The 56,384-nt window shown below is 45.9% G+C and carries 60 protein-coding genes and 4 pseudogenes (1 of these 64 running past the window's edge); 28 read left to right on the top strand and 36 right to left on the bottom strand.

The window, feature by feature from the left end:
* The 4 genes in view from CELL2_RS00305 to trxB are tightly spaced (at most 29 nt apart) and all read left to right on the top strand, a layout consistent with a single transcriptional unit that may run on beyond the window.
* On the top strand, window positions 1-546 hold the 3' portion of the coding sequence (locus tag CELL2_RS00305; protein WP_038034030.1) for an SPFH domain-containing protein. Its footprint begins 372 nt before the window's first position; 546 of the gene's 918 nt are visible here — the last part of the coding sequence; its start codon lies off the left edge, out of view; it ends in the stop codon at window positions 544-546.
* Window positions 543-1,025 carry a hypothetical protein gene (locus tag CELL2_RS00300; protein WP_012895792.1) on the top strand — a complete coding sequence of 161 codons (483 nt, stop codon included), beginning with the start codon at window positions 543-545 and terminating at the stop codon, window positions 1,023-1,025. The genes CELL2_RS00305 and CELL2_RS00300 overlap by 4 nt, the downstream gene beginning before the upstream one ends.
* Window positions 1,026-1,054: 29 nt before the next feature.
* Complete coding sequence (locus tag CELL2_RS00295; RefSeq protein ID WP_011942762.1) at window positions 1,055-1,720, top strand: thioredoxin family protein; 666 nt, start codon at window positions 1,055-1,057, stop codon at window positions 1,718-1,720.
* A gap of 6 nt (window positions 1,721-1,726) precedes the next feature.
* Window positions 1,727-2,680 (top strand): thioredoxin-disulfide reductase, encoded by a 954-nt coding sequence (gene trxB / locus CELL2_RS00290; protein WP_012895791.1) that lies wholly within the window; start codon window positions 1,727-1,729, stop codon window positions 2,678-2,680.
* On the opposite strand, the gene CELL2_RS00285 is transcribed toward trxB, so the two are convergent.
* From CELL2_RS00285 to rsmH, 4 genes are all read right to left on the bottom strand, one after another.
* Window positions 2,671-3,864: a penicillin-binding protein gene (locus CELL2_RS00285; RefSeq protein ID WP_241208666.1), complete on the bottom strand. Its 1,194-nt coding sequence runs from the start codon at window positions 3,862-3,864 to the stop codon at window positions 2,671-2,673. The two genes, trxB and CELL2_RS00285, sit on opposite strands and share 10 nt — an antisense overlap.
* 112 nt (window positions 3,865-3,976) lie before the next feature.
* Entirely contained in the window at window positions 3,977-4,282 is a 306-nt protein-coding gene (locus CELL2_RS09400; RefSeq protein ID WP_241208665.1) for a hypothetical protein, read from the bottom strand.
* Between the two features lie 144 nt (window positions 4,283-4,426).
* Window positions 4,427-4,570, bottom strand: a complete 144-nt coding sequence (locus CELL2_RS00280; protein ID WP_128080871.1) for a hypothetical protein — start codon at window positions 4,568-4,570, stop codon at window positions 4,427-4,429.
* Between the two features lie 112 nt (window positions 4,571-4,682).
* A complete protein-coding gene (gene rsmH / locus CELL2_RS00275; protein WP_011942758.1) occupies window positions 4,683-5,582 on the bottom strand; it encodes a 16S rRNA (cytosine(1402)-N(4))-methyltransferase RsmH in 900 nt (299 codons plus the stop codon).
* A 254-nt stretch (window positions 5,583-5,836) separates the two neighbouring features.
* Here rsmH and CELL2_RS00270 point away from each other — a divergent pair, with 254 nt between their 5' ends.
* The gene (locus CELL2_RS00270; RefSeq protein WP_011942757.1) at window positions 5,837-8,215 is read left to right on the top strand and encodes an ATP-dependent Clp protease ATP-binding subunit; all 2,379 of its coding nucleotides are present in this window, start codon (window positions 5,837-5,839) and stop codon (window positions 8,213-8,215) included.
* A gap of 6 nt (window positions 8,216-8,221) precedes the next feature.
* On the opposite strand, the gene tsaB is transcribed toward CELL2_RS00270, so the two are convergent.
* The 9 genes from tsaB to CELL2_RS00225 all read right to left on the bottom strand — a co-directional run bounded on the left by tsaB (window position 8,222) and on the right by CELL2_RS00225 (window position 16,409).
* The gene (gene tsaB, locus CELL2_RS00265; protein WP_011942756.1) at window positions 8,222-8,842 is read right to left on the bottom strand and encodes a tRNA (adenosine(37)-N6)-threonylcarbamoyltransferase complex dimerization subunit type 1 TsaB; all 621 of its coding nucleotides are present in this window, start codon (window positions 8,840-8,842) and stop codon (window positions 8,222-8,224) included.
* Between the two features lie 9 nt (window positions 8,843-8,851).
* Window positions 8,852-9,328 carry a DUF3855 domain-containing protein gene (locus tag CELL2_RS00260; protein WP_011942755.1) on the bottom strand — a complete coding sequence of 159 codons (477 nt, stop codon included), beginning with the start codon at window positions 9,326-9,328 and terminating at the stop codon, window positions 8,852-8,854.
* The gene (locus tag CELL2_RS00255) at window positions 9,325-10,245 is read right to left on the bottom strand and encodes a cation diffusion facilitator family transporter (RefSeq protein WP_011942754.1); all 921 of its coding nucleotides are present in this window, start codon (window positions 10,243-10,245) and stop codon (window positions 9,325-9,327) included. The genes CELL2_RS00260 and CELL2_RS00255 overlap by 4 nt, the downstream gene beginning before the upstream one ends.
* A 50-nt stretch (window positions 10,246-10,295) precedes the next feature.
* Window positions 10,296-11,585 carry a phosphopyruvate hydratase gene (gene eno, locus CELL2_RS00250; RefSeq protein ID WP_004080719.1) on the bottom strand — a complete coding sequence of 430 codons (1,290 nt, stop codon included), beginning with the start codon at window positions 11,583-11,585 and terminating at the stop codon, window positions 10,296-10,298.
* A gap of 55 nt (window positions 11,586-11,640) precedes the next feature.
* Window positions 11,641-12,795 carry a 2-oxoacid:acceptor oxidoreductase subunit alpha gene (locus CELL2_RS00245; RefSeq protein WP_038034035.1) on the bottom strand — a complete coding sequence of 385 codons (1,155 nt, stop codon included), beginning with the start codon at window positions 12,793-12,795 and terminating at the stop codon, window positions 11,641-11,643.
* Entirely contained in the window at window positions 12,788-12,985 is a 198-nt protein-coding gene (locus CELL2_RS00240; protein WP_012310284.1) for an ATP-binding protein, read from the bottom strand. The genes CELL2_RS00245 and CELL2_RS00240 overlap by 8 nt, the downstream gene beginning before the upstream one ends.
* Before the next feature lie 11 nt (window positions 12,986-12,996).
* Window positions 12,997-14,121 (bottom strand): sodium ion-translocating decarboxylase subunit beta, encoded by a 1,125-nt coding sequence (locus CELL2_RS00235; protein ID WP_081980425.1) that lies wholly within the window; start codon window positions 14,119-14,121, stop codon window positions 12,997-12,999.
* Window positions 14,122-14,197: 76 nt separating this feature from the next.
* Complete coding sequence (metA, locus tag CELL2_RS00230) at window positions 14,198-15,112, bottom strand: homoserine O-succinyltransferase (protein ID WP_004080711.1); 915 nt, start codon at window positions 15,110-15,112, stop codon at window positions 14,198-14,200.
* A gap of 4 nt (window positions 15,113-15,116) precedes the next feature.
* Window positions 15,117-16,409 (bottom strand): O-acetyl-L-homoserine sulfhydrylase, encoded by a 1,293-nt coding sequence (locus CELL2_RS00225; RefSeq protein ID WP_038034037.1) that lies wholly within the window; start codon window positions 16,407-16,409, stop codon window positions 15,117-15,119.
* Between the two features lie 135 nt (window positions 16,410-16,544).
* Here CELL2_RS00225 and CELL2_RS00220 point away from each other — a divergent pair, with 135 nt between their 5' ends.
* Window positions 16,545-17,285: a type III pantothenate kinase gene (locus CELL2_RS00220; RefSeq protein WP_012310281.1), complete on the top strand. Its 741-nt coding sequence runs from the start codon at window positions 16,545-16,547 to the stop codon at window positions 17,283-17,285.
* Window positions 17,282-18,625 carry a radical SAM protein gene (locus CELL2_RS00215; protein WP_012310280.1) on the top strand — a complete coding sequence of 448 codons (1,344 nt, stop codon included), beginning with the start codon at window positions 17,282-17,284 and terminating at the stop codon, window positions 18,623-18,625. The genes CELL2_RS00220 and CELL2_RS00215 overlap by 4 nt, the downstream gene beginning before the upstream one ends.
* Here CELL2_RS00215 and CELL2_RS00210 read toward each other — a convergent pair.
* From CELL2_RS00210 to CELL2_RS00200, 3 genes are read right to left on the bottom strand one after another with little or no spacing between them, the layout of a single operon-like run.
* A complete protein-coding gene (locus CELL2_RS00210) occupies window positions 18,591-19,148 on the bottom strand; it encodes a pyruvate kinase alpha/beta domain-containing protein (RefSeq protein WP_004080707.1) in 558 nt (185 codons plus the stop codon). The genes CELL2_RS00215 and CELL2_RS00210 overlap by 35 nt on opposite strands.
* Before the next feature lie 3 nt (window positions 19,149-19,151).
* Window positions 19,152-21,083 carry a transglycosylase domain-containing protein gene (locus tag CELL2_RS00205; protein ID WP_038034041.1) on the bottom strand — a complete coding sequence of 644 codons (1,932 nt, stop codon included), beginning with the start codon at window positions 21,081-21,083 and terminating at the stop codon, window positions 19,152-19,154.
* Entirely contained in the window at window positions 21,080-21,490 is a 411-nt protein-coding gene (locus CELL2_RS00200; RefSeq protein ID WP_038034043.1) for a methylated-DNA--[protein]-cysteine S-methyltransferase, read from the bottom strand. The genes CELL2_RS00205 and CELL2_RS00200 overlap by 4 nt, the downstream gene beginning before the upstream one ends.
* 64 nt (window positions 21,491-21,554) lie before the next feature.
* Here CELL2_RS00200 and CELL2_RS00195 point away from each other — a divergent pair, with 64 nt between their 5' ends.
* The 12 genes and pseudogenes from CELL2_RS00195 to CELL2_RS00145 all read left to right on the top strand — a co-directional run bounded on the left by CELL2_RS00195 (window position 21,555) and on the right by CELL2_RS00145 (window position 30,779).
* Entirely contained in the window at window positions 21,555-22,163 is a 609-nt protein-coding gene (locus CELL2_RS00195; protein WP_038034044.1) for a thiamine diphosphokinase, read from the top strand.
* A complete protein-coding gene (dxr, locus tag CELL2_RS00190) occupies window positions 22,142-23,272 on the top strand; it encodes a 1-deoxy-D-xylulose-5-phosphate reductoisomerase (RefSeq protein ID WP_011942744.1) in 1,131 nt (376 codons plus the stop codon). Before CELL2_RS00195 ends, dxr begins: the two co-directional genes overlap by 22 nt.
* Entirely contained in the window at window positions 23,248-24,753 is a 1,506-nt protein-coding gene (locus CELL2_RS00185; RefSeq protein WP_011942743.1) for an RIP metalloprotease, read from the top strand. Before dxr ends, CELL2_RS00185 begins: the two co-directional genes overlap by 25 nt.
* Window positions 24,750-25,784, top strand: coding sequence for a flavodoxin-dependent (E)-4-hydroxy-3-methylbut-2-enyl-diphosphate synthase (ispG, locus tag CELL2_RS00180; protein WP_038034047.1), 1,035 nt, complete (start codon window positions 24,750-24,752; stop codon window positions 25,782-25,784). The genes CELL2_RS00185 and ispG overlap by 4 nt, the downstream gene beginning before the upstream one ends.
* Window positions 25,785-25,811: 27 nt before the next feature.
* Window positions 25,812-26,120 (top strand): annotated as a pseudogene (locus CELL2_RS09755) (CBS domain-containing protein); the annotation flags it as partial.
* 24 nt (window positions 26,121-26,144) lie between these two features.
* Window positions 26,145-26,387 carry an ACT domain-containing protein gene (locus CELL2_RS09750; RefSeq protein WP_255327264.1) on the top strand — a complete coding sequence of 81 codons (243 nt, stop codon included), beginning with the start codon at window positions 26,145-26,147 and terminating at the stop codon, window positions 26,385-26,387.
* A 1-nt stretch (window position 26,388) separates the two neighbouring features.
* Complete coding sequence (locus tag CELL2_RS00170; RefSeq protein ID WP_011942740.1) at window positions 26,389-27,102, top strand: undecaprenyl-diphosphate phosphatase; 714 nt, start codon at window positions 26,389-26,391, stop codon at window positions 27,100-27,102.
* A gap of 6 nt (window positions 27,103-27,108) precedes the next feature.
* Window positions 27,109-27,738, top strand: a complete 630-nt coding sequence (locus CELL2_RS00165; RefSeq protein ID WP_011942739.1) for an MBL fold metallo-hydrolase — start codon at window positions 27,109-27,111, stop codon at window positions 27,736-27,738.
* Window positions 27,735-29,195, top strand: coding sequence for a glycogen synthase (locus CELL2_RS00160; protein WP_011942738.1), 1,461 nt, complete (start codon window positions 27,735-27,737; stop codon window positions 29,193-29,195). The genes CELL2_RS00165 and CELL2_RS00160 overlap by 4 nt, the downstream gene beginning before the upstream one ends.
* A gap of 4 nt (window positions 29,196-29,199) precedes the next feature.
* Window positions 29,200-30,210 (top strand): galactose-1-phosphate uridylyltransferase, encoded by a 1,011-nt coding sequence (gene galT / locus CELL2_RS00155; protein ID WP_011942737.1) that lies wholly within the window; start codon window positions 29,200-29,202, stop codon window positions 30,208-30,210.
* A gap of 63 nt (window positions 30,211-30,273) precedes the next feature.
* Window positions 30,274-30,549: a stage V sporulation protein S gene (locus CELL2_RS00150; RefSeq protein WP_004080683.1), complete on the top strand. Its 276-nt coding sequence runs from the start codon at window positions 30,274-30,276 to the stop codon at window positions 30,547-30,549.
* The gene (locus CELL2_RS00145) at window positions 30,549-30,779 is read left to right on the top strand and encodes a hypothetical protein (RefSeq protein ID WP_011942736.1); all 231 of its coding nucleotides are present in this window, start codon (window positions 30,549-30,551) and stop codon (window positions 30,777-30,779) included. Before CELL2_RS00150 ends, CELL2_RS00145 begins: the two co-directional genes overlap by 1 nt.
* Here CELL2_RS00145 and CELL2_RS09395 read toward each other — a convergent pair.
* From CELL2_RS09395 to CELL2_RS00055, 19 genes and pseudogenes are all read right to left on the bottom strand, one after another.
* Window positions 30,763-30,963: a hypothetical protein gene (locus CELL2_RS09395; protein ID WP_235231241.1), complete on the bottom strand. Its 201-nt coding sequence runs from the start codon at window positions 30,961-30,963 to the stop codon at window positions 30,763-30,765. The genes CELL2_RS00145 and CELL2_RS09395 overlap by 17 nt on opposite strands.
* 14 nt (window positions 30,964-30,977) lie before the next feature.
* Entirely contained in the window at window positions 30,978-31,427 is a 450-nt protein-coding gene (locus tag CELL2_RS00140; RefSeq protein WP_235231240.1) for a hypothetical protein, read from the bottom strand.
* Window positions 31,412-31,894 carry a hypothetical protein gene (locus tag CELL2_RS00135; protein WP_011942734.1) on the bottom strand — a complete coding sequence of 161 codons (483 nt, stop codon included), beginning with the start codon at window positions 31,892-31,894 and terminating at the stop codon, window positions 31,412-31,414. Before CELL2_RS00135 ends, CELL2_RS00140 begins: the two co-directional genes overlap by 16 nt.
* Window positions 31,891-32,196: a hypothetical protein gene (locus CELL2_RS00130; RefSeq protein ID WP_011942733.1), complete on the bottom strand. Its 306-nt coding sequence runs from the start codon at window positions 32,194-32,196 to the stop codon at window positions 31,891-31,893. Before CELL2_RS00130 ends, CELL2_RS00135 begins: the two co-directional genes overlap by 4 nt.
* Window positions 32,180-32,842 (bottom strand): FliA/WhiG family RNA polymerase sigma factor, encoded by a 663-nt coding sequence (locus CELL2_RS00125; RefSeq protein ID WP_012310273.1) that lies wholly within the window; start codon window positions 32,840-32,842, stop codon window positions 32,180-32,182. The genes CELL2_RS00130 and CELL2_RS00125 overlap by 17 nt, the downstream gene beginning before the upstream one ends.
* A pseudogene (gene cheD, locus CELL2_RS00120) lies at window positions 32,842-33,316 on the bottom strand (chemoreceptor glutamine deamidase/glutamate methylesterase CheD). Before cheD ends, CELL2_RS00125 begins: the two are co-directional and overlap by 1 nt.
* Window positions 33,313-33,927: a CheY-P phosphatase CheC gene (gene cheC / locus CELL2_RS00115; protein ID WP_011942730.1), complete on the bottom strand. Its 615-nt coding sequence runs from the start codon at window positions 33,925-33,927 to the stop codon at window positions 33,313-33,315. Before cheC ends, cheD begins: the two are co-directional and overlap by 4 nt.
* Window positions 33,924-34,613, bottom strand: a complete 690-nt coding sequence (locus CELL2_RS00110; protein WP_011942729.1) for a flagellar brake protein — start codon at window positions 34,611-34,613, stop codon at window positions 33,924-33,926. Before CELL2_RS00110 ends, cheC begins: the two co-directional genes overlap by 4 nt.
* Before the next feature lie 6 nt (window positions 34,614-34,619).
* Window positions 34,620-35,447 carry a MinD/ParA family protein gene (locus CELL2_RS00105; protein WP_038034051.1) on the bottom strand — a complete coding sequence of 276 codons (828 nt, stop codon included), beginning with the start codon at window positions 35,445-35,447 and terminating at the stop codon, window positions 34,620-34,622.
* Entirely contained in the window at window positions 35,413-36,549 is a 1,137-nt protein-coding gene (gene flhF / locus CELL2_RS00100; protein WP_011942727.1) for a flagellar biosynthesis protein FlhF, read from the bottom strand. The genes CELL2_RS00105 and flhF overlap by 35 nt, the downstream gene beginning before the upstream one ends.
* Entirely contained in the window at window positions 36,546-38,582 is a 2,037-nt protein-coding gene (gene flhA, locus CELL2_RS00095; protein WP_038034052.1) for a flagellar biosynthesis protein FlhA, read from the bottom strand. The genes flhF and flhA overlap by 4 nt, the downstream gene beginning before the upstream one ends.
* The gene (flhB, locus tag CELL2_RS00090) at window positions 38,579-39,703 is read right to left on the bottom strand and encodes a flagellar biosynthesis protein FlhB (RefSeq protein WP_038034054.1); all 1,125 of its coding nucleotides are present in this window, start codon (window positions 39,701-39,703) and stop codon (window positions 38,579-38,581) included. Before flhB ends, flhA begins: the two co-directional genes overlap by 4 nt.
* On the bottom strand, window positions 39,634-40,326 hold the full coding sequence (gene fliR / locus CELL2_RS00085) for a flagellar biosynthetic protein FliR (protein WP_241208664.1): 693 nt from the start codon (window positions 40,324-40,326) through the stop codon (window positions 39,634-39,636). The genes flhB and fliR overlap by 70 nt, the downstream gene beginning before the upstream one ends.
* Window positions 40,327-40,406: 80 nt before the next feature.
* Window positions 40,407-41,438, bottom strand: coding sequence for an S-methyl-5-thioribose-1-phosphate isomerase (mtnA, locus tag CELL2_RS00080; protein WP_038034058.1), 1,032 nt, complete (start codon window positions 41,436-41,438; stop codon window positions 40,407-40,409).
* Window positions 41,435-42,424 (bottom strand): peptidyl-prolyl cis-trans isomerase, encoded by a 990-nt coding sequence (locus CELL2_RS00075; protein ID WP_011942722.1) that lies wholly within the window; start codon window positions 42,422-42,424, stop codon window positions 41,435-41,437. Before CELL2_RS00075 ends, mtnA begins: the two co-directional genes overlap by 4 nt.
* A pseudogene (gene mazG, locus CELL2_RS00070) lies at window positions 42,421-43,187 on the bottom strand (nucleoside triphosphate pyrophosphohydrolase). Before mazG ends, CELL2_RS00075 begins: the two are co-directional and overlap by 4 nt.
* Before the next feature lies 1 nt (window position 43,188).
* The gene (locus tag CELL2_RS00065; protein ID WP_038034062.1) at window positions 43,189-43,830 is read right to left on the bottom strand and encodes a TIGR00153 family protein; all 642 of its coding nucleotides are present in this window, start codon (window positions 43,828-43,830) and stop codon (window positions 43,189-43,191) included.
* The gene (locus CELL2_RS00060; RefSeq protein ID WP_011942719.1) at window positions 43,781-44,497 is read right to left on the bottom strand and encodes a ribonuclease HII; all 717 of its coding nucleotides are present in this window, start codon (window positions 44,495-44,497) and stop codon (window positions 43,781-43,783) included. The genes CELL2_RS00065 and CELL2_RS00060 overlap by 50 nt, the downstream gene beginning before the upstream one ends.
* Window positions 44,484-45,338 (bottom strand): ATP-dependent Clp protease proteolytic subunit, encoded by an 855-nt coding sequence (locus CELL2_RS00055; protein ID WP_038034063.1) that lies wholly within the window; start codon window positions 45,336-45,338, stop codon window positions 44,484-44,486. Before CELL2_RS00055 ends, CELL2_RS00060 begins: the two co-directional genes overlap by 14 nt.
* 340 nt (window positions 45,339-45,678) lie before the next feature.
* Here CELL2_RS00055 and CELL2_RS09865 point away from each other — a divergent pair.
* From CELL2_RS09865 to trmB, 9 genes and pseudogenes are all read left to right on the top strand, one after another.
* Window positions 45,679-46,608, top strand: a pseudogene (locus tag CELL2_RS09865) (inorganic phosphate transporter).
* Window positions 46,609-46,642: 34 nt separating this feature from the next.
* Window positions 46,643-48,628, top strand: coding sequence for a methyl-accepting chemotaxis protein (locus CELL2_RS00045; RefSeq protein WP_039446160.1), 1,986 nt, complete (start codon window positions 46,643-46,645; stop codon window positions 48,626-48,628).
* A 9-nt stretch (window positions 48,629-48,637) separates the two neighbouring features.
* Window positions 48,638-49,054, top strand: coding sequence for an OsmC family protein (locus CELL2_RS00040; RefSeq protein ID WP_012310267.1), 417 nt, complete (start codon window positions 48,638-48,640; stop codon window positions 49,052-49,054).
* A 10-nt stretch (window positions 49,055-49,064) separates the two neighbouring features.
* Window positions 49,065-50,144: an iron-containing alcohol dehydrogenase family protein gene (locus CELL2_RS00035; RefSeq protein WP_038034194.1), complete on the top strand. Its 1,080-nt coding sequence runs from the start codon at window positions 49,065-49,067 to the stop codon at window positions 50,142-50,144.
* Window positions 50,141-50,605 carry a lytic transglycosylase domain-containing protein gene (locus CELL2_RS00030; RefSeq protein ID WP_012310265.1) on the top strand — a complete coding sequence of 155 codons (465 nt, stop codon included), beginning with the start codon at window positions 50,141-50,143 and terminating at the stop codon, window positions 50,603-50,605. Before CELL2_RS00035 ends, CELL2_RS00030 begins: the two co-directional genes overlap by 4 nt.
* Window positions 50,605-52,107: an NAD(P)H-hydrate dehydratase gene (locus CELL2_RS00025; protein WP_200877814.1), complete on the top strand. Its 1,503-nt coding sequence runs from the start codon at window positions 50,605-50,607 to the stop codon at window positions 52,105-52,107. Before CELL2_RS00030 ends, CELL2_RS00025 begins: the two co-directional genes overlap by 1 nt.
* A complete protein-coding gene (locus CELL2_RS00020) occupies window positions 52,104-53,237 on the top strand; it encodes a tol-pal system YbgF family protein (protein WP_038034082.1) in 1,134 nt (377 codons plus the stop codon). Before CELL2_RS00025 ends, CELL2_RS00020 begins: the two co-directional genes overlap by 4 nt.
* Window positions 53,234-54,094: a radical SAM protein gene (locus CELL2_RS00015; protein WP_038034085.1), complete on the top strand. Its 861-nt coding sequence runs from the start codon at window positions 53,234-53,236 to the stop codon at window positions 54,092-54,094. Before CELL2_RS00020 ends, CELL2_RS00015 begins: the two co-directional genes overlap by 4 nt.
* Window positions 54,085-55,026 (top strand): tRNA (guanosine(46)-N7)-methyltransferase TrmB, encoded by a 942-nt coding sequence (gene trmB / locus CELL2_RS00010; protein WP_038034087.1) that lies wholly within the window; start codon window positions 54,085-54,087, stop codon window positions 55,024-55,026. The genes CELL2_RS00015 and trmB overlap by 10 nt, the downstream gene beginning before the upstream one ends.
* On the opposite strand, the gene dnaA is transcribed toward trmB, so the two are convergent.
* On the bottom strand, window positions 55,003-56,325 hold the full coding sequence (gene dnaA / locus CELL2_RS00005) for a chromosomal replication initiator protein DnaA (RefSeq protein WP_038034090.1): 1,323 nt from the start codon (window positions 56,323-56,325) through the stop codon (window positions 55,003-55,005). The genes trmB and dnaA overlap by 24 nt on opposite strands.
* Between the last annotated feature and the right edge of the window lie 59 nt (window positions 56,326-56,384).

The raw sequence follows: 56,384 nt of genomic DNA, 5'->3' as shown, positions 1-56,384 counted from the left end.
GATCAAACGCTCACATCCAGGGAAAGAATAAACATGAAGCTTCGAACTGTTCTCGACGAAGCAACGGACAAGTGGGGTGTGAGAATCACACGGGTTGAGATCAAAAAGATAGATCCACCTCAGGATGTCACCGATGCTATGAGTAAGCAGATGAAGGCGGAGAGAACGAAAAGAGCTGCCATACTGGAGGCGGAGGGTTACAAGCAGGCGGAGATATTGAAAGCAGAGGGTCAGAAAAACGCGGCCATTTTGAGAGCAGAAGGTGAAGCGGAAGCCATAAAGAGAGTTGCGGAAGCGAACATGCAAAAACTCATTCTCGAAGCCCGTGGACAGGCTGAGGCGATAAAACTCGTTTTCAACGCGATACACGAAGGAAATCCGACCAAAGATCTTCTCACCGTCAGGTACCTTGAGACGCTGAAGGAAATAGCCAACGGTCAGGCGACAAAGATATTCCTCCCGTTTGAGGCGAGTTCCATACTCGCAAGCCTGGGAGCCATATCTGAAATTTTCAAAAAGGAAGAAAACAAGAGGGATGAGAAATGATCTGGCTCCTTGAAGGGCTGTCCTTTTCTGTTGTTGGATTCTTTGTATCTGTCTTCTTTTCATATCTCTATCTGAAAAGAAGAGAAAAAATTGATCTGAGTGCCCTCAAAATATTCAACGAGTTCACCACGCTGGGTCTCATTTACCTATTCTCCTGGATGTTGAATTCTCTCTTTTTCTATCTTATGGTTGTCGTTCTTGCAGTGTTTTTCTTTCTTGGAGAATCTGTTCATTTTCTGATGAGTATAAATGAACAGTACCGCGTTATGTTTCTCTCCTTTGGATACAATGACAGAGAATTCAGCCTTTATCAGATCAGAAAAAAGCTCTTCAAATCCTTTGTAAAACCTGCCCTGAAGTTTTTTGGTCTGTACATTGTCTTTTCGAATGCAGATCTAAAGAATCCTTTCGTGATTTCAATCTTGCTTGTTCTTGGTGTAACAATAGGTTTACTAAACGGAGTAGACAAGTTCGACTAATTTGGTAGAATTATATTGGAGGTGAAAAAATGGGTATCTTGTCGGACAAGGACATTGCTTATCTCAAGGATCTCTTTGGGAAAGAACTCAAAAGAAAGGTAAAGATCGTCTTTTTCAAGACGAAAGACAAAACGCGCTGTCAGTACTGCGAAATCACAGAACAGGTCCTGGAGGAACTCGTCTCTGTCGATCCAAAGCTCGAACTTGAAATTCACGATTTCGACAGCGACAAAGAAGCGGTGGAAAAGTACCAGGTGGAAATGGTCCCTGCTACAATTCTTCTGCCCGAGGATGGTAAGGATTACGGTATTAGATTCTACGGAGTCCCTTCAGGACACGAATTTGGAACACTCATTCAAGATATCATCACCGTCTCTGAAGGAAAACCGCAGCTTTCCGAGGAGAGCATTCAGAAACTCCAGAGTCTCGAGGAACCGATAAGGATCAGTGTGTTTGTTACACCAACGTGTCCCTACTGCCCCAGGGCGGTTCTCATGGCTCACAACATGGCCATGGCCAGCGACAAGATAATAGGAGAAATGATAGAAGCGAACGAATACTGGGAGCTGAGTGAGGAATTCGGAGTCTCTTCTGTTCCCCATATCGTTGTGAACAGAGATCCATCGAAATTCTTCGTAGGGGCTTATCCCGAGAAAGAGTTCATAAACGAGGTGTTGAGACTCGCAAAGGGGTGATGAGAAATGGTTTTCTTTGATACTGGATCCATAAAAAAGAAGGAGATAAAGGACAAATACGACATAGTCGTTGTGGGTGGAGGACCTGCGGGTCTCACATCTGCTATTTACGCCAGGAGAGCAGGACTTTCTGTTCTGGTCGTTGAAAAGGCGATCGAAGGAGGATACGTGAACCTTACTCATCTGGTTGAGAATTACCCGGGTTTCCCGGCCATCTCCGGAGAAGAACTCGCTTCGAAATTCAAAGAACACGCTGAAAAATTCGGTGCAGACATATACAACGCCGAAGTCGTTAAGCTGGAAGTCCTGGGAGACAAAAAAGTAGTTGAACTCGATGATGGTAAAAGAATAGAGGCTCCCGTAGTGATCGTTGCAACCGGTGCGAATCCGAAGAGGTTGAACGTACCCGGTGAGAGGGAGTTCTTTGGAAAAGGCGTGTCGTACTGCGCAACCTGCGACGGATATCTCTTCGCGGGAAAGGACATAATCGTAGTGGGCGGAGGAGACAGCGCGTGCGACGAATCGATTTTCCTTGCCAACATAGTGAACAAGATCACCATGATCCAGCTTCTTGAAACGCTCACGGCTGCGAAAGTTCTTCAGGAAAGGGTCTTGAGCAATCCAAAGATAGACGTCATTTATAACTCCACCGTGAAGGAGATCAGAGGAAAAGACAAGGTTGAAGAAGTTGTTATAGAGAACGTGAAAACGGGAGAAACGAAAGTGCTGAAAGCAGATGGAGTGTTCATCTTCATAGGACTCGATCCAAACTCGAAACTGCTTGAAGGTCTGGTGGAACTGGATCCCTACGGTTACATCATAACGGATGAAAACATGGAAACTTCCGTGAAAGGGATCTACGCGGTCGGTGATGTGAGAAAGAAGAATTTGAGACAGATAGTCACAGCTGTTGCAGACGGGGCCATTGCTGTTGAACACGCCGCAAAACATTACTTCTGATCGCTCAAAAACAGAATCACAGGTCCTTCAAGAGGATGATTGGGTGGGGGTGTTTGTTCAGACACCTTCCACCCTTTTCCTTTTATCTCCACGTCCTTCACTCCGAGGGATTCCAGAACGAGCAAAGCGTCTCTAATTGGAAGTCCTGTTAGATCCGGCATCAAACCTTCTACAACCCTTATTCTTCCGTCTTCTTTCTCCGTGAGAACCTCTACGATCTCTCTGAACACTGGAGCGGCGACCTCTCCTCCGTAGAAAGCCTCTGAAGGACTGTCCAGATGAACCAGTATCGTGTACTTCGGATCTTCAGCGGGGAAAAAACCCACAAAAAGTGAGTGATAGAGATTCCTGTATTCTCCACCGACCGCCTTCTGCGCGGTTCCCGTTTTACCAGCAATCGTCATTCCCTTCACCTGAGCGAATTTCCCTGTTCCTTCTTCCACGACCCGGACCATCGCCTGTCTTATCATGTCCGCTGTTTCTTTTGAAAAGACCTTCCTTTTTTCCACTGGAGAGTCTTTCAAAATGGTAGGTTTCACCCAGTATCCATCGTTCGCAAAGATGTTGAGAGACGCAATCAGTTGTACAGGAGTGACACCGATACCCTGGCCAATCGAGATCTCAGCCGGATCTATGAGGGACCATTTTTTCGCTTCTCTCAGAACACCAGCGATTTCCCCTTCCATTTCGATACCGGTTTTTTCCCCAAAACCTACCTTCTGAAGCCACTCATAGAATCCTTCAACACCGATTTTCTCTGTGATAAGCTCTCCTACCTTAACACTCATCACATTGCACGATTTTACGATTCCCATGGAGAAATCCACCAGACCGTGCTTTTCTATATCTCTTATGATCACAGGGAGTTGCTCTACTGGTTTTATTGAACCTTCGCACTCAACGGTGAAATCTGGAGAAGCAGAATGTGTCTCGAGAGCGATCGCGTACACCAGGGGTTTTATCGTCGAACCTGGCTCTATGTATCCGCCGATCAAATCGTTCCAGTTTCTAGTGGTCACCATTGAGAGTATCCTGCCGGTTTTTGATTCCATCACAATCACATGACCCGCTTCCGCAGAGTGTCCTTCCACGGCTTTCGAGATGATGTCGTAGACGCGCCTTTGAAGGTCAAGATCCAGTGACAGCCATACATCTTTTCCGTTTTCAGGTGGGGAGTAATTCACAAGGGTAGGAGAGAGGCGGGCTCCTCTGTAGCGAAGTTCTAAAAAACCATTTCTTTTCCCTCGTAACTGATCGTCAAAAAACCCTCTATTCCTCCCTTTCCCGTTCCATCTATCACCGTTCCAAGCAGAACTCCTGCTGTGTAATCCTGAATTTTTTTCTGGTGTATACCAGTTCTATGTTGACAAAGGGCAGCAACTCTGATTCTATCTTCTTCAACACGTCAACTCTATCTTCTTCCTCTGTGAGTTTGAAAAACTTGTACTTCATCACTTCTTCCAATGACTCTGTGATACCGCAGTTTTGCAGGGTCTTCTCGAGTGCTTTTATATCCCCATTTTGTCTTTTAAAAAAGTCGACATCGAGATAAGCGGCGTATTTCGGCAAATCGTAAACTAATTTCCTTCCCTTGATGTCCAAAATACTTCCTCTCTGGGGAGGGATAGAAATGAACCAGTTTGTTCTTTCTGTTAAAGGAAAGAAGAACAAATTCACTAAGGAGACCATCAAAAATAACGCAAAGATTGCGAGCAACAGCCACAACCTTTTTTCCATCTATCACTCTCACTCCGAGGGATTCAGGAGATCGAAATAGGATGAGATGTGGTAGAACTCTTCTTCGAGTGCCTGATAAGTTCTCTCCAGTTCTTTGATCTCGATTTCGAGTTTTTTATTGTTTTGCGTGAGGTAGAAGGCCAGAACTCCCACTCTTAAGGCGGTTACCCCCACGAACAATAACACAGCAACGAGCACAATGGTGAAAATAAGTTGATGCGAAAGAACGAGTACTCTCGTCCTCTGGTTTACCTTCGCTGGCAGATCAATCTCCTCCTTTCTCTATCCGCTCCGCTGCACGCAAACGTCCGCTCCTGGCTCTTGGATTCTCTCTTATCTCTTCTTCTGAAGGACGAACCGGTTTTTCCGTCAATATTCGTAACTTTTTGGAATTTCTGAACGTTTCTTTGACGATCCTATCCTCCAGAGAATGAAAGGAGATGACCACTATTCTACCACCCGGGTTCAGAAGATCCTCCGCTTTTCTCAGAAATTCCTTCAGATTTTCAAGTTCTCTGTTGACATAGATTCTTATAGCCTGGAACGTCTTTGTTGCAAAATGCCTCTTGCGACGTCTGATTTCGTAAGATGGAAGCGCTTCTCTCACGGCTTTAACGAGGTCAAGAGTAGTGTTGAGCGGACGATTTTCAACGATTTTCCGAGCGATTCTCCTTGCGAATTTCTTCTCTTCACCGTACTCAAAAATTATCCTCGCTAACTCCTCTTCCGGTAACTCATTCAATACTTTTTGAGCCGTTACTTCGCTTTCCAGATCCATACGCATATCCAGTGGTTCTTCTCTCTCGAACGTGAATCCCCGATTCTCTCCTTTGAGCTGATAAGTAGAAACCCCAAGATCCATTAATATCCCATCTACTTTTTCTACTCCTAAAGTTTTAAGAAGAAAATCTGCTTCTCTGTAGGAGATTTTGAACAAACTCGCACGATCTGAAAATTCTTTCAATTTCTCTTCTGCGATCCGCAAAACTTCTGAATCAACGTCTATTCCTATGATTCTGCATCCCGGACAGTGTTCTAAAATCGCCTTGGAGTGTCCTCCTTCACCTACCGTGCAATCGAGGATGATTTTCTCATCCTCCGGTTTCAGAAACTCGATAACTTCTCTAACCATTACAGGAATATGTCGCTGCGAATATTTCCGCATCTTATCACGCCTTCTGATCCTCGTGTGGAAACATTATAACGTATTCTTCCGTAAAAATCAAAAAAACGGTAAACAAACGACAGTCCTCTTAAAATGCAGAATTGAAGGGATTTTTGGTTGATTCATTTTTTATATACAAGTGTGTACTAATTGAGCTGGAAAAGAAGATATTCTGTTGTTTCAATAAATATTTACTTTTTGTTTTATCAAACGTAATATTTGAGTGCTAACATAATGAACTGGAGGTGAGAATTATGAGAAACCTGAACGACAAGATGAAGGATATTTTCGAAAGGAGTGTGGAGGATATCAAAGAAAGAAATCAGAACCTGCTCAGACCAGAACACATTCTCCTTCAGATTCTTTACGATGAAAACGAGGCCACGAAGGTACTGAAAGATCTCAATGTAAACGTGGAAGAAGTGATTACTGAGCTGGAGGACTACATCGATTCCCAGTACGGGATATACTACGGATTCTCCGATCAGGTCTATGTATCGAAAGAGCTTTCTTACATCCTGGAGCTGGCGAGAAAGGAAGCCAGACTCTTCAAGCAGAGGGATGTAGGTCCTCTTCACTTCCTTCTAGGACTGTTGAGAGACGGTTCCACGCACGCTGCCCGTGTCCTGAAAAAGTACGGCGTTGACTACGAAAAAGTGCTTCAGAAGATTAGGGAGCACGAAGAAGAGTACGCGACCGAACAGTCACCGCTCACGGCTTTTGCAACCGATCTCACAAAATTGGCAAAAGAGGGGAAAGTAGGCCCTATCATAGGAAGGGACAAAGAAATCGAGCGCGTGATTGAAATTCTCATGAGAAAAACCAAGAACAACCCAATTCTAATCGGTGATCCAGGTGTTGGAAAAACCGCTATTGTGGAAGGTCTCACACAGAGAATCGTTGAGGGGAAAGTCCCTGATCCTCTAAAAGATGTGCGCATACTGATGGTGGATCTCGGAAGGATGATAGCGGGAACCAAGTACAGGGGAGAGTTTGAAGAAAGGCTGAAATCGTTCCTCGATGAAGTGATGAAACAGAAAGAAAAAACGATTCTCTTCATCGATGAAATACACACCCTGGTTGGTGCTGGCGCAGCCGAGGGAGCGATGGACGCTGCCAACATGTTGAAGCCGGCCCTTGCTCGCGGTGAAATACGCGTCATAGGTGCGACCACGCTGGATGAGTACAGAAAACACATAGAAAAAGACAAAGCGCTCGCGAGAAGATTCCAGCCGGTGATGGTGAGAGAACCGAGTGTGGAGGAGACCATAGAGATCTTGAAAGGGTTGAAGAAAGTCTACGAGGAGCACCACAAAGTGAAGATAGAAGACGAAGCGATAGAGGCAGCTGCCAAGCTCTCAGCGAGGTACATAACAGACAGATTCTTGCCGGACAAGGCGATTGACCTGTTGGATGAAGCGGCAGCAAGAGTGAGACTCAGCGCTACAAAACAGGAAAAGGATGAAACGAAGCTTCGCGAGCTCGAAGAAAAAATAAAAGAGCTTGAAGCAAAAATCGACGAGCTCACTATAAGATCTCAGTACAAAGAAGCGGCCGATCTCAAGAAAGAACTCTTCAAACTCAGGAACGAGTACGAAGCTTTGAAGAGTGGGAAACCGGTTGTCACAGCGGAGAAAATAGCAGAAGTGGTTGAATCCTGGTCTGGTGTACCAGTTTCCAGAATCGTTGAGTCTGAAAAGGAAAAGCTTCTGAAGCTCGAAGAGATAATCCACCAGAGACTCGTGGACCAGGAGGAAGCGGTCAAGGTAGTGGCCGATGCCATCAGGAAGGCAAGGGCTGGAATAAAAGATCCTAACAGGCCAGTTGGTACCTTCCTCTTCCTTGGACCAACGGGTGTTGGTAAGACTGAGCTCGCAAAGACACTCGCTGAAGTGCTCTTTGGAAGCGAAAACGCACTGATACGAATCGACATGACCGAATACATGGAAAAGCACGCTGTCTCCAAGCTGATAGGAGCACCTCCGGGATACGTCGGTTACGAGGAAGGAGGTCAGCTGACCGAAGCCGTAAGAAGAAGACCGTACAGTGTCGTACTGCTTGATGAGATTGAAAAGGCGCATCCGGATGTGTTCAACGTACTGCTTCAGATAATGGACGACGGAAGACTCACAGACAGCAAAGGAAACGTTGTGGATTTCAAGAACACGATCATCATCATGACGAGTAACATAGCAAGCGATCTGATACTGAACTACGTTAAAGAAGGAAAGAGCTTCGATGAGATTGAAGAAAGAGTCAGAGAAGAGCTGAAACACTACTTCAGACCCGAGTTCATAAACAGGATAGACCACGTTGTTGTCTTCAAACCGCTTACAAAAGAACACATGAAACAGATCGTGGAAATAATGATTAGAAGACTCGAAGCGCGGTTGAAGGACAAGAACATAAAACTCACGATCACCGAATCGGCGAAAGAATACCTCGCAGAAGAAGGATACGATCCAACGTTCGGTGCAAGACCGCTGAGGCGGCTGATAGAAAGGGAAATAGAAACACCACTCGCAAGGATGATCATAGCAGGTGAAGTGCAGGAAGGTCAGACGGTGAGAGTGGATTACAACGGTGAAAAATTGATCCTCGAAGTTGCCAGAGAACTCGAGAAGGTTCAGTAAGGGGCGTTAGCCCCTTTTCTTTTTTTCCCAGTTCAATTCCGCTATGGATTTCTGAAGATACAAAGGTTCGATTTCGTAGTAGTGGATGGTCTTTTTCTCTTTGAAAAGCCTCTCGCTCTCTTCAACCAGCACAGCAGGTGAGATGAGAATGTCGTCCTTCAGGACTATTTTTGGAGAAAACTCTTTTGTGATCTCTTTCAGTTCTTCGTCAGAGACCACACTCGGCTCTTTCAGCAGATTGAGATTTTCGTCTTTCAGATAAACCGCACAGTAGTGGTAACCTTTCCTCGCTCTTCTGACCACGAGTACAACACCGCTGACTGGACAACTTTTTGCAGCCATTTCGAAGGAGTTCAGAGGAGCCACAGGTATATCGTATGGAGACACAAGTCCTATCACAGTGGCGATTCCCACCCTGAGACCTGTCAATCCTCCAGGACCAATACCAACTCCCACGACATCAAGATCCATCACTTTGAAATCTAGTTCGTCCAGCAGCTTCTTCACAACAACAGGAAGAATCTCTGCGTGTTTTTTCTCACCTGTGTAGGAAATTTCAAAAAGATCTTCTCCTTTTCTCAACCCAATTCTTATTCTCTGGGAAGTGTCGAGTGCCAGAACGTTCATCCTCTCACCTCAGAACAGATTGTCTATTTCTTGGACAGAAAACGTGTACTCTCCAGGATTCCATCCTTTCGATTCAAAAAAGTACTTCATGAACTCTTCCACTAACTCGTTCCTGTTTTTCTTCTTCACTGAAGAATATGGAACGTAAATTTTGTACCAGTTCTTCTCTGATAGTATTCTCATGCCACCATAAGAATCGAGGTAGTCGATTTCCTCAACAAAGACGTTTTTCAAGTCTGTCCAGTCTCCGAGCGGGAGATCGACAGCGTTTTCTTTCGGTGTGAGAGCTTTTATGGCGAAACTTGGTACTTCTTCTCCTTCTTCCAGGACGCTGATCTTGAGAAAAATTCTTCCAATCAGTTCAGAATTCACCGGCTCGAGGCTCACACCCGTTTCGTTGAAAATCTCTTTCATTTTCTTCTCGAGAATACCAAATTCTTTTCCTTTTTTGTAGTAGAGTATTTCAAGGATGTCCATCAATCTCATTTTTTCTCTCCTTTCTTCAGGCCAAATCCTTCTTCTTCCACGTTCCCAAGTGGCTCAACGTGTATGGTTACGTCTTCTATATCGTCTCTTCTTTTCAACATTTCTTTCCTTATTTTCACGGTCAATTCGTGCGCATCTTTCACAGACATCTTTCCATCTACTTCGATATCCATTTCTATGAAGTGCCTTGTTCCCACCTTCCTTATTCTCACCCTGTGGGGATTATGCACGTTTGGAAAACGTTCGAGGACGGCAAATATATCATCGTACATGTCTAACTCGGTTCTTTTCATGCCATCCATGAGTTCGTAAGCCGCTTCGTAGAATACGGAAAATGAGGTTCTCAGGATCATAATGGAAACGAAAATCGCGAGCAGACTGTCCAGCCACCACCATCCGAAGGTTTTCATCGCAACCATGCCGGCCAGAACAGTTCCTGAGATCATTATGTCGTTTCTCATGTTCAGTGCATCACTGATTGTAGCCGAACTTTTCAAACGTTTCCCAAGAGACAGTTTGTATAAAAAAAGAAAAGTTTTGCCTGCAACGGAAATCCCAACAACAATAAAGGCTGTCAGAGTGAGTTCCAGGGAAAACTCCTGTTTCACGAGCCTTTTGACTGATTCAACAAGAAGAGAGGCTCCTGCGTAAAACATAACGAAGGAGATTATCTTTGAGGCGATCGTTTCTGCCCTTTCATGGCCGTATGGATGCGTCTCGTCGGGTGGTTTTCCTGAAATTCTGGATGAGAGGAGTATGACAAAAGATGTGAATATGTCGGTGGACGTGTCTATTCCGTCTGCGAGTATCGCATAGCTTCCCGTGAGAAGTCCCACCAAAATCTTCAAGACAGCAAGCACGGTGTTTCCAAGTATTCCAATCCATGCTCCTTTTTTTATCTCTTCATGCCTTTCCAATCTGAAATCACCTCAACAAAATGAAGGCCCACCAAGGTGGGCCTTCGGTGTTATCTCTTTATAGAGTAGAAAGATTTCAAACCTCTGAATTCTGCCACTTTTCCGAGTTCTTCCTCGATTCTCAAAAGCTGGTTGTACTTGGCTATCCTTTCGCTCCTGGAGAGGGAACCTGTCTTGATGAAACCAGCGTTCGTTGCCACGGCAAGGTCTGCGATGAACGTGTCTTCACTCTCTCCGGATCTGTGGGAAATGATGGCTGTCATGTTGTTCTTCTGTGCCATCTCCACCGCGTCGAGAGTTTCCGTGACGGTGCCTATCTGATTGAGTTTGATGAGTATGGAGTTGGTCGCTTTGAGTTCTATTCCTTTGGAAAGTCTTTTCACGTTGGTCACGTAAAGGTCATCTCCAACGATCTGAACCTTGTTTCCTACTCTCTTTGTGAATTCCACAAATGCATCCCAGTCTTCCTCCGCGAACGGATCTTCGATGGATATGATGGGGTACTTCGCCACCAGTTCTTCGTAGTATCCCATGAGAACTTCGCTGGATTTTTCTTCACCATCGACGTAGTAAACTCCCTTTTCCTCATCGTAGAAGGAAGATGCTGCGCAATCAAGAGCTATGAAGACTTCTTCTCCGGGCTTGTAGCCAGCTTTCTCTATGGCTTCAATCAGAACCTTTATGGCTTCTTCGTTGGAAGACAGATTGGGTGCGAATCCACCCTCGTCTCCTACTGCTGTCACGTGACCGGCTTCGTGGAGTATCTTTTTCAACGTGTGGAATATTTCCGCTCCTGCCCTCAAAGCTTCTCTGAAGCTGTCAAATCCGGCGGGAACGATCATGAATTCCTGAAGGTCAAGATTGTTGTCTGCGTGCTGTCCACCGTTGATCACGTTCATCAAAGGTACTGGCAGAACCTTTGCGTTGACTCCTCCAAGGTATTTGTAGAGGGGCAATCCGAGGTAATTCGCCGCCGCTCTGGCAACTGCCATAGAAACGGCGAGTATAGCGTTGGCACCCAGTTTAGATTTGTTCTCTGTGCCATCCAGTTCTATCAGTGTCTTGTCAACGAGTGGCTGGTCGAATGCGTTCATTCCAATCAGCGCGGGAGCTATGGTTTCGTTCACGTTCTCTACGGCCTTCAGAACACCCTTCCCGAGGTATCTCTTCTTGTCTTTGTCTCTGATTTCCAGGGCTTCGAATTTTCCAGTGGAGGCACCAGAGGGCACGATGGCTCTTCCCATTGTTCCGTCTTCAAGCACGACTTCCGCTTCAACGGTGGGATTTCCTCTCGAATCCAGGACCTCTCTTGCTCTTACATCCACGATTTCCACGTACACAGTTTCCACCTCCTTGGTTTTTTGATCCACCAAGATTCAATTCTACTCCTTTATGTTAAATCTCTATTTGAGTTTCGGTTATAACATCCAGAATCTCTTCAGGTTTTATGAGTTCTCCGTTCACTTTGTTTATAGTTCTTATGACTTTCGATCTTCTGTCTATGGAACTTATGAGTTCTTTCGCGTACTGCCCCAGATTCATCTCGGCTATCACTATGGTGTTCACTTTTTCTGCCAATTTTCTGAAACGTGATACGGGAGCCGGCCAGATTGTGATGGGCTTGAACAATCCCACCTTGATTCTGTCGCGTCTTGCGATCTTCACTGCTTTCATAGCGCTTCTTGCGACTATTCCATAGGCCACCACCAGAATTTCTGCGTCTTCCGTCTCGTACTCCTCGTAGAAAGCTATTTCATCCGCATGGAGTCTGATTTTGTTCGTAAGCCTTCTTATCAATTTTTCTGCCACATCAGGAGAAGTTAGAGGGAAACCCGATTCGTCATGGACGAGACCGGAGACATGAAACCTCGTTTTTCCCATCTCAGCCATGGGGAATGGTGTGGGTTCTGCGTACTCACTTTCAGAAAAGGGTACGAAAAGATCTTCTTCTCCAAAAGAAGTGTCTTTCAGTCTCTCTATGATGAACAGTTCCTCATCTTTCAGTGGATAGAAACTTTCCCTCATGTGACCAAGTGTCGCGTCCATGAGAAACACAACGGGGGTCCTGTATTCTTCAGCTAAGTTGAACGCAGTGATTATATAACGATAAACTTCCGCGACAGATGATGGATAGAGAGCGATTATGGCGTGGTCTCCGTGTGTTCCCCATCTTGTCTGCATGATGTCTCCCTGCGCGGGTTTCGTTGGAAGTCCAGTGGAAGGGCCGAGTCTCATGACGTTGACAAAGACACACGGTGTTTCCGTCATGATCGCGTAGCCTATAACCTCCTGCATGAGGCTGAATCCGGGTCCACTTGTGGCGGTCATCGATTTCACTCCGGCGAGGGACGCTCCAACAACAGCCGCAGCACTGGCTATTTCGTCTTCCATTTGAACGAAAACTCCCCCCACTTTTGGCAGTTCTCTTGCCATCACCTCCGCTATCTCTGTGGAGGGAGTGATCGGATAGCCTGCGAAAAACCTGCATCCTGCTTTTATCGCGCCCAGAGCACACGCTTCGTTCCCCTGAAGAAACATCATCTCAGGCATTCTCATCACTCACAATTTCTATGGCCATATCCGGACATATTTTCTCACATTTTAAGCATCCGATACATTTGCCCTCGTTCGTCACGGGCTTTCCTGTTTCATCACTCGTTATAGCTCCAGTCGGACAGATCCACGCGCACAGTTTACACGCTTTACACCAGTCGTAATTCACCACGATTTTGTAACCCATATTCTTCCCTCTCAGCTGAGAAACATCAAAAATACTCCTGCCACAGTGGCTGAGCCTATGACCCCCGCCACGTTGGGTCCCATTGCGTGCATGAGTATGTGATTCCTTGGATCTTCTTCCTGAGCGAGTTTCTGTGCAACTCTGGCAGAATCCGGTACAGCAGAAACGCCAGCCGCTCCTATGAGCGGGTTTATTTTGTCCTTCAAAAACAGGTTCATGAATTTCGCAAACAGAATCCCAGAACTCATTGACACAATGAAAGCGACTGCTCCGAGAAAGAATATCATCAGACTCTGGGGGGTCAAGAAAGCATCGGCTCTTGCAGAAGCACCAACTGACAGCATGAGAAGGATCGTCACCGTGTCGAGTATGTACCTGCTGGCGGCTTCAACGAGTCTTTTCACAATCCCCGCTTCTCTGAGGAGGTTTCCAAACATGAGAGATCCAACCAGAGGGAGTGATTTTGGAATCAGAAGAGCGGTTGCTATTGTTATCACTATCGGGAATGAAAGTCTCTCGAATCTGCTGACTTTTCTGGGTGGTTTCATCCTGATTTTTCGTTCTTCTTTGCTGACCAAAATTCTGGAAACGACGGGTTGGAGGATGGGAATGAGAGCGATGTAGGAATAAGCAGATATGGCTATTGGGGCGATCAATTCTGGAGATAGTGTGTTCGTTATGTAAATGGCGGTTGGTCCATCTGCTCCGCCTATGATGGAGATGGAAGCCGCCTGTTTCAGAGAAAATCCAAGGATCTTTGCCACAAAGAAGGTGAAAAATATTCCCATCTGTGCAGCCGCACCGAGAAAGATGGTGATCGGGTACGAGAGCATGAAGGAAAAATCTGTGAGGGCGCCTATTCCGAGGAAGATGAGAGGAGGATAGATTCCCAGGTCAAGGCCCTTCTTTATATAGAAGAGAAAACCACCTTCGTTCAGTATTCCTGTAGTTTCAACGGGTATGTTCGCAAGAATGATTCCGAAGGCTATGGGAATCAAAAGAAGCGGTTCCGAGTGTTTCACTATGGCTACGTAGAGCAGGGCAATGGCCACTGCGAACATGGCTATGTTTCCAAATGTGAGATGTGGGAACGCTGTTTGGGCGAAGAAATTTGCCAGGGCTGATAAAATCGACAATTTTCCCACTCCTTCTGTGTTCAGAATCACAACTATTATTCTAACATGGAAAAAGAAGAACCCCGAAAGGGGTTCTTCAGTGGATGTCTTCCAGTCTGTAAGGTGTTTTCTGGTAGATACAGTAATTCAACCAGTTGCTAAAGAAGAGGTGAGCGTGACTCCACCAGGTGAGAATGGGAGTTTTTGTGGGATCGTCGTTTGGAAAGTAATTAGCAGGAATCGGCACCTTCAGATTTCGACCTATATCTCGATAATATTCGTCTCGCAGTGTGTATCTGTCGTACTCGGGATGTCCTGTGACGAATATCTGTCTTTCGCTTTTGTTTGCAACCACGTAAACACCAGCTTCGTCCGACTCTGCGAGGATCTCGAGCTCTGGTACTTTGTCTATGTCTTCCTTCTTCACTTCGGTGTACCGCGAGTGCGGCGCCCAGAAGAAGTCGTCGTGTCCCCTGAAGAGGACCGAATCTTTTGCGACTCTGTGCTTGTAAACGCCTGAGAGCTTCTGTGGAAGTTCGTACTTCGGTATTCCGTAGAAATAGTACAGTCCCGCCTGAGCCGCCCAGCAGATGAACATGGTTGAGTACACGTTGTGGCGGCTCCATTCCATGATTTCTGTGAGTTCTTCCCAGTAATCCACTTCTTCGAACGGAAGGAGTTCCACGGGAGCGCCCGTGATGATGAATCCATCGAATTTTCTATCTTTAACAGCGGAAAAAGTTGTGTAGAACTTTAGAATGTGTTCAATGGGAGTGTGTTTCGGTTTGTGAGTTTCGGTGTAGAGTAAGGTCACATTCACCTGAAGAGGAGTGTTTCCAAGGAGTCTGAGAAGTTGAATCTCCGTTTTTATTTTGTCTGGCATCAGGTTCAGAATGAGAATTTCAAGAGGGCGGATGTCCTGGTGGATCGCCCTCTTTTCCGTCATAACGAAAATGCCCTCTTTTGCCAAGACTTTCACAGCAGGAAGACCGCTTGGAACGTTTATTGGCAACTTTTCATCCCTCCTGAGATTTTCTGAGAGCCTGATCCAGATCGGCTATGATATCTTCCACATCTTCTATTCCAACAGACAATCTTATCATATCCGGAGTAACACCCGTTTTCAACTGCTCTTCTTCCGTGAGCTGCTGATGGGTTGTCGAAGCGGGATGAATAGCCAGAGTTCTTGCATCACCAATGTTGGCGAGGTGGGAAATGAGTGTGAGACTGTCTATGAACTTCTTTCCCGCCTCTTTTCTGCCTTTCACACCGAACGTTACAATCGCACCGTATCCTTCTTTGAGGTATTTCAGTGCGTTTTCTCTGGTTTTATTGCCTTCGGCTATCGGATAGTTGACCCAGCTCACGGCGGGATGCGATTTCAGAAATTCAACGATCTTCAGTGCGTTTTCACAGTGTTTCTTCATCCTCAAGCTGAGGGTTTCAAGTCCGAGGATGAACAGAAACGCGTTGAACGGGCTCATACAGCTTCCCAGGTCCCTCAAAAGCTGGGTTCTACATTTTGCTATGTAGGCTGCTTCTTTGAACGTCTCCACATAACTCACACCGTGGTAGCTGGGATCTGGTTCCACGAGTTCTGGAAACTTTCCGTTCGTCCAGTCGAATTTTCCGCTGTCTACGATGAGACCGCCTATCGATGTTCCGTGTCCTCCGATGAATTTCGTGGCCGAATAAACAACGATGTCGGCACCGTGTTCGAAGGGCCTGAATATGTACGGAGCTACCGTATTGTCCACTATCAAAGGAACACCGTGTCTGTGAGCGATCTCCGCTATCGCTTCAAAGTCCGGCACTGTGAGACCGGGATTCCCGATAGTTTCAAGGTACACCGCCTTTGTTTTCTCGGTGATGGCCTCTTCTATGTTCTTTGGATCCGTCTCATCCACAAACTTCACGATGATACCAGATTTTTTATAGAGAGTGTGCTTGAACAGATTGTACGTTCCCCCGTACAGCGCGCTCCCGCTGACGATCTCATCTCCTGGACCTGCAATGTTCAAAATGGCATAAGTTATAGCGGCTTGTCCACTGGCAACTGCTAAGGCTCCCACCCCTTCTTCCAGAGCGGCTATTCTTTCTTCAAGGACCGAAACGGTAGGATTTCCAATCCTTGTGTAGATGAACCCAGGCTCTTCAAGGGCAAAGAGTCTCGCTGCGTGATCAGAATTTCTGAAAACGTAAGAGGTCGTTTGATATATAGGGACCGCTCTCGATCCTGTGGTCTGCTCGGGTGGTTCATAACCTGCGTGAAGAGCCCTTGTGTTGTAACCGTATTTTTTCCAGTCCATCCTCTCCACCTCCCGTGATAAAATTTTCTGATGTCATCTTTTGGATTTAGTATTACCTTACTACATCTTCGTGTCAAATGTTTCAGAGGTGTGTAAGAAATATTTTACACCATCTCAAATGCGGAGGTGATACTTTTGTACCTCCTAGTGGATGTGGGCAACACGCATTCTGTCTTCTCTATCACCGAAGATGGTAAAACTTTCAGAAGGTGGAGGCTGTCCACCGGTGTGTTTCAGACGGAAGACGAACTCTTTTCACATCTTCATCCGCTTCTGGGTGATACCATGCGTGAGATAAAGGGTATAGGAGTGGCCTCCGTCGTTCCCACTCAGAACACAGTCATAGAGCGTTTTTCTCAAAAGTATTTCCACATATCACCGATATGGGTGAAGGCGAAAGACGGATGTGTGAAATGGAACGTGAAGAATCCCTCGGAAGTGGGGGCTGATAGGGTGGCCAATGTTGTCGCTTTTGTCAAGGAATACGGTAAAAACGGAATCATCATCGACATGGGAACGGCAACCACCGTGGATCTTGTTGTGAACGGATCTTACGAAGGAGGAGCCATTTTACCTGGACTCTTCATGATGGTTCATTCGCTCTTTCGGGGGACGGCAAAACTTCCGCTCGTTGAGGTAAAACCAGCGGATTTTGTTGTAGGAAAGGATACGGAAGAAAACATCAGGTTGGGTGTAGTGAACGGAAGTGTCTACGCTCTTGAGGGGATAATAGGACGAATGAAGGAAGTTTACGGTGATTTACCGGTGGTTCTCACGGGAGGTCAGTCGAAGATCGTGAAAGATATGATAAAACACGAGATCTTCGATGAGGACCTCACGATCAAGGGGGTGTACCATTTCTGCTTCGGAGATTGAAGGTACTTCTCGTTAATCCGTGGATTCACGATTTTGCGGCGTACGATTTCTGGTTGAAGCCCATCGGCCTTCTTTACGTTGCTCGCGCAATGGAGTGGATGGGTTACGAGGTCCATCTCGTGGATCTTCTCAACAGACACGATCCCGATCTTCCGAGATTTGCGAGAGTGCCAAAAGACAAAAGATACGGCACAGGAAAGTTTCCAAGTCAGGTTATAGAGAAACCAGAGATGTTGAAATCTGTTCCAAGAAGATATAAGAGGTACGGAGCACCTCCAGAGTTTCTGGAGTGGAAATTGAGAGAAATCGGAAACGTTGATCTCATAATGGTCACGTCCACGTTGAGTTACTGGTATCCCGGAGTGTGTGAAACGATTCGCTTTCTGAAGAGTCGCTACGACGTACCGATCTTTCTGGGAGGTGTCTACCCGCGGCTCTTTCCGGAACACGCGAAGAAGAGCGGAGCGATAGTCTATGAAAAGGGCGATCTCGTGTTTCTTCCCAGCTTCTTAGAGTCTCTGGGATTTCCATCGAAGGAAATCCCCGCTGACTGGTTCGAAGTCTTCGATCCCATGTACGAACTCTACAACAGAGTTGGTTATCTCGTGTTCATCACCACACTTGGATGTCCTTTCAGGTGTTCTTACTGCGCTGTTCACCGACTCTGGAACGGTTTGAGAGTAAGAACACCGGAGAGAGTGGTTGAAACCATAGAGAAGTACCTGAACATTTTCAAAGTTGAAGATGTGGTCTTTTTCGATGATGCTATTCTGGCCTCGGGAAGGTTCAAAGATCTTCTCAAACTGATCGTAGAGAAGAGGTGGCCTGTACGGTTTCATCTCCCGAACGGGATACATGCACGTCTTCTCGATGAAGAAACGGCCTTCCTTTTGAAAGAAGCGAACTTCAGGACGATAAAACTGGGCTATGAAACTTCTGGAAGGCTCCAGAGGGAAACAGGCGGTAAGGTTTACGATGAGGACCTCGTTCGCGCAGCCAGGATCTTGAGGAAAGCTGGTTTCACCGAAAAAGAAGTTTCAGCGTACATCATGGTGAACATGCCGGGGCAGACGAAAGAGGATGTGCTGAACGCCGTCAAGGTGTGTTTAAGTGAAGGAATAGGTATTTCCATAAACGAATACACTCCCATTCCGGGAACAAAAGACTGGCAGAAACTCATCGAAGAAGGGAAGTTGGACCCGGATATCGATCCCGTTCTTTTGAACAACACGGTTCTTCCCTTCTGGTGGAAGCACGGTATGAGTTACGAAGAGATCCAGGAGATAAAAAACTTCGCTCAGAAACTCAAGAAATCAGAGGTTTACAGAGAATTTCCGTGATCTTTAGATCGAAAAGATTTGGAGAGTTCGCTGGCTTGACAACGATTGCCGAGTCGAGACCGCTCTCTGTTCCACCGCAGGCAACAACCAGTTCAGACGTTTTAACAAGTCCTGCGTCAGCAGCCATGAGCGTTATCTCCACACCCACCTTCACACCTTCACTGAACATTCTCAGCGTGTTCGCTATTATCTCAAGAGGATAGATTCCACCAAATTTTCTTCTCAGAGACCTTTCACCCGCGGAGAGGGCATGCGTTGCTGTGAGAACATCGTGACCCTTTTCTTTCAGCAGTTTTCTCAATTCTTCGTCGAATTCCTGGGTGTCAGGTTCTTCAAAGCCCGCGTGGTGCGTCACCACAACGAGTTTCATGTCTTCCGGAATCATCTCGAGGGCCATTCTGGCACTGTAACCCGTAGCGGAAGCGATCAACAGCTTTTTTGAAGAAAGCTCAGAAGCTTTTTGAATTGCTATTTCGAGGGTTTTTCTTGTGTTCTCCTTTCCTGGTTTTTCGAACAGGACCATCGCTCAACCTCCTTCCATCAAAAACTTTTTCCAGATTTCAAGGGACAGTATCGGATCCACGCTGTTCAATTTTGAGAGGAATTCAATCTGATGATTGTAGTCCATGAGCTGTAGAATTTTGACCAGAACGCTTACAGGAAGTTTTGACCCATTGACCAGTTCAACCAGTCTCGCGTAGTCCAGATATTCTATTGTTCTATCGTCAATAAGAGAAATTCCCGGTTTGTCTAGTCTTTTGTATCGAAGATCTCCCTCGAACTTCTCCCAGCTGCTCGCTATTTCTTTCCACACTGGAGCGCAATCTCTTCCACCAAGAAGGTTTTCCCCGTCCTTCACCACCGCGAAGATGTAATCATCATCTCCTCCAATGAACCAGGCGTTCTTTTCTGCCGTTCCTGTTTTTCCCGCGATTTCTTTTCCCGGAATCTTTGCCCGAACACCGGTGCCTCTCTCAACCACTTCCTTTAAAATACCCTTCAATATTTCACTCGCTTCCTGAGGGGATCTCACGAAAGACGGAACGACGGACAGGACTTTTGGGTATCCTCTGTAGACGATCTTTCCGTTTCTGTCTTCTATTCTGTCGATGATGTACGGTTCCAGAACCACTCCTCCGTTGAAGATGGCTGAATAAACCTTCACAACTTCTTCCGGGGCGGTTTCCACGGTACCGAGGGAAGCGGTGAGGTCGTCTGGATATCTGGCTCTCAGCTTCAATACTTCCGTTATAAAATTTCTCACACTCTCTGGTTGCAAATACGAGTAAAGTAACACAGAAGGAATGTTCCTCGAGTCGACGAGCGCTTCCTTCAAACTGACTGATCCTTTGAAAGTTTTATCGAAGTTTTCTGGTTCCCACTCTCCGATCTTCAGGGGAAGATCTAAAAGAAGATCGGAAGGGTTTCTTCCCTTGAGAACGGCATAGTAATAATACAGGGGCTTTATGGCTGATCCTATCTGTCTCCATCCGGTTCCGTATTGAAGGCCGACTCCTCGATAAGCCACTATCTCTCCTGTTTTCACCTTCACACCAACAAAAGCTGTCTTATCATCTTCGACCGTGTTGTACACCTTTTTCTGAAGTTCTTTATCCAATGTGAGATAAACCCTGTAGCCGTACCTGAGTTCGTTCAGCGAAAATCCAAGGTCCTGGGCTTCTCTCACGACCCTCCAGAAGAGTTCCTCGTCCACGTTCATCTGCTGCGTGTGAAACTCGAGTTTTGAAAGTTCCGCAGAGTAATTCTCGTATTCCTGAGTGCTGATTTTTTTCTCCGTCAGTAATCTGTCCAGGACGATCTTCGCCCTCTTTCGGGAGGTCTCGGGATCTTTTAAAGGATTGAAATTCTCGGGGGATTTGATCAGAGCCACGAGAACACACATCTCCGGTACCGAAAGATCAGAGAGGTCCTTTCCAAAGTAGAGTTGAGAGGCCGTTTGGAATCCGTATATTCCGTTCCCCATATAGACGGAGTTTATGTACATCTCGAGGATTTCATCTTTGGTTCTTATGCGTTCAAGCCAGAAGGATATGAAGATTTCCTTCAATTTCCTGACGATGGATTTGTCCATCGAAAGATAAAGCGTCCTGGCGAGTTGCTGTGTGATGGTGCTTCCGCCCTGTGAGAAACTCAGTGTCTTTATATCAATGATCAACGCCCTCAGAAATCCCATGAGGTCGAATCCTGGATGTTTGTAGAATTCCTCGTCCTCGGAGGTGAGGAGTATCTCAACGAATTTCTCTGGAACGTCGGAGAGATCTATCCAGATGTTCCTGGAGACAAGCAGTGGAGTTCCGTCACTGTAAAACAGTCTGATGGTCGGCACAAGTTTCTCCTCGGGAGGAGGAAGGTCTTTTGTGAAGAAGAAATAAAGACCCCACAGTAAGAAAAAAGTCAAAAGTGAAGCTATGAGGAGGGATAAAAGGAATTTCTTCATTTCCTGGCTCTCTCCAGATCGATCAGGTATTTCTTCCATTCCAAGCCTGCGCTGAAACCACCGAGTCCTTTCTTAGAAACCACCCTGTGGCACGGTATATAGAGAGGAAGAGGGTTTTTCGAAAGAGCCTGTCCCACTGCTCTGGGGGACGTTCCGAGTTTTTTTGCTATCTCGCTGTAAGTTTTCGTCTCACCGTACGGGATTTTTCGAACTTCTTCCCAGACTCTTTTCTGAAAGGGTGTGCCTCTGATCTCTACCTGGAATGAAAAGCTTTTTCTTTGACCTGAAAGGTATTCTTCTATTTCGCGGAGAATCTCCTCCGGACCTTCTGTTTCGTTCGATCCCAAGATAATTTTCACTACCTTTCCATTCTCCGTCTGAACAGAAATGTTTCCCGGCACTCTCATCGAAAACACCGCCTCCTGATAGAATTATATCAGGGCCTTGAACGAGAAGGAGGAGTAGAAATCCATGGTGTGTATTTTTGCAAACGGTTCCTACGAAGAGTTCGTGGATGTTTCCCGTTGTGAAAAAATTGTGGCGGTGGACGGAGGAGCGAACTACCTGAGAACAAGAAACATTGTACCAGATCTTTTCATAGGTGATGCCGATTCGGCGAAAGAGGAAACCATGGAGTGGTTGAAACAACACGGGGTAACGCTGAAGATATTTCCAAGAGAGAAGGACGAAATAGACCTTGAACTTGCACTTCGAGAGTTTGAAGAGGAAGAAAAGGTTGTCTTCGGATGGAAGGGAGAACGCCTCGACATGGTGCTCGCTCTTTTCTACCTGTTAAAACGCTTCAAAAACACAACCCTTGAATCATCTTCTCTTACGGTTGGTTACGTGGAAGGAGCAAAAACTCTTTCCGCTGTTCCTGGGGAAAAGTGGTCCATACTACCGCTCGGTGGCGACGCAGAAGGTGTGACTCTCAAAGGCTTCAAATACACCCTTGAGGATGCCGTTATGCCCATCACAAAACCCTACGGTGTGAGCAACGAAGCTGTGAGGGATAGAGTCACAATAGAAGTGAAGAAGGGAGGTTTGATCTACTTCAGATGGAAGAAAGAACCCTCGTGATACTGGGTGCCACTGGATCCATAGGGACTCAGACGCTCGATGTGTTGAAAAAAGTGAAGGGAATTCGATTGATAGGCATCTCGTTTCACAGCAATCTGGAGCTGGCCTTCAAGATCGTGAAGGAATTCAACGTGAAAAACGTGGCGGTCACGGGTGATGTGGAGTTCGAAGACAGTTCGATCAACGTCTGGAAAGGTCCTCATTCCATAGAAGAGATGCTGGAAGCGCTGAAGCCTGACATCACAATGGTAGCAGTTTCGGGATTCAGTGGATTGAGGGCGGTGCTTTCGTCTCTGGAGCACTCGAAAAGGGTGTGCCTTGCAAACAAAGAATCTCTCGTGTGCGGCGGATTTCTGGTGAAGAAAAAACTCAAAGAGAAAAGAACTGAACTCATTCCGGTCGATAGTGAACACAGTGCCATCTTTCAGGTGATAGAACCAGAAGTGGAAAAGGTGGTTTTGACAGCTTCTGGAGGTGCTTTGAGAGACTGGGAGATTTCCAAGATCGATAGAGCAAGACCTGAAGACGTGCTCAGGCATCCCGTGTGGAATATGGGAGCCCGTATAACGGTAGATTCTGCAACAATGGTGAACAAGGCGTTCGAAGTTCTGGAAGCCATGGAGCTCTTCGAGCTGCCCTTCGAGAAGATAGAAGTGAAGATACACAGAGAGGGGCTGGTTCACGGAGCGGTGGTTTTGCCCGATGGAAACGTCAAAATGGTGGTATCACCACCGGATATGAGAATACCGATAAGTTATGCTCTTTTCTATCCGAGACGCGTCGCTCTTGAACCGTTTTTTCTGAGGACCATCAGCCTTTCTTTTGAAGATCCCGATCCCGAAAAATACCCTGCGTTCTTTCTTCTGAAAGAGATAAAGGATTCTTACGCTCTGAGAACAGCTTTCAACGCGGCAGATGAAGTGGCAGTCGAAGCCTTTTTGAAGGGGAGAATAAGGTTCGGTGGTATCCACAGAGTGATAGAGAAAACTCTCGAAGAGTTTCAAGGATATCCACAGCCACGAACGCTGGATGATGTGGAGCGAATTCATTTCGAAGCGATAAAAAAAGCGGAGAGGGTGACAGAATGGTTATCGTCTACTTCATATTGATATTGACGGGTGTCATAATGGTCCACGAACTCGGCCACTATCTTTTTGCGAGGCTCTTTAAAGTGAAGGTTCTGGAGTTCGCGATTGGATTTGGACCAAAGATTTTTTCTGTGAAGGGAAGGGAAACTACCTTCAGACTAAACGTCTTTCCCATAGGTGGATACGTGAGAATGCTCGGCGAAGAAGGAGAAGAGATAGCAGACGAGGAAGAGAAAGAAAAGAGTTTCTACGCGAAACCCGCTTGGCAGAGATTTCTGATCACCCTTGCGGGTCCTCTCTTTTCAATACTCGCGGGTTATCTCCTCTTTCTCCCTATCACTCTTAACTGGGGAATCGCGCTTCCCGGGATAGATGAAGTTGTGCCGGGAAGTCCCGCAGAAGAAGCTGAACTGAGGCGAGGAGATGTCGTCTATTCCATAAACGGAAAGATCGCTTTCGACACGTCGATCATCTCGAACGAGATTCAGAAAGGACTGCCTGTTGAACTGGTTATCATCAGGAATGGTGAGAAGAAATCTCTCAGGTTAATCCCCAGAATGTATCCCGAAACGTACGAGTTCGTTCTCGAAAGTGCAGAAGGAACTCCTTCGGGAAAACTCGTCTCAGTTAACGGAAACAGAGACACATCTGTTCTCAAAGAATTTGTGAACGAATACGTGGTTCTTGAGTTCGAAGGAGGAACGGTAAAGGGAATTCTGAAGCAGTTCAACGAAATTCCGGCCCGATATATGATCGGAATATCCTTCTCCGGGCTCGCTCCTGTGTTCAAAAAGGACATTTATTTTAAAGAAGGGCTTTTCGTCTTTAAAAAGGGAGATCGTATAGTCCGGGTGGAAGATCAGGAGATAGAAGGATGGCAGGATCTGGTGGTGCTTTATCAGAGGCTGACACTGGGAAAAGACGCCATGATGGTGAGTTTGCAGGGAAATGATCTCGAATGGTGGAGAGGACTTTCAGGCAGCGTCAGAGTAGTGATAAAAAGGGGTGACAGCACGATAGAGAAAAACGTGGAGGCCTCATTTTTGAAGAACATCCTCGAAACGCCCGATCTCTTGGAGATGGGTGTTCCCCGTTATAAACCGAAGAATCCTCTGGAAGCGGTGAATCTTTCTGTGAAGGCGTGCAACTATGTGTTACTGACGACTGCCTCTTCTCTGAAGAACTTCTTCAGGAATGTTCAGACAGGACAGATAGTGGGAGTGGTGGGACTGGCGGGCGTGATCAGCGCGGCATCCAAAACGGGTCTGGAGGCAGTCCTCACAGTTGTGGCCGTGATAACAATCAGTCTGGGTGTTTTGAATCTTCTGCCACTTCCGGCGCTCGATGGTGGTCGCATTATCTTCTCGCTTGTGGAAATGATCACTCGAAAAAGACTCAATCCCCAGGTCGAAAACATCATTCATTTTCTTGGGTTCATCTTTCTCATGATACTCTTCCTTTACATCACGTTCCTCGACATAGGAAGGATGATGGGAATATGAGAAAGAGTGTGAAAGTCGGGAACGTGGTGATCGGAGGAGGCGCCCCCGTGAGTGTTCAGTCTATGACCACGACGAAGACGGCCGACGTGGAAAAAACCATCTCCCAAATAAAACGCCTTGAAAGGGCTGGTTGTGAGATCATTCGGGTGGCCGTTCAAGATGAAGAAGATGCGAAAGCAATCAGACGAATAAAGGAACAGATAGAGATTCCCCTTGTTGCGGATATTCAGTTCGATTACAGGCTTGCTATTCTTTCGATTGATAATGGAGCAGACAAAATAAGGATCAATCCAGGTAATATGAGTAGGGATCGGCTGAAGGATGTCGTCGCGGCTGCGAAAGGAAAAGGCATTCCCATTCGTGTTGGAGCGAACGTGGGATCCATAAAGAGAAGAACCTCAGAAAGGTGGAAAGATCTGGCAGAATCCGCTCTCGAGGAAGTCAGACTACTCGAGAAGGAAGGGTTCTATGATATCGTCGTCTCGGTGAAGAGCTCAGATATACTCGAAACGATAAAGGCGAACGAGTACATTGCTGAAAAGATCGAATATCCCATCCATCTTGGGGTGACCGAGGCGGGAGTTTCGGAAACGGCCGTTGTTAAATCCTCCATTGCTATAGGTCATCTCCTTCTGAAAAACATAGGTGACACCATAAGGGTATCCATATCTGGAGATCCAGTGAGGGAGGTTATCGTCGGAAAGAAAATCCTCATAGCCCTCGGTCTCAGGGAAGGTGTGGAGGTGATAGCCTGCCCCACTTGTGGCAGAGCAGAAATAGATGTCGAAAACATGGCGAAGATGATCGAAGAGAATTTCTTTCACGTTCAAAAGAGATTGAAAATAGCTGTTATGGGATGTGTTGTGAACGGTATTGGAGAAGGAAAAGATGCCGATCTGGGAGTGGCCGGTCTCAGGGATGGAGCTGTTATATTCGTGAAGGGAGAGATAAAAGAACGTGTTTCAAAAGAGTTCGTTCTGGAACGTCTCAAACACTATCTGAATGAACTACTCGAGGAGGTGGAACGATGAAAGTCAAAAAAATGGGTCACCCAGGACTTCCCGATGGTTGAAGAATCGTCTACAGTGAGAGAATGTCTGCACAGGATGAGGCAGTACCAGACGAACGAATGTATTGTCACAGATCGGGAGGGTTATTTCAGAGGAGTGGTGAACAAAGAGGATTTGCTGGATCTGGATCTCGATTCTTCTGTATTCAATAAAGTTTCTCTTCCAGACTTTTTCGTCCACGAAGAAGACAACATCACCCACGCTCTTCTCCTGTTTCTGGAGCACCAGGAGCCTTACCTTCCGGTGGTTGATGAAGAGATGCGCCTCAAGGGTGCTGTGAGTCTTCACGATTTTCTCGAAGCGCTCATAGAGGCCCTGGCGATGGACGTTCCTGGTATCCGTTTTTCTGTCCTTCTCGAGGACAAACCTGGAGAGTTGAGGAAGGTTGTAGATGCCTTAGCGCTCAGTAACATAAACATCTTATCCGTTATCACAACAAGGTCACAAGATGGCAAGAGAGAGGTTCTCATCAAAGTGGACGCGGTAGATGAAGGAACACTCATCAAGCTTTTTGAAAGTCTTGGGATAAAAATAGAATCCATCGAAAAGGAAGAGGGGTTCTGACGTGGATCTGCTGCTCGGAATAATACAGGGGTTGACTGAGTTTCTTCCCGTTTCCAGTTCCGGACACCTGACTCTTCTGTCGCATCTGTTAAAGACGGATCTGAACGCTTACCAGACGGCTGTTCTGCATCTTGGGACGCTGGTATCCGTTGTTCTTTTTGCGTTCGATGGTATAAGAAGGAGCCTGAGAAGCTGGAGAATCATCCTGAATCTGATTGTTTCAACCATTCCGGCTGGCGTTTTTGGAGTTCTCTTCGAAAAACAAATCGATCAACTGTTTTCTTCGCCACGCTTCCTCCCTCTGTTTTTCTCTGTAACCGCTTTGATCCTGATGTTTACCAGGTATTCTTCGTCTGGTGAAAAGAGAATGGAAAACATGAGTTTCCTCGATGCCCTTCTTGTTGGGATTGCCCAGCTTTTTGCTCTCTTTCCGGGTATCTCGAGAAGTGGAATCACAGTGTCTTCTCTTTTGTTCATGAAGTACAGAGGTGAAGATGCTCTTCAATACTCTTTTCTGATGTCCATACCCGTCGTTCTGGGTGCAGGAATCCTCGGCTTAGAAAAGGGAAATATAACCATTCTGGCACCGATTTTTGCTTTTCTTTCTGGCCTTTTCGCTCTTTACGTGCTTTCAAGATCTGTGAGATCTGGAAAGATATGGCAGTTTTCTTACTACTGTTTGTTCGTGGCGATTTTGAGTTACCTTGTGGGGTGATACCGAGTGGAATTGAAAATCCTCGTAACGGGAGGAAGCGTTTTCGTTCCAGGAAGGTTGAACGCTCACTTTTCCACAGTCGTTTATCTGGAACACAAGGACAGAAGAATCATCATCGACCCCGGTAACCTCTCTTCTATGGACGAACTGGAAGAAAAGTTCTCTGAGCTGGGAATCTCCCCGGATGATATAACGGACGTTCTCTTCACGCATGTGCATCTCGATCATATCTTCAACTCTGTCCTCTTCGAGAATGCTACTTTCTATGTTCATGAAGCTTACAAAACGAAGAACTATCTTTCTTTTGGTACGATCGTGGGAAGAATCTATTCAAAAGTGATCTCTTCGTGGAAGAATGTGGTGCTTCTGAAGGGAGAAGAGTCGCTGTTCGATGAAAAAGTAAAGGTGTTTCACACCCCATGGCACGCCAGAGAGCACCTTTCTTTTCTTCTCGATACGGAGAATGCGGGAAGAGTGCTGATCACGGGGGATATAACACCTAACAGGCTTAGCTACTATGATATAATCAAAGGGTACGGAAGTGTTCAGGTTAAGAACTTCCTTGACAGAGTTGGAAGGATCGATCTTTTAGTTTTTCCACACGACGCACCGCTGAAACTGGAGGTGAAAAAATGAAGGTAGTATTCGTTTCTTACGAGGTTTTTCCGTTCGCAAAAGTAGGAGGACTGGCGGACGTTGCTGGAACTCTTCCAAAGTATTTGAAGAAACACGGGGTGGATGTCACGATAGTTATGCCGAAACACAGAATCGTTGAAAAAAATGCAGAGAAATTTGGGTATGAGATCAAGAAAGTAGCCGAAGGTCTCTCTGTTTCTCATGTCAAAACCGATCAAAAGTTCGATATATACGAATCCGTTCTTCCCGGTAGCGATGTGAAAACGTATTTCGTTGCCAACGATTACTATTTCTCCGCGGAAGATGTCTATGCGGGGCCAGATCTTGGTGAACAGGCGATTTTCTTCTGCGCAGCTACTCTGGATCTGGTAAAACATCTTGATTTGAAGCCCGATATCGTCCATGTGAACGACTGGCAAACCGCTCTGATTCCTGTCTATTTGAAAACCGTTTACAGGGACGATCCTTACTTTTCCAGAACGGCCACGGTTTTGACGATACACAACCTTGGATATCAGGGCGTGTTCGATCCGAAGTACCTCTCTTTTGCAGGCCTTCCCGATTATGTTTTCACTATCGACGGCCTTGAGTTCTACAGACAGCTGAATTTCCTCAAGGGTGGAATAGTGTTCAGCGATGTGATAAACACGGTTAGCCCCACTTACGCCGAGGAAATTCAGACGGAAGAGTACGGCGAGAAACTCGAGGGTGTACTGAGAATGCGTTCGAAAGATCTCTACGGTATATTGAACGGAATAGATTACGAGCTTTATAACCCAGCTACGGACAGATACATTTACGTCAACTACGATGTGAATCGTCTTGAACTCAAGTGGGAAAACAAGGTGAAACTCCAGGAAGAACTGGGACTTCCCGTTAACAAGGAAACGGCTGTAGCCGGGTTGATAAGCAGACTCGTCCCTCAAAAAGGTCTGGACCTTCTGGTTGATGTGATGGATTATCTGATGCTCTTCGATCTTCAGATCGTTGTTCTTGGAACGGGAGACGAACAGTACGAAAACGCCTTCAGAAAGTTCCAGGAGAGGTATCCAGACAAAGTATCAGCGAACATAAAATTCGATGTCGAGCTGGCGCAGAAGATATACGCTGGTGCGGACATATTCCTCATGCCGAGCAGATACGAACCGTGCGGTTTGGGACAGATGTTCAGCATGAGATATGGAACAATCCCCGTTGTGAGATACACGGGAGGCCTGGCAGATACTGTGAAAGAATACGATCCACAATCGATGGAAGGAACGGGTTTTGGATTCAAGAAGTACGATTCTGCTCATCTGTTGAAGGCTGTTTCGAAGGCTTTGCACTTTTACTACAGGGAAAAAGATCACTGGAGAAGAATCATGACAAACGCCATGAACACGGATCTGTCCTGGGACAGGTCTGCCAAAGAGTACGTTGATCTTTACAAAAAAGCCCTTGCAAAGGTTGGAAGGTGAAAGCATGCCCGAATTCAGGAAGGATCCCATTATAAAAAGGTGGGTTATCATAGCCACCGAGAGAGCGAAAAGGCCCCACGATTTTGCAAGAACGAAAGTAGAAGAAGTACGGGAGGGCTTCTGTCCCTTCGATTACGGTAATGAACACACCACACCACCGGAGATTTTCGCCTTCAGGCCTGCCGACACAGAACCCAACACACCCGGCTGGTGGGTGCGTGTTGTTCCAAACAAGTTCCCAGCGGTTGATCCCGACGTGCCTTTGAGAAAATACGGAAGAGGTATGTACGATGCAGCGATGGGGTTTGGTTACCACGATGTGGTCGTTGAAACTCCCGATCACAATTCTCACCTTGCCGTTATGGATTACAAAAACGTGGAAGAAGTCATCTGGGCTTACAAGATCAGATACGAGCAGCTCATGAAGGATGAGAGAATAAAATACATACTGATTTTCAAGAACCACGGAAAGGACGCAGGAGCTTCTCTCAGCCACCCTCACAGCCAGATAATCGCACTCCCCATCATGCCAAAGAGGGTTCAGGAAGAACTCGACGGTTCCAAGGAATATTACGAGTACAAGGAAAGATGTCCTTTCTGCGATATCATAGACGAGGAGAAGAAAGAGAGGGAGAGAATCGTTGAGGAAAACGATCACTTCATAGCTCTGGAACCCTTCGCTGCCAGATTTCCGTTCGAAACGTGGATTCTTCCAAAAAGACACATGAACAGCTTTCACCTGATATCTGAGGATGAAGTTGGGTCTCTTGCAAAGATCCTGAAGAACGTTCTCTACAGGATATACGCCGCTTTAGATAATCCGCCCTACAACCTTTTGATCCACACCGCTCCTACGAGTCTTGAAGGCAAGGATTATTACCACTGGCACATAGAGATATTCCCGAGATTGACAAAAGTAGCGGGCTTCGAATGGGGAACGGGATTTTACATAAACATAGTGCCACCAGAAGATGCTGCTAGATACCTGAGAGAAGTCAGTTTGGAACAAGTTTGAAATCTCCAATTCTTTTATGATAAAATGCAGATTAGAAACCCGTGAGTAAGGAGGAATGGTAGGATGGAAATCCTGAAGGTCAGTTCGAACTCGAACCCCAACAAGGTAGCCGGTGCGATAGCGGGTTCCCTTACCAAGAGTGAAAAGGTGGAGATTCAGGCTATCGGTGCTGGTGCAGTGAACCAGGCAGTAAAGGCTCTGGCAGTTGCAAGAAGATTTCTGGAAGAATCCGGAAAGGATCTCTTCGTTGTACCGGGTTTCATTGAAATCAAAATAGGGGATGATGTGAGAACAGGTATTTCTTTCAAAGTCTTTCTGGAAAATAACAAAAATGAGTGATGAAGCCGGAAATACGAGAAATAGTTAAAGTAATGGAGGAAGATTCGAGAATCAAAGTAATAGTCACTCAAATTCTCAAGATGTCTGCCGAGGAAAGGGAGCAATTTAAAAAGAAGGTGATGTACTACTTTATGGACCGAAATTCCGAAGTGGATACGGAAGCCTTCAAGTTTTTCAAAATAGTGCTTGAAAACGTCGAAGAACTTTCAAAGCTCATTGAACAGAGATGAAAACGTGCTTCTTTTCTCCGTTGATTTCTAATTCAAAAACGACGAGATTCTTAGAAGGACCTTTATCGATCTCAACGAGAAGATCAGAAGAAAACAAGCTGATTTTTCCAGCAGGAACATTTTTGTAATAACCGACAAATTTGATCCTGTCAATCTTTCTATCTTTCAGACTATTCAGGAGCACTTTCAGTGCTCCTTCTATTTTTTTCTGTCGACGAGCACCTCTCTTTTTACTCTCATTCTCCACAAGATTGGAATGTCGGTATTTGAGAAAACATCCATCTCTTCAGACGGGATCGTTTTCGCATCTACTATGAAATGAACGTTTTCGCTGTGGAACGATACGTCCGAGAGTTCAGGGTTAAAAAGGTGAATTCCGGAGATTAGAATTTCTGGAGTTCCTGTTTTACATCGTATTTCATTCTCAAGGGAACATTCTTTTATAGAGATCTGTTGCTGGTTTGTTGTACCCTCGTGAACCGTTGTTTCTTCTTTTAGAGAGAAAACGTTCACCTTGTTCTGGAAAGGCTGTTCTCTTACGTCTGGAAGTTGAAAAGAAGTATCTGCTTCTTCAACAGAAGGCCCTTTCAATTCAAGAAGAAAACCCTCTATCCATTTCTTTATCAGCACAACTATTTTTCCGAACATAGATACTCCAGCGCCCTTTCCAGCCTCTGAAACGGTTCCATAACATCGAAGGTCTCCAGAAGATCAGCGAGTTTTTTCATGTCTTCATCGGATACTTTTCCCACAATTTTCACTGAGGATCCTTTGAACGGCAGAAGAACTTCCTCTTCAGACACACGGGTGGGGGTTTCTAATTTTTCAGTTCTTTCTGCGATCAGAAGAAGCCTGTCGTCCACTTCCAGCAACTCCGGATCGTGTACAAAAACGAAATCCGGTTTTTTCTCCATTTTCTTCAGCAGCGTTTTGGCAATCAGTTCTCCCTTCAAATAAGTGTCGATTGAACTGCCGTAGAGAATTTTCTGGAGTTCGTTTGGAACCACTGGATCTGTGTACTTGAACTCCACAGGGATTCCTCTTTCATCGACTGAAAGGAGCCCACCTATGAACTTTCCCTCTATCTTTCTTGAATCGAGATATGCTATTGTCATGTTCTCACGTCCATGAACAACCCCTTGTTTTCTTCTTTTATTGACGTTTTTTTCTTTTTCAGCGAAGAGTGTGTTTTAGCCTGCGAGAAACCCCTTTGCCTTCCTTCTGTGGAAGTTCTCACTTCCGCTCTTTCAGTTGTGTTGCTCTCTTTAACTGAACTCTGTTCTCTTTGAATCTGATGTAATAGATGTTGGGAAAGAGCCTGCTGAACCAGTGTTTGCTGGTTCAACGATTGAGAGACATTTTGAACAGACTCCACACCCTTCACGACAAATCCCTGGAAGTCAACCGGCCTGATCATCGCCCATCACTTCTTTCTTTATTTTCAGAAGGGACTTACTTATAATCTGAGAAACACGGGATTCAGAAACATCCAGTACTTTCGCTATCTCTTTCAAAGATAGATCCTTTTCGAATCTGAGAGACAGAACCAGCTTTTCTTTGTCCGAGAGTTTTTCTATTGCCTTCTTCATCTCCTCCACCAGAAGTTCACGGTACGCGTTTTCGTCTGGCCCCTCTGTTTTCAGAACGATTTCGTCTTCCATCGCATCTATCATGAGAAGTTGCTTCCTCATCATCTCGTTTCTTGCACGAACGACTTCCTTCAATTCAAGACCGGTTTTTCTGGCTATCTCTTCATCGGATGGAAACTCCTCGCTTTCGTATATCGCTCTTTCGATCATCTTCACGTTTTTTCTCAGATTCCTCGGCATCCAGTCTATTTTTCTCAAATAGTCGTACATGGCACCTTTCACTCTTTTCATTATGAACGTTGTGAAACTCGCTTTTGATGGATCGTATCTTTCCAGAGAAGACAGGGCTGCGACGATTCCTTCCTGAATCAGATCATCTACCTCCACGTTTGGAGGTAGGGTCTGTGCCAAATCCTCAGCTGTTCTCTTTATAAACGGAAGCAAGCTTCTTATCATACTTTCCTTGTCCCACACTAAATTTCTTTTATTTCTAATTGTTCACCACCACCTACTTTTCTCACGAGAAGCTTTCCAGTTTCAATATTGTATTCAACGCTCCTTGCTCTGTTGCCCCCCCGTGTCCTCCGCCAGTAGTTTGATTCCAAAATCCTTCAGATGTTTTTTCACAGCCTCTACGTTCCTCGCTCCTATGTTCATCCCCGTAGATTCAAACATGCTGGCTCCGCCCGCTATTTTTGCTTCCAGTCTTTCCACCTTTGCTCCCATTTTCTTCAACTCTTCCACCAGCGTTTTTACAGCCGTGTCCGCGTATTTGCCGGGTTTGTCCGTTTTTCCGCCGCTGTCTGGAAGCATAACGTGTGCCATGGCTCCGACTTTTGCCACAGGATCTCTCATACATACAGCAACGCAGGATCCCAACCCAATGGTCACAATCACTCCAGGATTCTTCATAACCGCGTATTCTCCTATTCCGATGACTTTTTTCATTCCTGAATCCCCATCCTTTCGAAGATCTTGGCCAGATATCCCGGCTTTGGTATCATCATCATGTAGGATGTCAAAGGCTCTTCCTCTTCCACCTTCAGAAGCGTTTCTACAAACACTATCTGATCTTCCGAGTTATCTTCCAGCTCTTCTATGGAAGCTTCTGCGAATATGGCAGATATCATGTCGATGACAAGCTGTGGGGGAAGTGTGTCGATCTTGAAACCAAGAAAATCCGCGAGAGCTGAAACGTAAGTACCGCACATTATGTTCCCTATCTCCTGAAGCGCCGAAGCGGAAAACTCATCGAGATCCAACAGATTGTCGGGAGCCAGGCCTGTCAGAATTTCGAGTATTTTCTTCACAACAGTAGTTCCCATTATGAGAAGTACACTTCCTTCTATTTCTCCAGTTACAGGCATTTTCACACCGACGACTATTTCTTCAGGATTTTTCGCTACGAATATGACATCACTGATAGGTACAATTTCTACATTTGGAACGGAGATTTCGACCTTCTTATTTATCATGTAAGAAATCGCCGTGGCAGCGTTTCCGGCTCCTATGTTTCCTATTTCTTTCAAAAGATCTTTCTGTCTTTCTGAGATCTTCATTCGCTTTCACTCCTTTCCTTGTTTCTCATCTCTATTTCTTTCTTGAAGACAAAGCTAACCAGTTTTCTCTCCAAAGCCGGGGAAACGTTCAAAAATTCTACGCCGTACATTCTCTCTCCCGTTTCGAGGATGCCCGCTTCTCTCACGATTCTCGCTGGGTGATCCTTGAGTTTTAGATCTTCGTCCAGTTCGAGTGTAACGTATATGATCTGTTCAGGCGTCAGGATATCTTCAGCTACCATAAGCATACCACCGGCACTGAAATCCTTCGTCACAAATCTTTTCGGTGGTTCATCTCTCGAAGCGACCCTGTACGTTCCTTCGAGAAATATCTTTATTCTCTTGAATCTCCTTCTTTGAATTTTCCTCAATCTTTCGGGAAACGGTACTTTTGTCACCGGAAAGCCGTCTTCGTCTCTACCACTTTCAAGCACACTCGTCCTGAAAACATAGATCGCAGAGCTGTCCAGTATCATCACAGTACACCTGGTTCCGCGAGGAAGTGGGACCAATCTTCCTTTAAAACTCGGCATCGAAAGAGTGAGGATTCCCCTTTCAAAGTCCACGTCGTGCACACTGCTCTTGTATTGACCTTCCAGATCCTCCGGCGCAGAAACCTCTACGATCACATTTTGACCTGGTTTTATCACGTCCTTTGCATTTACGAGCTCTGTGTAGTACTCCATTCTTTCTCACCCTATTCCCAGCATCTGTCTTATCTTGCTCAGAAAACCTTTCTTTTGAACGGGTTCCTTCAAGATCTTTTCTCTCAGACCGTAGATGGCAAGGGATGGCTGTGAATGACTGTGAAACTGTACAAACGGCTCCTGTGAAGACACACTCTTCTGTACGACCTGATCTTCTTTTATCACAAAGTAGTTTTTTATCGTAAAACCAACGAACCTTTCGACCACCCTTTTCAATCTGTCGGCTGCCATTCTTCCTTCTTTCATATTCCTAGCCATGTTCATCACCAGAAATATCTCTTCGGGTGTTATTCCTTTTACCGAAAGAAGCTTTATCAGAGTATAGGTGTTTATGATCGAGGTTGGTTCTGGGGTGGTAACGAGAATGGGGAAGTCTGATTGAATGTAAAACTCATCCAGGTTTTCGTTGTACCCCGGTGGAAAATCTATCACGAGGTAATCGTATTTCTTGAGAAGTCTGGCAAACTCGTCGAAGAAGCGCAGGCGATCGCTCAAATTGAAAAGAATGAGATCTTCTATGTCTATTCCTGAACTGAGAACATCCACACCGTATTTTGTTTCAAAAACGATGTCTTCTATCCTCACATTTGACTTGAAGAAATCTTTCAGGGTCTTGGGGGCCATGAAACCGAGAAGGATCTCGACACTTCCAAATCCCACGTCGGCATCGAACAGAAGTACTCTCAACCCTTTCTCTTTAAGAGCAAGGGAAAGGTTGACAGCTATCACGGACTTTCCAACACCGCCCTTACCGCTGAGAACACTTATTATATTCGGTTCAGTCTTTCTCAGATGTTCCGCTTGATCTGGCATAATTCAACACCTCACCGGCGACAATCCTGGCAAGCTCCATAGGGTTCGCTTCGAATATATCATCGGGGACCCTCTGTCCGTTTGTAACGAACGCAATGGGAAGTCCCGTGATTTCCGATATGTTCACGAATGTTCCGTAAACCGATGTTTCATCCATTTTGGTGAGAATGATGTGAGTTGGTTTCACGGTGGAGAATCTTTCAACGATTCTTTTCACGTCATCGAGTTTGTAGTTCATAGAAATTACCAGAAAAGTGATGTTTGGTTTTACAGCTTCCGAAAGTGCTCTGAGTTCGCTCATCTGAAGATCGTTTTGATGGCTTCTCCCGGCTGTATCCACAAGAACGATATCGTAATCTTTCAGAGCCATCATTTCGTATTCCGCTTCTTTTGGAGTGTAGGCGATCTTCATGGGAATATCCATGATATCCGCATATATCTTCAACTGCTCTGCCGCTGCTATCCGGTACGTGTCAAGCGTCAGTATAGCGACGCGTTTTTTCTCGTCTATCTTGAAACGGGCTGCAAGTTTGGCGAGTGAAGTTGTTTTCCCCACACCTGTTGTTCCCACAAAGAGTACTTTCGCGTTTTTGAAATCTGGTGCATTTGTCTTCACAAGGTTTGCGAATTGCTCCGACAGAATCTTGAAAGTCTCGTTCGAATTCGGATCCAGATCTCCAAACTTCATTCTCAGAAAATCTATCAGCTTGTATCTGATCTCTGGGAGAATTTCCTGTTTCTCCATACCGTAAAGAATTTTTGAAAGCCCTTCTGGTAGAGTCTGCCTCTTTTCAGTTACAAGCATCTGCTTTATCTCGTTTATCGTCCTTTTTATCTCATCGAACTCCCCTTTGATATTATCGTTCGAACTCTGTCGATTCTTTACGAGTATTTCCTGGAGTCTGTAACTCGTGTTTTCCTCTCTCTTTCTCTCTTCCTCAACCGCAGCTGTCACTTCGAAGTACGTTTTTCCACCTATTCCAAAGAATCCCCCCTTTTTTATTCTTCGAGAACTCAAAATAACGGCGTTTTCCCCCAGTTCTCTTCTTATCATGATCATCGCTTCTCTGATGCTCTCAGCAACGTATTTTTTTATCTTCATAATTTCACCACACCTTCAATTTGAAGGGTGTAGTCATCGGGTATTTCATCGTAAGAGATCACAGAAACACCCGGGATAGTTCGCATTACGTATCTGGAGAAGTAAGGTCTGACCCTTGCCGAACACACAATCACAGGTTGATAGCCTTTTTTCATCAGATTTCCCAGTTCGTTTGAAATCTTGTTCATCAGTTCTCTTGAGACTTCAGGGTTGAGAAGGAGCTCCCTTTCTTCTCCTATTTCTTTCAGCGACTCCAGGAGTTTCTGTTCGAGGTCCCTCTCCAGAACGATCGCGTGTATCTTCCCGTCTTCGGAGCGGACCATCGAAGCTATTTGACGTTTCAGTGCCTTTCTCACACTTTCCACAAGGTAGTCTATATCTTTACTTTTCTCAGCACTCTCAAGTAGAATTTCAAAGATCGTTGGAAGGTTTCGAATGGACACCCCTTCCTTCAGAAGTCTCTGAAGCACTTTCTTGACTTCAGCGGGTTTCAAAACATCTGATATGAGATCTTCCACCAGCTTGGGAAACTTCTCTTTCAGTCCTTCTATAAGAAGTTCGAGCTCTTTGAAGCCGAGGAGCTCATCGGCGTGTCTCCTCAGAACTTCAGAAAGGTGCGTGGCGAACACAGTTGGTGGATCCACGACCGTGTAACCTTTTTGCTGGGCTTCTTCCTTTCTCCACTCTTCTATCCAGTATGCTTCCAGATTGAACGCTGGTTCTCTGGTTGGAATACCGGGAATCTTTTCCTTAGCAGTCCCTGGATTTATGGCGAGGAGCCTGTTGGGTACGAGCTCGTACCTCGCAACTTCACTTCCACGGATCTTTATGGAATATTCATTGGGTTTTAAAAGAACGCTGTCCCTCACCCTGATGGGGGAAACGACGAGTCCCAGCTCGAACGCGAGCTGTTTTCTGATGGAAGTGATTCTATCGAGGAGGTCTCCTCCCTGTGATGGATCGGCGAGCGGTATCAGTCCATAGCCGATCTCCACCTCAACGGTATCGCTCTGTATGATCTCAGAAACCTCTTCAGGTGTAGATAGAACAGGCCCACCGGGTCTTTCTGCAGGAGCAGGTCCCACCAGCTCTTCTTGAGGAACGGCTCTGGAGGTGTACATCGCAAGAAAGATCAGCGCTCCACCAAGAATGGCGCTGAAGAACGGTATAGGAGTGAAGATTCCCAGAAAAATCAGCACTCCACCGGTGAGAAGAAGTACTTTTGTTTCTCTCGAAAGTTCCGTGACAAGATCTTTCCCGAGATTTTCCTTGGATGCGGCCCTGGATACGATTATACCGGTGGCGGTTGAAACGAGAAGAGCCGGGATCTGTGCCGCAAGGCCATCTCCTACGGTGAGAATCACGTACTCCTGCGCAGCCTCTGCAAGGCTCATCCCATGTCTGAGCATGCCTATCAGAAGTCCACCGATTATGTTTATAAAAACGATTATGATGCTCGCTATGGCATCCCCTCTCACAAATTTACTCGCACCGTCCATGGCTCCATAGAAGTCCGCTTCTCTTCTGATGTCTTCTCTCCTTTTCCTCGCTTCTTCTTCGGTTATCAATCCGCTGTTCAGGTCGGCATCCACACTCATCTGTTTTCCGGGCATAGCGTCGAGAGTGAATCTTGCAGCTACCTCCGCTATTCTCTCCGCACCCCTGGTGATGACGATGAACTGGATAATGACGAGGATGAAAAAGACGATGAGACCAACGACGTAATCTCCTTTCACAACAAAATCCCCGAAGGTTCTTATAACCCGTCCCTGGAACTTTGGACCCTCAAGGAGTATGAGCCTTGTTGAGGCTACGTTGAGGCCGAGTCTGAACAGGGTCACCACAAGAAGTAGTGTTGGAAATGAAGAGAGTTCAAGGGCGTTTCTTATGTACATGGTGGAAAACAGTATGATCATGGAAAGAGTTATATTCAGGATCTGGAAGAAATCCAGCATCCTGTCCGGTACAGGAAGCACCATCAAAAGAACGATAGCGACTATCATCAGAGAAACGATTATATCCACATTCTTCAAATTCTCACGCCCTTTTTCGTGTAAACGTAAACGAGTACCTCCGCCACTATCCTGTAAAATTCTACCGGAATTTCTTCACCTATCTCCGTCTTATAGTATAGAGCCCTCGCAAGAGACGGATTTCTCAAAACGGGTACATCGTTCTCCTTTGCGATTTCTATTATTTTCAGTGCCAGATGATCCACACCTTTCGCTACCACAACTGGTGCGTTCATCGTATCTGGATCGTACTTCAAAGCAACAGCGAAGTGAGTGGGGTTGGTGATCACGACATCCGCCTTCGGGACCTCTTCCATCATTCTTCTTCGTAGGATATCATACATCATCTGTCTTTGTCTTCGCTTTATCTCGGGATTTCCTTCCATTTCTTTCAGTTCATCCTTCACTTCCTGCTTCGTCATGCGGATGCTCTTTTCGAATTCCCATCTCTGGTAGAAGTAGTCGAAAACGGCAAGAGCGAGAAGGACCATTCCGCTTTTCAACGTGATCTCGGATGCGATGTCCCAGAAATTAGCAAAGGCGTCGTTCACGTTCATTTCTGTTAAGAGAATCATTTCGTCCCATCTGTTTTTCAAGACCTGGTAGACCACGATCCCCACGATGGCGATTTTAAGGACAGACTTCAAAAGTTCCACGAGTGATCTGAGTGAGAACAATCTCTTAAAACCTTCTATCGGGTTGATTCTGTTGAGGTCCGGTTTCAACGCTTTCGGAGCAAACAAAAATCTCGTTTGAAGGGCCCCAATCATAACACCTGCGACCATGGAGAAGACCACAAAGGCTCCTATGATCAAAAGCACGTCTTTAAAAGTGTTTACTGCATTCACGAGTAAATCCTCTGTTTCTTCAAACGAGAGAAAGGCCTGAACGTCTTCTGTGATCCTCTCTACACCCTGATATCCAAAGATCTTCAGCGCTAAAGCGAACACGAGAAAGGTGACGGCCATGTTGAGCTCCCTGGATACGGGAGCTCTACCTTCTTCTCTTACTCTCCTTCTTTTTCTGGGAGTGGCGCGCTCTGTTCTCTCTGCTTCGGCAAAGAGCAGGAGCTCTATTTCCCAAGAAGTTCCTGAATAGCGTTCCAGCTGAGCGCTGAAATCTTCTGAGCCACTTCCGCCCATATCGGTAACATCCCCAGAATCAATATAACCCCAATGATCACTTTCAGGGGCAATCCAACCATGAAAACGTTCATCTGTGGGATGAGCCTCGAAACGATACCGAGAACGATGCTTATGATGAGCATGAAAGCGATAACTGGTGCTCCTATCTTCAGGATCAGCACAAAGAAGTCACTCGATCTTTCCACGACGTAGGAGAAGAACCCGTCCGCAACACCTGTGAGATTCACGGGGAAGACATCGATTGAATCCTTCAAGCCCTCGAACACGAGAACAGGTCCCTTTATCAGCACAAAAACAGTGAGGGCTATAAAATAAACCAATTCTCCCGTGGGGTTTGTTTCTTCTTCACCGAAAGCCAGCACTTCTTCCATTCCGAATCCGATTTGAAAACCAAAGATGTATCCCGCCCCGTTGAACGCCTGAAGAAAAAGATAAACGATAAAACCGATTCCGAACCCAACGAGAAAGTTGAAAAACAGATTCAAAGTGAAACTCAAAACAGGTGTGTTCAAGGGTATGGATACATCAACTGTGAAAAGCATCAACCAGCTCGTGAACAGTCCCAGAAACACTCTCACCTCAACAGGGAACGCTCTCTCGGAAAAGAAAGGAGCGATCAAAAAAATCCCGTAAACCTCGTGAAAATACACATCCACGCAAGGAATTTTTCCTCGAGAAAACTGAATATGGTCTCCAAAAATCACACCCCGAGTATCTTCTTTATGTTCTCTTCGAAAGGAGGTCTGATCACACCTTTTTCCGTGATTATTGCCGTTATGAGGGTATTTTCTGTGACATCGAAAGCGGGGTTCAGAACTTTTACTCCCTCCGGAGCTATTCTGTTCCCACCACAGTGAGTTACCTCCTCCGGTCTTCTTTCCTCTATGGGTATTTCTTCCCCGCTCTTTATAGTTGGGTCTATCGTCGAGACGGGAGCTGCAACGTAGAACGGTATGTTGTTTCTCTTAGCAAGAACGGCCAGAGAATAAGTTCCTATCTTGTTCGCTGTGTCACCGTTCAGAGCGATTCTGTCCGCTCCAACCACAACGGCATCGATCAACCCTTTCTTCATCAGCCATCCGGCCATGTTGTCGGTGATGACATAGACTTCTATACCGTCTTTCATGAGTTCCCAGGCGGTGAGCCGCGCTCCCTGAAGGTACGGTCTTGTCTCATCTGCGAACACCCTGATTCTTTTTCCTGATTCCATTGCTGCTCTTATCACTCCAAGGGCAGTACCGTAGTCTACAGTTGCAAGGGCCCCCGCGTTGCAGTGAGTGAGGATGGTCGATCCATCTTTTATGAGCTGAGCACCGTTCTTTCCGATCGCTTTGTTGACTTCTATATCTTCATACGCCATCTTCAACGTTTCGTTTTCTAAGATTTCGAAGAGATTCTCTCTGTCAACGTTCTCGAAAAACACCTTTTCCATCCTGTTCAGTGCCCAGAACAGGTTCACAGCCGTGGGTCTTGTTCTGGCCAAAGTCTCTTTCACCTGTTTCATCCAGTCCGTCAAACTTCCCGTTTTGTAATCTCTGAGTCCCAGGACGTATCCGAACGCTGCAGTGACTCCTATGGCAGGAGCTCCTCTGACGATCATCTCCTTTATGGCGTGTGCAACCTCCTCGTGTGTTTTACACTCCACGTATTCTTCAATGAATGGAAGCTTTCTCTGATCGAGGAGTTTTAGAGAATCTCCCGACCACTCCATCGTTTTCGTCTTGAGTTTCATCCCTGACTCCCTCCAAGTTTTATCTCTATTTGGCTGTTCTTCTTGAATTCCTCGAACACCTTATTGAACCAGTCGTTCCACAGCTGATTCTTCTTATCCGCGAGCAATTTATCCATGATCTCCTGTTTAACCTCTTCGAACTTTTTGTAGGAAGAAGATCTCTTCTCTACGACTTTGTAGAGCACGAATTTACCTTCAGACTCGAAAGGACCAAGAATAGCTCCCTCCGGAGCGTCAAAGATCACGCTCTCGATGTCTTTTTCCAACTTTCCTTCTTCAATCCAGCCAAGATCCCCACCAGTTGCCACCTGAGTTGCAACTTCAAGGAAGTCTTCTCCTTTTCTGATCTTTGAGAGTGCCTCATCCATTTTACTCTTATCCTCAGTGGTAATTCTGTAGAGGTGAACAGCGGCAGGTATCCTGTAGGTTTCCTTGTTTTGATTGTAGTAGTTCTGCGCTTCTTCAAGTGTGACGGTTGCGTTCTGAGTGATTTTCTCCTGGAGTCGTTGGAGTGAAAGCTGTGTTTTCATATGCCAGTGCAATCTCTTTTTGAAAGATTCGAGATCACCGTATCCAGCTCTCTGAAGGAACTTGTCAAGGTCTTCCAGAGTTATTCCCATGGTTTCAACTGTTTCTTTTAGCCTTGCCTCAACTTCTTTCTTTACCTCTTCGTCGCTTACTCCGACCCCTTCTTTCTCCGCAAGTTGCTGAACAAGAAGATCGTCTATTAAAGAGTTGAGAACTTCTTGCTTGTATTTCAACAGCAATTTCAGACCTTCTTCGGTGCCTGTAAGAACGTTGAAAAATCTCAAATCGATCTGTGCAATGCTTCTCAGGATTCCGTCTATATCCGCTTCGAGTTCGAGCAAATCAGAGGTGATGGGGTTCCCGTTGACAATAGCAACGACTGTGCTGGATGTGGTTGTCGCCTGACCGAAGAGGCTGATTCCCAGTACTACCAGAATCACGAAGATCAACTTTCTCATTCTTCATCTCCTCCCTTCGCCTTTTCCCAGTATTCATCTAACTTTTCAATAGGAAGCTCTTCAAGAACCAGACCGTCCTTCTCTATTAATTCCTCCATCCTCTTGAATCTTTCGACGAATTTTCTTGTGGCCTTTCTCAGAGCCGATTCGGGGTCAACGTTCAGAAACCTCGAGAGATTGACTATCGAAAACAGCAGGTCACCGAATTCTTCTTCCAGTTCTCCGGGATCTTTTGCCTCCTTCAGCTCTTTCAACTCTTCCTCTATCTTCTCGTAGACTCCTTCCGGATCTTTCCAGTCAAACCCCACTTGTGAAGCGTTCTCCTGAATTCTTCTTGCCATCGAGAGAGCGGGAACGAGCGGGTTTATTTCACCAATCCTCGAGGATTTCTTTTTTCCTTTTTCCTGGGCTTTTATATCTTCCCATTGTTTGTACGAGTACCCCGGACTGTCTCCGAAAACGTGTGGGTGTCGTCTGATCAATTTTTCGTTGAGAGTTCGTATCACATCCTCAATGGTGAAAGCACCTCTTTCTCGGGCTATCTGTGCGTGGAACACCACCTGGAGCAACACATCACCAAGTTCTTCTTTCATCATATCGTCGTTTTTTCGTCTATCGCCTCGATCAACTCGTAGCATTCTTCGATGAGATACGGTTTCAAGCTCTCGTGGGTTTGCTTTCTGTCCCATTCACATCCTTCAGCAGACCGGAGCTTTTCCATGATGGAAACGAGTTCTTCGAAGAGAAACTCCGCTTCTTTCACTTCAGAACCTCCTTTTCAGAAGAATGATTTCTGCTCTATCAGATACGTCCTCCGTTCTGTCGGCTATGTCCCCTATACTCCTTATCAACTCTTTCAACTCGAGTTTTACACAACTTTCGATGTCCATCTCGAAAAGCTTCCTGAGAGCTGTTCGCTCCACATTATCTTCTTCGTGTTCGTATTTCTCCACGGCAAGAACGAACTCTTCAACTCTCTCGAGATCTTCGAACAAAAATCTGAGAGCACTTTTCAGGGATTCGTAGGCCTTCAGAGAGTATTCCATCTGCATCAGAATGAGATCCTTCAATTGGTGGGGAACTTCTGGTTTTTGAAGAACAATCAAATCCGCCACGTATTCGGCTTTGTTCGCCACCTTGTCTACGGATTCAATCAAACCAAGAAGGTCTCCTCTAAAATTCGGCAGGAACGCTCCACTGTACATTTCCATCTCTGTTTTTCGGCGTAATCGATCGGCTTCGCCTTCAAGCCTTTGTGCCCGAAGATAAAGAGACTCGATATCGTCAGCATCTTCAAGATACTTTTTTAAGAGTTTGAAGACGCATTCCAGAGTTTCTTCGACTTTGTCGATGTGTTTAAAAAAGAGGGAGATTATGGTCTGTTCTTTCTTTCCGGAAAACCACACTCTTTTTCGCCTCCAGAAGATTCTTTATATGTTCGAATCGATTTTCGGAGATGAGGCCTTTTTCGAAGAACTCCCTCAGCAAATCGTCGGTCAGAAGTTCTAAAACAGGTTCAAAACTCATCCGGTGGATGGGCAAAACTCCATTCTTTCTGATTTCGTTCAGGTGTTCTTTTGTTGCGTAACCTTTGTGTTTGTGGAAGGAAAACTGGGGATACATCTTGTGAAACTCGCTCATCAATCTATCTCTGAAGACCTTCGCAACAATGGAAGCTGCTCCTATCAATTTGCTTTTCTGGTCTCCCTTCACTAAGCATGTACCGGGAACTCTCAACTCGATTCCTTTCCCGTCAACGAGTACAAATGATGGTCCCACGGACAGATTCTCCAGTGCTCGATTCATAGCGAGTTTTGTGGCGTTGAATATGTTGTGAAGATCTATTTCCTCTGGAGAGGCAATTCCTATACCAACAGCTGCTTTCCCCATTATTTCATCGAAAAGTCTTTCCCTCTTCGCAGGGGAAAGCTGTTTTGAATCGTTTATTCCTTCTATTTCTTTTTCCAGAACGACAGCGGCCGCCACAACAGGGCCTGCGAGGCACCCTCTTCCCGCCTCATCCACACCTGCTACGATTCCAAACTCTTTTTTGTAGAGCTCATCTATTCCCATTACCCATCTCCTTTCTATTGTAGTAGGGAGCCGGTATGTAGTTCACCGACGGCCTCTTAGGTTCAGCCTGTTTGTAAAGATCCATGAGATCATATATTTCCTGAGGCATGTCCGTTTTCACCTGTATGCCCATCTCTATCAATTTTTCGTAGTTCAACGGATAATCGTGTGTCCAGTATCCACTGCAGAGTTTATCGGCAATTTCTTCAGCTTTTTCCTTTGGCACTTTGTCTGAAAGAATTTCCACCACGAACTCTTTCACCTGTCTGATCGCTTTTTCCGCTATGTCTGCCAGTATCAGCGTTTGGTCGTCCACTTCGTTCACATCTTTCTTTTTCACGGCGGCGAGAATGGAGGGAGCGGGCATGTTTCCTATCTGGGGATCGAGAGGCCCCAGAACAGCGTTCTCATCCATGATGATCTCGTCGGCAGCGAGAGCTATCAATGTTCCGCCGGACATGGCATAGTGTGGAACAAAAACCGTTACTTTTCCTTTGTGCATTTTCAAAGCTCTGGCAATCTGTTCCGCCGCTAAAACGAGTCCGCCTGGTGTGTGTAGTATGAGATCTATGGGCATATCGGGAGGAGTTAGCTTAATAGCTCTCAGAATTTCTTCGGAATCTTCGATGTCTATGTATCTGCGCACTGGAAAGCCGAGGAAACTGATGGATTCCGTCCTGTGAATCAGTGTGATCACACGGCTGTTTCTCTTTTTTTCAATTTCTCTTATCAAAGCTTCTCTGGCTGATTTGAGGGCAGAATTCTTGAGAAAAGGCGTAATGAGTGAAAAAATGAAGATCATCCAGAAAATTTGAAAGATCAAGGTGCCAATATCTACCATGAGTATCCCTCCTTAATATGATATTTGCTGTGTAAATTCTATCACATCGGGCCACATTTGGCGGGGTTTTTATACAAAAAAATGCGGGCTCTTTCGAGCCCGCCAAGGCCGTGGGGGGTGTATCTCAAGGGGGATAGGGGGGTCAACTTTCGTTCTCCATGGTACATTTTAAATGTAACAGGTTAAGAGAAGATTCTAATTTCTTTCCTAAATGGGTACCTTATTTTTAAGATTATATGAAGTTCTGTTGGGTTTTCCTAGTCTTCATTGTTTGAGACAGATGTATCATGAAAAGGGTTCAAAGTGATACAATAGAAAACACACCACAGGAGGGGTCGTAGTGTTTGTACTCCTTTTGCCTTCTCTCTTTCTGGGCTGGTCGCTGGGCGCCAACGATGCGGCGAACGTTTTCGGTCCTTTCGTGGGATCTGGGCTCATTCCTTACAGAAAGGCCACCATAGTGGCGAGCATTTTCGTGATTCTGGGTTCTGTTCTTGGAGGAGCGAGGGGACTTCAGAATATCAGTTCTCTGAGCACTTCCGATTTACTTCTCTCCAGTATCGCTGTTCTTTCGGGTGCCCTCACAGTCACGATCATGACAAAACTTGGAATACCCGTTTCCACATCTCAAGCTGTGGTCGGAGGTATAATAGGAGCCAATGTCACGGTAATGGGCATTGGTGGAATCGATTTTTCTGCACTCACGAAAATACTTACTGTGTGGTTTTTAACACCAGTTGGAGCGTTTTTCTTGAGCCTCATCTTCTATCCAGCTCTTTCGTTTCTCTTCAGGAGAATTCCCAGCATTCAAATTCAAGACAGAGTAATAAAAACTTCCGCGTGAATCATAGGTGCTTACGGTGCGTTTTCCTTGGGAGCGAACAACGTCGCAAACGTAACAGGAGTGTTCGCCGGAAAGATCCTGACGATCGAGCAAGCAGCCTTTCTGGGAGGAATCAGTATAGCCATCGGAATTCTCACCTACAGTAAAAACGTAATGCTGACGGTGGGGGAAAATCTAATAGAATTAGATCACTTTACTTCTCTTATAGCGGTTTTATCACAGGCAATGGTTGTGTGGATTTTCAGCTTGATAGGAATCCCAGTTTCTTCATCTCAGGCCATTGTGGGAGCCGTTCTGGGAGCTGGTTACTCAAAGGGTATGAATCTGGGAAATAAGAAAGTTTTAATAAGGATTTTGAGTGGGTGGTTTTTAACCCCCGCAGTTTCCGGTACCCTTTCTTTTTTGTTGACATCTCTGATAAAATAAAAGTTGATAACATCGAAACCGGGAGGGTGAAGCCATGACACTTCGTGCGAAGGTTTTCCTTGTTATACTGGTTGTTCTGGCAGGACTCCTTGTTAGTTTTTATCTCATTTATCAGAGCGTTTCCAGTGCGGTTGTTGAAACTGTCAAAAAGAATGCGACAGTTCAGATTCAGGTTCTTTCGAATTATTTTGCCGAAAAATTGAACAAGTACGTAGAAAGGGCAGTTGCTCTGACCCAGTCCATGGAAGCACAGCTCCTCGATACCTATTCCATGGCTTCCAATATGGTCAAACTGGTGAAAGAAGCTTCCGATACACTCGTTGCTGGGGTTACACTCGAGGAGATGACGGGTTCTGGCTACATTGCTAAAGCTGATGGATTGGAGCAGATTGATTCTTCTTCGACCATCTATCAAAAATATATGGATCTTGTTAAGAATTCGCAAAATCCATATTTAGTTACCTCGGATGTCTTTGAAGGTAAACCCGCCCTCGTTGTTTTAGCTCCGCTAGGTGTGTTCGGTGCGGGTACGCTCGGTGCGGTGGGCTATGTGATAGATCTTTCTCAAAACAAGAATTTCTGGCGCACGGTGGCAGAAGGAGGAAAACTGGGAGAGAGCGGCTACGGGCTTCTTGTCACAAGCGACGGAAAGGTACTGATTCACAAAGACATGGGAAACTTCATGAAAGACGTGAAGGAACTAGGTGGCTTTGAGAAAGCATTCGAGGAAGCAAAGAGTGGTGGAGAGAAATACGTAGAGTACGAATACAACGGAGAGAAGAAATACACCGTATGGGAGAAAGTGCCCGGATACGACTTCTACATCTTCTCGACGGGGTACCTGGATGAACTTCTTGCAGAAGGAAGGAAAGCGACCCTTGGGACGATAGTGACGTATGTAGTGTTTGGCGGAGTGATCTTTGCGGTGCTGTTTGTTTCGATGATGCCGGTAGTGAAGAGAATGAGGCAGCAGGTAGAGAAAGTGAAGAGATTCGGAGAAGGGGACCTGACAGTAGAGTTCGAAGCGAAAGGGAAAGATGAACTGACCCAGATAGAAGAGAGCCTGAAAGAAGCGGTACTATCACTCAAAGAGATGATAGTGAGCATCATAGAAGCTTCGAAAGAGCTGAGCGGAGCATCAGAAGAGATAAAAGTTCTCTCAGAAGAGAGCCACAAGATGTCAGAGAACCTGCACGAAGAAGCCAAGAAGATACTGGACGAGGCGAACAACATGAGCAGTGCTCTGACAGAAGTGACGAGTGGGGTAGAAGAAGTGGCAGCGAGTGCGCAGAACATCTCAAAGATCACCCAGGAGCTGACAGAAAGATCAGAAGCGGTGACGAAAGCGGCAAGAGAAGGAACAGAGAGAGTAGAAGCGGTGGGAGGAGTCATAAACAAACTCAAAGGGTCAGCAGAAAGACAGAGGGACTACCTGAGAGAACTCGTTGACTCAGCCNAGACGATAGGAGAGATAGTGGACACGATCAGCTCGATAGCAGAGCAGACGAACCTACTTGCCTTGAACGCAGCGATAGAAGCAGCTCGAGCTGGGGAAGCGGGAAGGGGCTTTGCGGTTGTGGCAGACGAGATAAGGAAACTTGCAGAAGAGAGCCAGAGGGCGACAGAAGACATAGCGAAGATGTTGAGCAGTTTGAGGGCAACGATAGAACACGTGGAGAACGGCTCGAAAGAGATGTTCGAAGGAGTGGACGAGATAGCAGTGATGGGAGAAGAAGTCACAAAGAGATTCAGGGAGATCCTTGGAAGGATAGAAGAGATCAACAGCATGATAGAGAACACAGCTGCCACTGCGCAGGAGCAGGGAGCGGCTGCAGAAGAAATGGCAAGCGCTATGGACAACGTCACAAAGATAGTCGAAGGAGTTGTGGAAAGTCTAAACAGAATGGAGTCTCTCATAGAAGATCAGACCGAATCTGCCGCAAAGGTCTCTCAGGCCGCTGAAAGACTGTCTGAGCTTTCTGAACAGCTCTCAACGCTCGTTCAGAAGTTCAAAGTGTGAGGTGAGAAAATGCAGGCGCGCTGGATAGGGAACATGATGTTTCATGTAAAAACGGACTCTAATCATGACGTTCTCATGGATGCAAAAGAAGAGGTTGGGGGAAAAGACGCTGCCCCCCGACCTCTTGAGCTCGTCCTCACCGGGCTCATGGGATGTACTGGAATGGATGTGGTCTCAATTTTGAGAAAAATGAAAGTGATTGATCAGATGAAAGACTTCAGGATAGAGATCGAATACGAACGCGCGGAAGAACATCCCCGCATATTTACCAAAGTTCATCTGAAGTACATTTTCAGGTTCGATGGAGAGCCACCGAAGGACAAAGTTGAGAAAGCCGTTCAGCTTTCTCAGGAAAAATATTGCAGTGTTTCTGCCATTTTGAAGTGTTCTTCGAAGGTGACTTACGAGATCGTTTACGAGAATTGAGGTGGAATTCGTGTGGGAATTCTATATGCCCACGGATGTCTTTTTTGGGGAAAGAATTCTCGAGAAAAGGGGAGGAATAGTAGATCTTCTTGGGAAAAGAACTTTGGTAGTAACCGGCAAATCTTCTTCGAAAAAGAACGGATCTCTCGATGATCTGAAAAAGCTCCTCGACGAAACAGGAATATCCTACGAGATCTTCGATGAAGTCGAGGAGAATCCGTCCTTTGACAACGTTATGAAGGCTGTTGAGAGATACAGAAACGATTCTTTCGATTTTGTCGTGGGACTCGGTGGAGGAAGCCCCATGGATTTCGCCAAGGCAGTGGCCGTACTTTTGAAAGAGAAAGATCTTTCCATCGAAGATCTGTACGATAGAGAAAAAGTGAGGCACTGGCTTCCAGTCGTGGAGATACCAACCACCGCTGGGACGGGTAGTGAGGTCACTCCGTATTCCATACTCACCGATCCAGAGGGAAACAAAAGAGGTTGTACACTCATGTTCCCGGTGTACGCGTTTCTCGACCCCAGATACACCTACTCCATGTCAGATGAACTGACTTTGTCGACTGGAGTCGACGCGCTTTCCCATGCGGTCGAAGGATACCTTTCCAGAAAGAGTACGCCGCCTTCTGATGCCCTCGCGATCGAAGCCATGAAGATAATATACAGAAATTTACCGAAGGCCATTGAAGGAAACAGAGAAGCCAGAAAAAAGATGTTCGTGGCCTCCTGCCTTGCTGGAATGGTGATTGCACAGACCGGAACTACACTGGCGCACGCTCTGGGTTATCCTTTAACAACGGAGAAGGGAATAAAACACGGGAAAGCGACAGGTATGGTACTACCATTCGTAATGGAGGTAATGAAAGAAGAAATTCCAGAAAAGGTGAATACAGTGAACCACATATTCGGCGGCAGTCTTTTGAAATTTCTGAAAGAATTCGGACTTTACGAAAAAGTGGAAGTCTCCTCTGAAGAACTGGGGAAGTGGGTCGAAAAGGGTTCCAGGGCGAAACATTTGACCAACACGCCGGGTACCTTCACTCCCGAGAAGATCAGAGACATATACAGGGAGGCACTCGGGGTGTGAGGAGTTTTTTCCTGTGCTTTCTGCTTGTTCTTGTGTTTATAGCGAATCTCTACAGATTGTTCCCAGATGATTATTACGATTTCATATCCAAAAATTCCGATGATCTCGATCCTCTTCTCATTCAAAGTATCATATGGGTGGAGAGCAGTTTTGACAGAAACGCGGTTTCTTCGCTGGGAGCCCTTGGTCTCATGCAGATCATGCCTTCAACGGCTGTCTGGTTGAAAAAGAAGTTTTCTCTGGAAGAGGATTTCAAAAGTCCAGAGGGAAACATAATCTATGGAATCGTTTATCTGAAATTTTTGAAAGATCTGTACGGTGATCTCGACAAAGCCATCATGGCTTACAACGTAGGACCGGCTGCTTTGAACGAAGGAAGAAATCTGGACAGTGCGAAAAGATACTTGAAAAAAGTGAAGAGGACCTATCTCATATACCGTTTCCTCTACAGTGAGAGGTGATGAGGGTGAGAGTAGCAACCGCCCAGGAGATGAAAGAGATCGATGAATTGACGATAAAAGAATACGGTGTGGACTCGAGAATCCTCATGGAACGGGCAGGGATTTCCGTTGTTCTCGCAATGGAGGAGGAACTTGGAAATCTTTCTGATTACAGATTCCTGGTTCTCTGCGGGGGAGGAAACAACGGAGGAGACGGCTTTGTCGTGGCCAGAAACCTCCTCGGTGTGGCAAAAGATGTCTTGGTTGTCTTTCTTGGAAAGAAAAAAACTCCCGATTGTGAGTACAACTACGGTCTTTACAAAAAGTTTGGAGGAAAAGGGGTGGAACAATTCAAACCCTCTATTCTGAACGAATTCGATGTGGTGGTTGACGCCATTTTTGGAACGGGCCTGAGAGGAGAAATCACGGGAGAGTACGCTGAGATAATAAATCTCGTGAATAAATCGGGAAAAATAGTTGTTTCCGTTGACGTTCCATCGGGAATAGATTCGAACACGGGGAAGGTTCTTGGAACAGCGGTGAAAGCGGATCTCACGGTTACCTTTGGAGTTCCCAAAATAGGTCACATCCTCTTTCCAGGAAGAGATCTCACAGGAAAGCTCAAAGTCGCCAACATAGGTCATCCTGTTCATCTGATCGATTCGATCAATCGATACGTGATAACACGGGAAATGGTTCGTTCCCTTCTGCCGGAAAGACCCAGAGATTCCCACAAGGGAACCTACGGAAAAGTGCTGATAATAGCAGGGTCCAGACTGTACTCTGGAGCTCCCGTTCTCTCTGGAATGGGATCCTTGAAAGTGGGAACGGGTCTTGTGAAGCTCGCAGTTCCTTTTCCACAGAGTTTGATCGCTACTTCGAGATTTCCAGAACTCATTTCCGTTCCCATAGATACAGAAAAAGGCTTCTTCAGCCTGCAGAATCTTCAGGAATGTCTGGAGCTATCAAAAGACGTGGATGTGGTAGCCATCGGGCCGGGTCTTGGAAACAATGAACACGTGAGGGAGTTTGTCAACGAGTTTTTGAAAACACTCGAAAAACCGGCTGTCATCGATGCCGATGCCATCAACGTTCTGGATATCTCTGTTCTGAAGGAGAGAAAATCCCCTGCGGTACTAACCCCACATCCTGGGGAGATGGCAAGACTCGTGAAAAAAACTGTTGGGGACGTCAAGTACAACTACGAACTGGCAGAGGAGTTTGCAAAAGAAAACGACTGCGTGCTGGTTTTGAAATCTGCCACCACCATCGTAACAGATGGTGGGAGAACTCTGTTCAATATAACGGGAAACACAGGACTTTCAAAGGGAGGAAGCGGAGATGTTCTGACAGGAATGATAGCCGGCTTTATGGCACAGGGACTTTCCCCTCTCGAAGCTTCCGCGGTTTCTGTGTATCTACACGGTTTTGCCGCGGAGCTTTTTGAACAGGATGAAAGAGGACTCACCGCTTCCGAGTTACTGCGCCTCATACCTGAGGCTATAAGGAGGTTGAAAGAATGAACATTCTGGAAAAAATCGTGAGGGATCTCATCAGTGAGAAAAGAATCACCGAGGCGAGAAATCTGCTTTCTCTCTTTCCAGAAGAGTTTCCTCATCTTGAACTGGAAGTGGAGTACGCTGCCAGGAACTGGAAGGCTGTGAAAAGGCTCTATGAAAACTTGCCGGATGAACTCAAGGAGAAATACAGAGAATATTACGAGTACGCGACAAACCAGCTGAATATAGACTATTCGAAAGAAACAGAAGAAGCCCTCAAAGAAATAGAACGAAAGAATTTTCAGGGAGCTGCCTCCATACTCGAATCGATCGTCAAGGATTACCCCGAACTCGTGGAAGTAATAGCTCTGAGATACAAACTCGCCCTCCAGAGAAACGAGAAGAGAGCGATTGAAAAGTATCGAAAGCTTCTTTTAAGCCTTGACAGAACGCACCCTGCTCTGATCGAAACCAGAGTTTCCTCTCGAAAGATAGGTGTTTTCGAAGTGTTCACACTTTCTCTTTTGGTTGCACTTCTTGTCACAACAATACTCGCTTTTTACACCCTTCCCTCCCGCATCGAGGTAAACGTGCCATCTTCTGAAAGCACGGTAAATATTAAACCCATCGAACAGCGTATCGAAGATGTCTTGTCGAACATCTTTGCCATCACGGAAAATCTGGGAAGGATAAACGATTCCCTTGATAAGAATTTCACTGACTTGCAGGAGAATATGAGTCCCATTTCTGAGAATATTGAATCTCTTAAAGAGGCTCTCACGAACCTGGAATCCAGACTCTCCAAGATTGAATCCGCTATAGCAAAGACTTCGAACAAAGAACCTTCAGTGTCCGTTGTTTACGTTCCCGAACGGGAAGATCGAATAGAGAGGGCAAAGAGTCTGTGGTTTCTGGGATACATGTTCTACCTGAGAAGGGACTACGATGAAGCCATAAACAGGTTTGAAATCGCCATAAAGGAAATTGGAGAAGACAACGTCTATTTCAAAGATGACGTTTACTATTACAGGGCTTTGTGTTACTACTACAAAGGCGATACATCGACTGCTCGTTCGCTCTTCGAGGAGTTCATAAAATTCTTCCCAGATAGTGAGTACGCGGACGACGCCGAGTACTTTTTGAAGAGGCTGTGAAGAGTGAACTTTTCTACAAGAAGCTTGAAAGGTGTGACCTCTGCCCCAGAAATTGTGGAGTGAACAGACTCAAAGGGGAGAAAGGGGCCTGCGGGGTAGCAAACTCTCCCGTCGTTTCTTCCTGGGGGTCTCACTTTGGAGAGGAAAGAATACTCGTTGGCCGCGGTGGAAGCGGAACCGTCTTTTTCACCTATTGCAATCTCAAATGTGTCTACTGTCAGAACTATGAAATCAGTCAGCTTGGTATAGGAAAAGAAATCACTGTTGAAGATCTTCTGAGGATATTCACGGAACTTCAGGACATGGGTGTGGAAAATCTCAACCTGGTGACTCCCACTCACCAGATACCTTTCATTGTCGATGCCTTCGAGAGAATGGAGAAAGAAATTCCTGTTGTTTACAACTGTGGAGGATACGAATCTGTCGATACCATAATTTCTCTTGAAGGGTTTGTCGATATCTATATGCCAGACTTCAAGTACAGCGATCCCGAACTTGGAGAAAAGCTCTCTGGTGTGAAAGATTATCCAAGATTCGCCCTGGAAGCTCTGAAGGTTATGATCGATCAGATGGGAGAACCGGTGATAAGAAATGGTGTTATGAAAAAAGGAGTTCTTGTGAGACACCTCGTTCTTCCCGGTTTCCTTGAAGACAGTTTCGGTGTGATCGATCTGCTTTCAACGCTGGAGCCGAAACCACTTGTGAACATCATGGCGCAGTTCTACCCAGCGTACAGAGCGAAAGAATATGGACTCGATAGGTTTGTCACCAGAGACGAATATCTAAAAGTTGTGGAATACGCGAAGAAGAAAAAACTGAATCTCATAGAAGTGGAGAGGTGGCTGAGGTGGTTGTAACAGAATACGAACTGAAGCCTCAAAACTTTCCCAGATTTCCTCTCGACTGGTCTGAGATATTCGGCAGAAAGGCAAAGATAGTGGTTGAGATTGGTTTTGGAAACGGGGAATTTCTGGCAGAACTTGCAAGAAGACATCCGGAGAAAGACTTCGTTGGTTTTGAGGTGTCCATCACGTCCTTCGTGAAAGCACAGAAAAAGTTCAAAAGGTACAACTTGAAAAATGTTCGACTCGTGAAGGTAGATGCCAGATTCGGTCTGAAGGAGTTGTTTCCCGACAACAGCGTGGAGAAGGTTTACATCAACTTTCCATGTCCATGGCCGAAAAAGAGGCACGAAGACCGAAGAATCACAAGTTATGATTTTCTGCAAACGCTCTCTGCCGTCCTGGAAATGGATGGCACGGTGGAGTTTGCAACCGATGAAGAGTGGTACGCACGGGAAGTTTTGGATACTTTCGAAAGCTCAGAGTATTTTGTCGTAGATGTGTTCGAAGAGAACTTCAAAAGAGATGTAGAAACTCGCTACGAAAGAAAGTGGAAATCTCAAGGAAAAAAGACCTTTTTGATCGTTGCAAGAAAAGTAAAAAATGGAACTGTAAAAAGATTGATGGAGGGTGAAAACACCATGGCTCACAGTGTGTTCGAAGGCAATGTCACCTGGGAAAAACTTAAAGAGCTGGAAGGAAAGGTGTTCAAAGATAAAAACAAGATTTTCGTCGTGAAGAAGGTGTACAGGGATGGTGATTATCTTCTGAAGGTGATCTCCACGGACGAAGGCGGTTTCCAGCAAGTATACTATCTCAACCTTTCCGGAAGAGACGGCAAGTGGGTTTTGAAGCTGGACGAGGGTTCTGATCCCTACAGAACACCCGCTCTGAAATGGTCCCTCAGGAGAATTCCCGAGGAGTTAACCCCTCAGGGCTCTCCTTGAGATTTCTCCTATCACTTCATCGATCAAGGCCTTCAGTTGTTTGTTCCCTTTGAGGAGGGAATCTTTGACTTTTTTGACACTGTCCACAACGACGGGGTGCGACCTGTTGAATTTTTCCGCTATCGTTCTCAGAGAACTCTTCAGATAGTTCTTGGCCACGTACATGCCGATTCGTCTGGCAGTGAGGGCTTTAACGTTTCTACTGTTGGAAAGGATCTCTTCACGTGAAGCACCAGTTACTTTCGCGACGATCTCTATGAGTTCATCTATTGGATCCATGGCTTTTACCCTGTTTGACTTTATGAAATCCTTCAGAAGCAGGATGGCTTCCTTCAGATCGACCTCTTTTCCCGTTGTCTCCTTGTAAACCAGAAGCTTTATGATGGCTCCTCTGAGTCTTCGCAGGTTGTCGTCCACGTTCTCTGCGACAAAATTCAGAACTTCCTCAGGAAGTTCACCGTGTTCAATTTCAAGCATCTTTCTTGCTATGCTTTTCCTCGTTTCTTCATCGGGGGGTTCTAACTTTGCCACGAGTCCCATTTGAAATCTGGAAACCAGCCTATCCTGGAATTCACTCAATTTTTGCGGTTCTCTGTCCGAACAGATAACGATCTGTTTTCCAGAGTCATGCAGTTCGTTGAATGTGTGAAACAGTTCCGTCTGAACACCTGTCTTTCCTATGAGAAACTGAACATCGTCTATGAGAAGAATATCAACCTTTTTTCTGTATTTCTCCCTGAACTCGTTCAATTTTCCTTCTTTCATGCTGTCAACAAGATCGTTCAGGAATTTCTCGCTGGTGATGTACATCACCCTCAGGTCCGGTTCGTTCTGAACGACGTAGTTTCCTATCGATTGAAGAAGATGCGTCTTTCCAAGTCCCACACCGCCGTATATGAAGAGCGGATTGTACCTGCCCGGGTGTTTTGCCACCTCGAGAGCGGCATGATAAGCGAACGAATTTCCCGGACCAACGACGAAGTTTTCGAAAGTGTAATCGGGATTCAGCGGTGTGAGAAGCACCGCTCTTTTCTTCACGAGCGGTTCACTGTAGGAGGAGTGAGGTTCGAAGGCTTCGTAGGTGATTTCAAAAGTGGCATCGTTCCCGAGCACAACCTTCACAGCTTTTGATAGTACAGAATAATACTTCTTCTCCAGCCATTCTTTTATGAAAAGATTACCGACCGAGAAGACGACTTTGTTACCCTCTATCGACTTCACATCAAAAGAACTGAACCAGAGCTCCCAGCTTTTTCTATTTACTCTGGTCTTTATCTCCTGGAGTATTCTCTCTTTCATAATGGAGGACCCCCAAACGAGGAGTGACTGGATTAATTATCCAACAGATACACTCAAAA

Origin of the sequence: Thermotoga sp. Cell2 (assembly GCF_000789375.1) — a bacterium.
Classification (GTDB): Bacteria; Thermotogota; Thermotogae; order Thermotogales; family Thermotogaceae; genus Thermotoga; species Thermotoga petrophila.
This window is presented reverse-complemented; position numbering and strand designations above follow the sequence as displayed.

Excerpts from the sequence above, each read along its gene's own strand:
- CELL2_RS00240 (WP_012310284.1), bottom strand. The coding sequence starts at position 12,985 with ATGGGTTACAAAATCGTGGTGAATTACGACTGGTGTAAAGCGTGTAAA.
- rsmH (WP_011942758.1), bottom strand. The coding sequence starts at position 5,582 with ATGCGGAAATATTCGCAGCGACATATTCCTGTAATGGTTAGAGAAGTT.
- tsaB (WP_011942756.1), bottom strand. The coding sequence starts at position 8,842 with ATGAACGTTCTGGCACTCGACACTTCCCAGAGAATAAGAATTGGGTTG.
- CELL2_RS00185 (WP_011942743.1), top strand. The coding sequence starts at position 23,248 with ATGGTTATCGTCTACTTCATATTGATATTGACGGGTGTCATAATGGTC.
- trxB (WP_012895791.1), top strand. The coding sequence starts at position 1,727 with ATGGTTTTCTTTGATACTGGATCCATAAAAAAGAAGGAGATAAAGGAC.
- CELL2_RS00055 (WP_038034063.1), bottom strand. The coding sequence starts at position 45,338 with ATGGTAGATATTGGCACCTTGATCTTTCAAATTTTCTGGATGATCTTC.
- CELL2_RS00205 (WP_038034041.1), bottom strand. The coding sequence starts at position 21,083 with ATGAAGAAATTCCTTTTATCCCTCCTCATAGCTTCACTTTTGACTTTT.
- flhF (WP_011942727.1), bottom strand. The coding sequence starts at position 36,549 with ATGAAGATAAAAAAATACGTTGCTGAGAGCATCAGAGAAGCGATGATC.
- CELL2_RS00300 (WP_012895792.1), top strand. The coding sequence starts at position 543 with ATGATCTGGCTCCTTGAAGGGCTGTCCTTTTCTGTTGTTGGATTCTTT.
- CELL2_RS00195 (WP_038034044.1), top strand. The coding sequence starts at position 21,555 with ATGGTGTGTATTTTTGCAAACGGTTCCTACGAAGAGTTCGTGGATGTT.
- flhB (WP_038034054.1), bottom strand. The coding sequence starts at position 39,703 with ATGGGCGGAAGTGGCTCAGAAGATTTCAGCGCTCAGCTGGAACGCTAT.
- CELL2_RS00200 (WP_038034043.1), bottom strand. The coding sequence starts at position 21,490 with ATGAGAGTGCCGGGAAACATTTCTGTTCAGACGGAGAATGGAAAGGTA.
- CELL2_RS00260 (WP_011942755.1), bottom strand. The coding sequence starts at position 9,328 with ATGAGATTGATGGACATCCTTGAAATACTCTACTACAAAAAAGGAAAA.
- ispG (WP_038034047.1), top strand. The coding sequence starts at position 24,750 with ATGAGAAAGAGTGTGAAAGTCGGGAACGTGGTGATCGGAGGAGGCGCC.
- CELL2_RS00135 (WP_011942734.1), bottom strand. The coding sequence starts at position 31,894 with ATGACAATAGCATATCTCGATTCAAGAAAGATAGAGGGAAAGTTCATA.
- CELL2_RS00130 (WP_011942733.1), bottom strand. The coding sequence starts at position 32,196 with ATGATCAGGCCGGTTGACTTCCAGGGATTTGTCGTGAAGGGTGTGGAG.
- cheC (WP_011942730.1), bottom strand. The coding sequence starts at position 33,927 with ATGAAGATCTCAGAAAGACAGAAAGATCTTTTGAAAGAAATAGGAAAC.
- CELL2_RS00150 (WP_004080683.1), top strand. The coding sequence starts at position 30,274 with ATGGAAATCCTGAAGGTCAGTTCGAACTCGAACCCCAACAAGGTAGCC.
- CELL2_RS00110 (WP_011942729.1), bottom strand. The coding sequence starts at position 34,613 with ATGGAGTACTACACAGAGCTCGTAAATGCAAAGGACGTGATAAAACCA.
- CELL2_RS00060 (WP_011942719.1), bottom strand. The coding sequence starts at position 44,497 with ATGGGAATAGATGAGCTCTACAAAAAAGAGTTTGGAATCGTAGCAGGT.
- dnaA (WP_038034090.1), bottom strand. The coding sequence starts at position 56,325 with ATGAAAGAGAGAATACTCCAGGAGATAAAGACCAGAGTAAATAGAAAA.
- CELL2_RS09750 (WP_255327264.1), top strand. The coding sequence starts at position 26,145 with ATGGACGTTCCTGGTATCCGTTTTTCTGTCCTTCTCGAGGACAAACCT.
- CELL2_RS00105 (WP_038034051.1), bottom strand. The coding sequence starts at position 35,447 with ATGCCAGATCAAGCGGAACATCTGAGAAAGACTGAACCGAATATAATA.
- CELL2_RS00225 (WP_038034037.1), bottom strand. The coding sequence starts at position 16,409 with ATGGACTGGAAAAAATACGGTTACAACACAAGGGCTCTTCACGCAGGT.
- CELL2_RS00140 (WP_235231240.1), bottom strand. The coding sequence starts at position 31,427 with ATGTTCGGAAAAATAGTTGTGCTGATAAAGAAATGGATAGAGGGTTTT.
- CELL2_RS00025 (WP_200877814.1), top strand. The coding sequence starts at position 50,605 with ATGAGGGTGAGAGTAGCAACCGCCCAGGAGATGAAAGAGATCGATGAA.
- dxr (WP_011942744.1), top strand. The coding sequence starts at position 22,142 with ATGGAAGAAAGAACCCTCGTGATACTGGGTGCCACTGGATCCATAGGG.
- CELL2_RS00020 (WP_038034082.1), top strand. The coding sequence starts at position 52,104 with ATGAACATTCTGGAAAAAATCGTGAGGGATCTCATCAGTGAGAAAAGA.
- CELL2_RS00295 (WP_011942762.1), top strand. The coding sequence starts at position 1,055 with ATGGGTATCTTGTCGGACAAGGACATTGCTTATCTCAAGGATCTCTTT.
- CELL2_RS00145 (WP_011942736.1), top strand. The coding sequence starts at position 30,549 with ATGAAGCCGGAAATACGAGAAATAGTTAAAGTAATGGAGGAAGATTCG.
- CELL2_RS00210 (WP_004080707.1), bottom strand. The coding sequence starts at position 19,148 with ATGGTCCTGTTCGAAAAACCAGGAAAGGAGAACACAAGAAAAACCCTC.
- CELL2_RS00075 (WP_011942722.1), bottom strand. The coding sequence starts at position 42,424 with ATGAGAAAGTTGATCTTCGTGATTCTGGTAGTACTGGGAATCAGCCTC.
- CELL2_RS00245 (WP_038034035.1), bottom strand. The coding sequence starts at position 12,795 with ATGCCTGAGATGATGTTTCTTCAGGGGAACGAAGCGTGTGCTCTGGGC.
- mtnA (WP_038034058.1), bottom strand. The coding sequence starts at position 41,438 with ATGAAACTCAAGACGAAAACGATGGAGTGGTCGGGAGATTCTCTAAAA.
- CELL2_RS00270 (WP_011942757.1), top strand. The coding sequence starts at position 5,837 with ATGAGAAACCTGAACGACAAGATGAAGGATATTTTCGAAAGGAGTGTG.
- CELL2_RS00160 (WP_011942738.1), top strand. The coding sequence starts at position 27,735 with ATGAAGGTAGTATTCGTTTCTTACGAGGTTTTTCCGTTCGCAAAAGTA.
- galT (WP_011942737.1), top strand. The coding sequence starts at position 29,200 with ATGCCCGAATTCAGGAAGGATCCCATTATAAAAAGGTGGGTTATCATA.
- CELL2_RS00040 (WP_012310267.1), top strand. The coding sequence starts at position 48,638 with ATGCAGGCGCGCTGGATAGGGAACATGATGTTTCATGTAAAAACGGAC.